Below are 57,538 nucleotides of genomic sequence, written 5' to 3' on the forward strand. Positions count from 1 at the left end.
GCCGGCAGGAAGGTGACGAGGTTCAGCGTCACGGTCACGCCCGCGCCGTGCTCGACCACGGTGGCCACGGCCTCGCGCGCCCCGGCGGCGAACCACAGGCTGCTGCCGCGCAGCGTCGGTTCGGCGAGGGGCAGCCGGCGCTCGAGGCGGTAGCCGCGGGCCTCGAGCTCGGCCTGCAGGTGGGCCTGGTTGTGTGCCGACGACTGCTCGCTGTGCCAGGCCAGGAAGCGGGCGCTGCGTCCGGCATCGTGCATCTCGACGTCGGTGCTGAGCTGACTGCCGGCGGGCAGGCGCAAGCCGAGCCGCTGATCCTGCGCGGCGACGGCGACCGACAGGTCGGACTCCGACAGCGTCCCCTCCACCCGGCCGTCACCGGTTTCGCGCAGGCGCACGACATGGAGCTGCTGGTCTTGCTTGCGCGCGAGGACGGTCCACGCCGCCACCCGCGTCTCGACGATAGGCTGGCCGAGCGCCTCGCGGTAGAAGGTTCGTGCGCTGGCGAGCGAGGCCTCGACCTCGAATTGCCGGATCCGCGTCGGCACGCCCTTGATGCGGATGAGCTCGGCCACCGGGGTCAGGCGTGCGCCGTCGATGACCGGCAGCGTCTCCGGCGGGAAGGCCCCGGCGCAGGCCTTTGCCGCCCACATCAGGCTGCCACAGAGTGCGGCGACCACGGTGGTGACGCGCAGCACCTCGGACAGCGCCGGGCGGTGCCCGAGCGTGCGCCGGGAAGGGGGGAGGGCGGCAGGCGCGGTGCGCGGGCGCTGGGTGCGCAGGATGGTGTGCATGCTCAGCAGCCCTCCACGAGGCGGTCGCAGGGCACGATCTCGGCCCGGACCTTGCCGACCGCGATGGCCTCATCGAGCATCAGTTGCGGCAGCACGGTGCCTACCGTGTCGCCGATCAGCTTGAGTGGTGCGATCGGATGAACCGCGGCGCCGCCCTGCTCGATGCGGCGTGCCACTTCGTCGGGGTTGGGTGCGGACCAGGGGCCGCTCAGCACGACCTGATGGCGCGAGATCTGGAGGCCGAGGCTGTCAAAGCCGGGCAGGCCGGCGATGTCGCGCGGCGTGACGCTGACGCGCGCCGTGTATTCGGTTTCGGTGGGCAGCTCGAAGCCCGCCGGCCCGGCAAGCGGCGCGCTCGTCGGGGCGCCGTTGCTGCGTCGCTCTAGGCGGACGCCAATCTGCTCGGCGAAGCGGTCGATGAGGGGCTGGCCGCGATGGTCCGACCACAGGGGATTGCGCTCGGCGTGCGTGTCGCCTACCGAGGCGCCGGTCCGGATCGGCGCATCCGAGGTGCTGAAGAAGCGCTGCCTGATTTCGGCCGCCAGCCTGGCCTCGGTCCTGGCTGGCGCGGCAGGGCCGGACACGGTGGTCTCGAAGGCGGCATAGCGGGCCGCCTGCTCCGTCGCATGGGCGAGGTCGAGGTACTTGCCAAGCAAGGGCAGGGTCAGGAACAAGGGCACCAGCACGAGCGCCAGCACCAGGAACTCGACAATGGACTGACCACCGCAGCGGCGGCAGGGCGCGGGATGCAAGGGTGCGCGGCGGAGAGGGGGGCGCGATCTCATGGCAGCGTGAGCCCGCCCTGTTGTGACGCGGCCCATGCACGGTCTGTCAGCGTCGGCGTGGCCAGACGTGCCTGCCAGTAGGGGCTGTAGAGGCTGGGTCGTTCGCTCTTGCCGTCGTGGCGTGCTTGCGGCGGCGCGAAGAAGACCTCGGCGCGGGACAGCGCCGCCATCTCGCCACCCGATGCGGGCGCGTCGAACTGCTGCAGGCGCGCGCCTGGCTGCACGATGCTGCTGCCACCGGACGTTCGCAGGGCCGCGCGTGGCTTGGCGACGCGCAGGGTGACACCGCTGATGGGGTGGGCGTGTGGCGAGAGGTCGCGCAGCTCGCGCGTGGCGGGCAGGCCGCTGAAACGACCGCCAGCCGTGTCGAGCCGCTGCATGGCCGGTTCGGCCAGCCGGTAGGCGGTGGTGGCGTTGTCGCGATAGCTGCCGCCGTGATGGCCGCGCGCATCGCTCGATGCTGCTTCGGCAGCCGTGCTCGCCGCGCCGGCCGCGATTGGGGTGCGCCGCCAGCGCCAACGCCAGCGCCGCATGCGCTGGCCCTGGTGTTCCAGCGTGTCCAGCGCGCGCCACTCGTCGTAGCCGATGAGCTCGGTGCCGCCGCGGCGCTTGAGCTCGACGTTGCGCTGCAGCGGCGACAGGTTGGGGCCGCGGATCGACCACACCCGCTCGCGGGTGAAGTCGTCGCGCGAGCGCAGCACGACCTCGGCCAGGCGCCCACGGCCATCGCCCGCGGGGCCGCTGCGCCCGAGCACCTGTGTGAAGCTGCGGAAGTCATGGCTGGCAGGGTTGATGGAGGCGCGCATCGCCGGGTCGATGCGCTGCACCAGCGTGTTGGCCAGATCACCCTGCGCCAGCCCGGTGGCCAGGCTGGCGTGCATCACCGACTGGGAGGCCGAGAGCGCGACCGACACCGCGTCGTGGATGCTGACGATGGAGCCCAGTGCGCGATCCAGATTGCTCACGATGGTGCGCAGCGAACCGCCGGCCCATACGTCGAGATAGGCGGAGCCGTTGACGGTGCCCAGGAGCTGCGCCAGACGGGGGTATTCGGCCGGGTGGTAGATCCAGCTCGAGGCCACGCTGGCCAGCGTGCCCGCGTTGTTCACGCTGCTCTCGAAGTAATGCAGCCACGACACCAGGCTGACCGCCTGCGCAATGGCCACCTGGTTGGCCACGATCGCGCGATTGGCGTAGGCGTCGTAGTTGAGGGCGCGCGCCTCGAGCGTGGCGACGCTCCAGGCGGCCGCGTCGGCGGCGTTGGTGATGCGCAGCTTCTCGTCCACGCTGCGCCCGGTGTTGAACATCAGCAGCAGCACGCCGGCGCTGGCGAACACGAAGAACAGACCGAGCACCAGGGCCTGGCCCCTGCCGGCGAGCGGACCTGCTCGGACGGCCGCGGCGGCGCACAGCCGGCCAGCAGGGGCGCGGCTGGGGTCGCAGTGGCGGGCGTGGATGCGTGTGGGCATGCGCGGACCGGCTTGCGTGTGCGCTCAGCGGCCGGCGTTGCCGGTGTAGTTGTCGAGGGTGCGCGCGGTGTTGGCCTGGGTGGAGGCCGTGCCCGCCGCAGTTTGCGCCGCCGTCTTCTGCGCGGTGCCGTCGCTGCCGGCGATCTCCTTGGCGATGGCCGCGGTCTGGTTGCGCACCGTCTGGCCGAAATACTGATACACCGCGATCGCCGCCACCGCGATCAGCGCCACGATGACGATGTACTCGGTCATGCCCTGACCGTGCTGCCGGTCTTGCTGGAGGTGTGCTGCCATGATCGCTCCGTCGGTGGATAAGACGAAATGATGATGGCAAATGAAAAATGCATAGTCAATATGCAAATCGCGTTACTGAGGCGATCGTGTCTCGGGCTGTGCGGTCGGTGAACGCAAAGGGCCCGCTGCATTGCTGCAGCGGGCCCAGTGGGGCGCCGGATTGCGGGTCGTTCAGCGCGCGATCGGCTTGTAGCGGATCCGCTTGGGCTTGGCGCCTTCCTCGCCCAAGCGCTTCTTCTTGTCCTCTTCGTACTCGTGGAAGTTGCCGGCGAAGAAGGTCCATTGCGAATCGCCCTCCGCCGCCAGGATGTGGGTGCAGATGCGGTCGAGGAACCAGCGGTCGTGCGAGATCACCAGCGCGCAGCCGGCGAACTCCAGCAGGGCGTCTTCCAGGGCACGCAGGGTCTCCACGTCGAGATCGTTGGACGGTTCGTCGAGCAGCAGCACGTTGCCGCCCTGGATCAAGGTCTTGGCCAGGTGAAGGCGCCCGCGCTCGCCACCCGACAGGTTGCCAACGATCTTCTGCTGATCGCCGCCCTTGAAGTTGAAGCGGCCGAGGTAGGCGCGGCTGGGCATCTCGAAGCGGCCGACGGTAAGGATGTCGGCGCCATCCGAGATGGTGTCGAACACGGTCTTGTCGTTGGCCAGGCCTTCGCGGGTCTGGTCGACGGCGGCGATCTTCACCGTGCTGCCGATGACGACCTCGCCCGAATCGGGTTTGTCGCGGCCCTCGATCATCTTGAACAGGGTCGACTTACCCGCACCGTTGGGGCCGATGATGCCGACGATGGCGCCCGGCGGGATGCTGAAGCTGACGTTGTCCATCAGCAGCTTGTCGCCGAAGGCCTTGCTCACGCCGTTGAACTCGATGACCTTGTCGCCAAGGCGCTCGCCGGGCGGGATGAAGATTTCCTGCGTCTCGTTGCGGCGCTGGTATTCGACGCTGGCCATCTCCTCGTAGCGCGCCAGGCGCGCCTTGGATTTGGCCTGGCGCGCCTTCGGGTTGGAGCGCGCCCACTCCAGTTCGGTCTTCATCGCCTTCTGGTGCGCGGCTTCCTGCTTCGACTCCTGCGCCAGGCGCTCGCCCTTCTGCTCCAGCCAGGACGAGTAGTTGCCCTTCCACGGGATGCCGTGGCCGCGGTCGAGCTCGAGGATCCACTCGGCGGCGTTGTCGAGGAAGTAGCGATCGTGGGTCACCGCCACCACGGTACCGGGGAAGCGGGTGAGGAACTGCTCCAGCCACTCGACCGATTCGGCGTCGAGGTGGTTGGTGGGCTCATCGAGCAGGAGCATGTCGGGCTTGGACAGCAGCAGCTTGCACAACGCGACGCGGCGCTTCTCGCCGCCGGACAGATTGCCGATCACCGCCTCCCAGGGCGGCAGGCGCAGTGCGTCGGCCGCGATCTCCATCTGGTGCTCGATGTCGCTGCCTGCGGTGGCGAGGATGTTCTCGTACCTGGCCTGCTCCTCGGCGAGCTTGTCGAAGTCGGCATCCGGTTCGGCGTAGGCGGCGTAGATCTCCTCGAGCCTCTGGCGCGCTTCCATGATCTCGCCCAGGCCGGCCTCGACCTCTTCCTTCACGGTCTTGGTCGGGTCGAGCTCGGGCTCCTGCGGCAGGTAGCCGATGCGCTGGCCGGCGAGCCACTGCACCTCGCCGTCGTAGTCCTTGTCCACGCCGGCCATGATGCGCAGCACGGTGGACTTGCCCGAACCGTTGAGTCCGAGCAGGCCGATCTTGGCGCCGGGGAAGAAGGAGAGGGAGATGTCCTTGATGATCTGACGCTTGGGCGGAACGGTCTTGCTCACGCGCAGCATCGACATGACGTATTGGGCCACTACGGGTACCTCGTTGGCGGTGTTCGGTGGGGCGGAAAAGGCGGGAGTCTACCCGAGCGGGCGGTCGCAGGCACGCTTGGCGCTTGCGGCTAGCCGATCGGGGTATTACGCTGGACGTGCGTGTAAGAAATGCAAATGGACGGGAGGTTCGACATGCACACCACACTGACGAGCAAGGGCCAGGTGACGATCCCCAAGCACATCCGCGATGCGCTGCATCTCGAGCCCGGCTGCGCGATCGAATTTCGAATCAACCGCGAGGGCGAGGTGGTACTGACACGCCCCGGGACACTGCACGACGAGAATGATCGCTTCGAACGCATGCGCGGCAAGGCCGACGTGAAGTGGCGCACGGACGACCTGATGGCCTTGCTGCGTGGCGACGACTGATGTTGCTTGTCGACACCAACGTCCTGATCGACGTGCTGGAAGACGATCCGCAGTGGGCGGATTGGTCAATCGACATGCTGCGCCGGCTGTCGCAGGTGCATCGTCTTGCGATCAACCCCATCATCTATGCCGAATTGTCGCTGACATTCTCGACGGTCGAGGCGCTCGATGAGGCGGTCAGCGGATTCGGTGTCGATCTCCGCGAGCTTCCCAGGCCGGCGCTGTTTCTCGCGGGGAAGGCGTTCGTCGCGTATCGCCGGACGGGCGGCGAGCGCAAAAGCGTCCTGGCCGATTTCTTCATTGGCGCCCACGCCGCGGTGGAAGGCTGGCCGATCCTGACGCGAGATCCACGCAAGTACCGGCACTACTTCCCCTCGGTCGAGCTGCTGACACCGTGAAGTGCGCTGAGCCGCACGCGCTGCTTTGGTCGCCACTCGCGCGCGTCGTCCCCGTTCGCAGTCTGCTTCGCTACAGCATCCCCTCGATATCCTTCACCAGCTCGTCCGGCGTCGTCGTCGGCGCGTAGCGCTCGATGTGCTGCCCATCGCGGCTCACGAGGAACTTGGTGAAGTTCCACTTGATCGCCTCGGTGCCGAGGATGCCCTTGGCGTGCTGCTTGAGGTACTTGTAGAGCGGGTGGGCGCCGTCGCCGTTGACCTCGATCTTGGCGAACATCGGGAAGCTGACGTCGTAGTTCTTGGTGCAGAAGGCGCCGATTTCCTCCGCGCTGCCCGGTTCCTGGGCGCCGAACTGGTTGCACGGGAAGCCGAGCACGACGAGGCCGCGGTCCTTGTAGGTCTGGTGGAGCTTCTCGAGGCCAGCGTAATGCGGGGTGAGGCCACACTGGCTGGCGGTATTGACGATCAGCAGCAGCTTGCCGGTGTATTCGCCGAGGGTGGTGGTGCCGCCGGCGAGGCGTTCGACTTCGATGTCGTACAGGCTGGAACTCATCGGGGTTCTCCGGATGCGGGGCGGGCGATGGACAGACGTGTTTCGATCTCCGCTGCCGGCACCGGGCGGCCGATGAGGTAGCCCTGCAGCTGGTGGCAGCCCTGGGCGGTCAGGAAGCTGCGCTGCGCCTCGGTCTCCACCCCTTCGGCAATGGCCTCCAGCTCCAGGCTGTGGGCCATGCCGATGATTGCGGCGGCGATCTTGCCTTCGGTGCCTTCGGCGCTGATGTCGCTGACGAAGCTGCGGTCGATCTTGAGCGCATTGACCGGGAACTGGCGCAGGTAGTTCAGCGACGAGTAGCCGGTGCCGAAGTCGTCGATCGACAGGCGCACGCCCATCTCGCGCAGGCGGATCAGGGTGTGGATGGTGCGGTCGATGTCGCGCATCAGCATGGTCTCGGTGAGCTCGAGCTCGATCAGGCTGGGCGCGAGCGCGGCCGCGTCGATCGCATGCGCGACATGCGAGACGAAGTGCTGCTGCGCCAGTTGCTGCGCCGACAGGTTGACCGCGATCGGCACCACCTCCAGCCCGGCGTCGAGCCAGGCGCGCTGCTGGCGGCAGGCTTCGGCCAGCACCCAGTCGCCGATGGTATTGATCAGGCCGGTTTCTTCCGCCAGCGGGATGAAGCGCCCGGGCGCCACCATGCCGAGCTCGGGGTGCTGCCAGCGCAGCAAGGCCTCCAGGCCGAGCAGGCGCCCGGTTCTGGCGCACGCCTTGGGCTGGTAGTGCAGCAGCAGCTCGCCACGATCGGTGGCGCCGCGCAACTGGTTCTCGAGCAGCAGCTGGCCGAGCGAGGAGGTGTTCATCTCGGCCGAATAGAACTCGAAGCCGTTGCGCCCGGCTTCCTTGGCACGGTGCATGGCGGCGTCGGCGTTGCGCAGCAGCATCGACACGTTGCCGCCGTCCTGATCGTAGAGCGCGATGCCGATGCTCGCGGTGACGGTGATCCGGTGCTCACCGAGCTGACAGGGCAGGGCCACGGCATCGAGGATCTTGCGCGCGGCTGCTGCCGCATCCTGCGGGTTGCCCGCCTCGGGCAGCACCGCCACGAACTCGTCACCGCTCAGGCGCGCAAGCGTGTCGGTGTCGCGTATGGCGCTGCGGCAACGTTCGGTGATCTGCAACAGCAGGCCGTCGCCGCTTTCGTGCCCCAGCGTGTCGTTGATGGTCTTGAAACGGTCAAGATCGAGCAGCAGCACCGCCACGCCCCGCTTGTTGCGGCGGGCCTGCAGCAGCACCTGCTGCAGGCGGTCGTGCAACAGGGCGCGGTTGGGCAGGTTGGTCAGGGGGTCGTGGTGCGCCAGGTGCAGGATGCGGGCCTCGGCTTCCTTGCGCTCGGTGATGTCCGAGAAGATGCCTATGTAATTGGCGAGCTCACCGTCCTCACCGCGCACGGCGGTGATCGACAGCCACTCCGGGTAGATCGAGCCATTGCGGCGACGGTTCCAGATCTCGCCTTGCCACTGGCCGCGGCTGTTGATCGTCGTCCACATGCGCCGGTAGAAGCCGGCGTCCTGGCGCCCGGAGTTCAGGATGGAGGGCGAGCGGCCGATGACGTCGTCCACGCCATAGCCGGTGATGCGGGAGAAGGCCGGATTGATCGCGATGATGCGCGCTTGGGCATCGGTGATCAGCATGCCCTCGCTGGAATTGGTGAATACCGTCGCGTAACGCCTGAGCTCGCCTTCCGCGTGCCTGAGGGCGGCGACCTTGTCGCCCAGGTCCGCATTGGCCTGGGTGACCGCGAGCGTGGCCTTGCGCAGGCGGAATGCGGTCAGCAGAAGGTACATGCCCAGGCTCAACGCCACCAGCAGCAGCAGGACGCGATGCGTTTGCATGCGCGCCGTCGCCGCTTCGTAGCCCACGGTGTAGGTCTCGACCACGAGCTCGCCCTGGCGCGCGGTGAAGAGGCCGAGGAGTTCGCGCGCGGTGGCGTCGAGGCGTTGGCGGTGCTCGAGTGCTGCCGCCTTGCCGTTGCCGGCCCGGGTGTCAGCGAGTCTGGCGTCCTGGTTCGCGCCCGCTTCCAGCGCGTGGCGCAGCGTGTCGATGAGCGTTCGCTTGCGGTCGTGCAGCTCGGCGTAGCGTTCGATCTGCGTGAGCACCTGCATGGTCTCGGCGCCGGTCAGGAAGGTTGGGGTGTGACGCAGCTCGCGGATGAGTGTCTGGATGCGCTCGACGCGACTGTCGACCTCCTGCCAGCCTGCGTCAGCGTCCGGATCCAGGCGGCGGGCGATGGTGGCGGTGTTGAGTTCGGCGTCGATCTGGCGAATCTCGCGCAGATCGCGGGCGTAACGCAGGTGCTCGCGCGTGGTGACGGCGCCGGCCTCTATGAAGATCCAGCCGATGAGGCTAAGGCCGAGCAGGATCAGCACCACCAGACGGATGCTGGTGGAGGTTCTGAGCAATTGCGCGACGGCGGCGCGCGTCATGCCCTTCGCCCGGCCGCCTGGGCGGGCGAAGGAGAAAAGGGGAAGAGGGGGGCAATCTGTGTCATCGGCCGCGCATGCTAGCCCCAGATTTGGCCCAAATGTTGATAAAAGTCAAAGAAAACCGGATAGCTCGCCTGCATGCGCAGGCTGCATCGGCGCCCTCACTTCTCCACGAAGGCACGCTCGATCACGTAGTCGCCCGGCACGCCGATGCGCGGCGACATGCGAAAACCCCGGCTGTCGAGCAGGTCGCAGCAGTCCTTGTTCATCGCCGTGCTGCCGCAGATCATCACCCGGTCGTGGGCCGGATCGAGCGCGGGCAGGCCGATATCGGCAAACAGCCTGCCGCTGTCGATGACGTGGGTGACGCGACCCTGGTTGCGGAAGGGCTCGCGGGTGACGGTGGGGTAGTAGATCAGCTGCTCGCGCACCTGCTCGCCGAAGAACTCGTTTTGCGGCAGCACGCGGGTGATGAAGTCGGTGTAGGCCAGCTCGGAGACGAAGCGCACGCCGTGCACCAGCACCACCTTGTCGAAACGCTCGTAGGTCTCCGGATCCTGGATCACGCTCAGGAAGGGCGCGAGCCCGGTGCCGGTCGCCAGCAGGTACAGATGCCGGCCGGGGTTGAGGTCGTGCAGCACCAGCGTGCCGGTGGGCTTCTTGCTCACCACGATGGGGTCGCCCTCGCGCAGGTGCTGCAGGCGCGAGGTCAGCGGGCCGTCGGGCACCTTGATGCTGAAGAACTCGAGGTGTTCCTCGTAGTTGGGGCTGGCGATGCTGTAGGCGCGCGTGAGCGGCTTGCCATCGACGTCCAGCCCAATCATCACGAACTGGCCGTTCTCGAAGCGCAGGCCGGGGTCGCGCGTGGTGCGGAAACTGAAGAGGGAGTCGTTCCAGTGATGGACGCTGAGGACGCGTTCGGTGACGAGGCTGCTCATGATCTTGTCGGGCCCTGCATGAAAGTTTGCGATGGGGCCCATTCTAGGTCGGCGTTGTTAGCGCTTTAGTGGATAATTCTTCTATCACTTACCTGTTAAGTCGATATGCGATTCACCCTGCGCCAGATTCAGGTCTTCGTCGAGATCGCCCGCAGCGAGAACGTGTCGCGCGCGGCCGAAGCGCTCGCGCTGTCGCAATCAGCCGCCAGCGCCGCGCTGGCCGAGCTGGAGAACCAGTTCGACCAGCAGCTCTTCGACCGCGCCGGCAAGCGCCTGCGCCTCAACGAGCAGGGCAGCCTGCTGCTGCCGCATGCGGTCGAGCTGCTCGACCGGGCCGAGGAGATCGACGCCCTGCTGCGCGGCGAGCGCGGCCTGGGCAATCTGCGCGTGGGGGCGACGCTCACCATCGGCAACTACCTGCTGCCGCTGATCGTCTCCAACTTCCTGCAGGACCACCCCGAGAGCCGGGTGCGCCTGCAGGTGCACAACACCGCCACCATCGCCGCCATGCTGCTGCGCCACGAGATCGACCTCGGCCTGGTGGAAGGGCAGATCGTGGATGCCGAGCTGGAGGTGCAGACCTGGGTCGAAGACGAGCTGGTGGTGTTTTGTGCGCCGGGGCATGCCCTGGCCGGGCGGCGCGTGAAGGCGCTGGAAGAGATCGCCCATCAGCCGTGGATTCTGCGCGAGCGCGGCTCGGGCACGCGCGAGACCTTTGATCAGGCCATGCGCCACTGGCCCGGCGGCATCGTGCCGCGGCTCGAGCTCGAGCACACCGAGGCGGTCAAGCGTGCGGTCGAGAGCGGCCTCGGCCTGGGCTGCCTGTCGCGGCTTGCGCTGCGCGACGCCTTTCGCCGCGGCAGCCTGGTGCCGATCGAGACACCCATGCTCGATCTGCGCCGTTACTTCAACTTCGTCTGGCACCGCGGCAAGTATCACAGCCGCGTCATCCGCCGCTTTCTGGACGACTGTCGCGCCTTTACCGCCGGCGCGCGGCGCAGCGACCAGATTCCCCTGCCGCCGGTCGCCTGAGCGTGTTCGCGCCGCCGGGCGCGGCAAGCGCAGTCAGGCCGCGCCGCGGCGGCGGAAGTCGCGCAGGCGGAAACCCAGCGCAAACAGCGTGGCAAAGTACGCCGCTGCCCCGGCCGCCACCACCGCCGCCAGCCGGCCGGCACGCGCCAGCCCGCCTATCTCCACCCACAGCGCGGCCGGCCCGGCGGCGAACCACAGCACCCCGCCCATCACCGCCAGCGCCGCCAGCAGCTTGAGCCCGAACGCGCCCCAGCCCGCCTGCGGCGTGTAGATGGCGCGCTTGCGCAGGCCGCGGTAGAGCAGGGCGGCGTTGAGGCAGGATGCCAGGCCGATCGCCAGCGCCAGCCCGGCGTGACGCAGCGGAAAGACGAAAGCCAGGTTCATCAGCTGGGTGGCAATGAGCGTGATGATCGCGATTTTCACTGGCGTGCGGATGTCCTGGCGCGCATAGAAGCCGGGCGCCAGCACCTTCACCAGGATCAGCCCGGTCAGACCGACGCTGTAGGCCACCAGCGCGCTGCGCGTGTGCATCACGTCGGTGGCGGAAAACGCACCGTAGTTGAACAGCGTCGCCACCAGCGGCACCGCCAGCAGCGCCAGCCCGAGTGCGGCCGGCAGGGTCAGCAAGAGGGTCAGGCGCAGGCCCCAGTCGAGCAGGGAGGAGAACTCCTCCGCCTTGTCGTCGGCGTAGAGCTTGGACAGGCTGGGCAGCAGGATCGTCCCCAGCGCCACGCCCAGCAGGCCGGCGGGGAACTCCATCAGGCGGTCGGCGTAATACAGCCAGGACACGCTGCCGCTTTCGAGGAAGGAGGCGAAGATGGTGTTGATCAGCAGCGAGATCTGGCTCACCGACACGCCCAGGACGGCCGGCGCCATCAGCTTCATGATGCGGCGCACGCCTGGGTCGGATAGGTTGAGGTCGAAGCGCGGCAGCATGCCGATCTTCAGCAGCGGCCGAATCTGCAGCGCGAGCTGCAGCAGCCCGCCGAGGAACACCGCCCACGCCAGCGCCAGCACCGGCGGGTCGAAGTAGGGCACAGCGAACAGCGCCATGCCGATGAAGGCCAGGTTCAGCAGCACCGGGGTGAAGGCCGGGATCGCGAACCGGCTCCAGGTGTTGAGCACGCCGCCGGCAAGCGCCACCAGGGACATGAAGAAGATGTAGGGGAAGGTGATGCGGGTGAGCTCGACTGTGAGCTCGAACTTGCCCGGGTCGCCCGAGAAGCCGGGCGCCGACACGTAGATGATCAGCGGCGCCGCCAGCGCGCCCAGTGCCGCCACCACCGCCACCACCAGCCCGAGCAGCGTCGCCACCCGATTGACCAGCGTGTGCGTGGCTTCGTCACCCTGCCTGTTCTTGTATTCGGCGAGGATGGGCACGAAGGCCTGCGAAAAGGCCCCTTCGGCAAACATCCGCCGCAGCAGGTTGGGCAGGCGGAAGGCGACGAAGAAGGCGTCGGTCGCCATGCCCGCGCCAAAGGTGCGCGCGATCACGAAGTCGCGCACGAAGCCCAGGATGCGGGACAGCAGGGTCATGCCGCTGACGGTGGCGAGGGCGCGCAGGAGGTTCATGCGGATCGGGGAGGGCGCCGCGAAGGCGCGCGGAAAATGCGAAGCGCGCATCATAGCCGCGCGCCGGCACGGCGGTAAGCGTGGACGGCAAAAACCCGCTTGCATTCGCCAGATGGCGCCAATATAATCGCGGACTTTCTAGAACCACCAATACGGAATTCAAATTTATGGCCAACTCGGCACAAGCTCGCAAGCGCGCCCGTCAGGCGACCAAGGCCCGCGCCCACAACGCCAGCCTTCGTTCCCGCCTGCGTACCGCGATCAAGGCCGTGCGCAAGGCCATCGTGGGTGGCGACAAGGCGGCGGCTCAGTCGGTCTTTCGCACCTCGATGAGCACCATCGACAGCATCGCCGACAAGAACATCATCCACAAGAACAAGGCCGCTCGTCACAAGAGCCGTCTGTCGGCTGCCGTCAAGTCGATGGCTGCCTGATTCTTGCTGCACGATGTCGGCGCCCAGGCGCCGCAACAAAAAAGCGACCCGCGAGGTCGCTTTTTTGTTTTTGGCGACGCGTACAGGCCGCCCTCTGCTGCACCGGGTTTCCGCTGCGTGCTCAAAGCGGCGTGTCGCCCATCCACTCGATCTGCAGGTCGTTGTCGTTGGCGAAGTTCACCATGAACTTGTAGGCCAGGGGCTCGACGTCGTAGAGGCGGGCGTCGACCAGCACGGTCTTGTCGCCCTTGAGCGTGCAGCCGGGGCGCACGTAGGGGGAGTAGGTCATCCGGTGGTCGGCGCCAAAGGCCGACATGACGCCGCACAGACGGTCTGCCCAGTCGCTCGGACGGAATTTCTTCCCCTCCCTCGTGACCCCGACAATGATGAAGTTCTCGATCTTCTGGTTCATGTGTGATGCCTTGGCGGCTTCGGGGGGCGTTCGTGTTCCGGTTCTTTTATGCCGGAATCAAAACGGGGCGCATTCTAGCAGAAATCGGGCTTCGCCCGCGGTGCAGCATGCGGGTGCGGCGCCCGTGCGCTTATGTACAGGGCGCCGGGTTTTGGCTTAACATTCAGCACTCTTCCCTGCACGGCGGCATCTGCCGCCGTGTGCGTTTCCTGGCTTCGTCGAACTCGAGGTACCCCATGTCCCATGTCATGAACACCTACGCCCGCCTGCCGGTGGCTTTCTCGCACGGCGAGGGCGTGTGGTTGTACGACGAGACTGGCAAGCGTTATCTCGATGCCCTCTCCGGCATCGCCGTCAGCACCCTCGGCCACAATCACCCGCGCCTGGTCAAGGCCATCGCCGACCAGGCCGCGCGCGTGCTGCACACCTCCAATCTCTACGGCATCCCGCTGCAGGACAAGCTCGCCGACCGCATCGCCGAAGTCTCCGGCATGGACGAGGTGTTCTTCTGCAACTCGGGCTGCGAGGCCAACGAGGCCGCGATCAAGCTCGCCCGCATGTACGGCCACAACAAGGGCATCGAGGTGCCGCACATCATCGTCATGGAGCAGGCCTTCCATGGCCGCACCATGGCCACCCTGTCGGCGACCGGCAACCGCAAGGCGCAGGCCGGGTTCGAGCCGCTGGTGCAGGGCTTCATCCGCGTCCCCTACAAGGATATCGAGGCCATCCGCAAGGTCGGTGAGCATAACCACAGCGTGGCCGCGGTGATGCTTGAGATGATCCAGGGCGAAGGTGGCGTCAATGTGGCCGACGAAGCCTTCCAGCGCGAGCTGCGCGCCCTGTGCGACGCGATGGGCTGGCTCATGATCTGCGACGAGGTGCAGTGCGGCATGGGCCGCACCGGCAAGTGGTTCGGCTGGCAACACGCCGGCACCATGCCCGACGTCATGACCCTGGCCAAGGGCCTCGCTTCCGGCGTGCCGATTGGCGCCTGCGTTACCGCGGGCAAGGCCAAGGGTCTGTTCGGGCCGGGCAACCACGGCTCCACCTTCGGCGGCAACCCGCTCGCCTGCGCGGCCGGTCTGGCCACCTTCGATGCCATCGTCGACGACAGGCTGATGGACAACGCCATCGCCGTCGGCGAGGCGATCCGCAAGGGCATGGCCGAGGCGCTTGAAGGTGTGGCCGGCATCGTCGACATCCGCGGCCGCGGCCTGATGATCGGCATCGAGCTCGACCGCCCCTGCGGCGTGCTGATGGGCCGCGCGGCCGAGCAGGGCCTGCTGCTGTCGGTCACTTCCGAGCGCGTGGTGCGGCTACTGCCCGCGCTCACCTTCACCGCCGCCGACGCCCAGACGCTGGTGGCCATGCTGGCGCCGATGATTCGCGACTTCCTTGCGAACGGCTGAGGACCGCCCATGACTTCGATCAAGCACTATCTCCAGTTCAAGGACTTCACCCGCAACGAATACGACTACGTGTTCGCGCGTGCCAAGTGGATCAAGGACAAGTTCAAGCGCTACGAGCCCTACCATCCGCTGTTCGACCGCACGCTGGTGATGATCTTCGAGAAGGCCAGCACGCGCACGCGGCTGTCCTTCGAGGCCGGCATGCACCAGCTCGGTGGCTCGGCGATCTACCTCAACACGCGCGACTCGCAGCTCGGCCGCGGCGAACCGGTGGAGGACGCCGGTCAGGTCATCTCGCGCATGAGCGATCTGGTGATGATCCGCACCTTCGAGCAGGACATCGTCGAGCGCTTCGCCGCCAACTCGCGCGTGCCGGTCATCAACGGCCTGACCAACGAATACCACCCGTGCCAGATCCTGGCCGACATCTTCACCTTCATCGAGCATCGCGGCTCCATCCAGGGCAAGACCGTGGCCTGGATCGGCGATAGCAACAACATGTGCAACACCTGGCTGCAGGCCGCCGAGGTGCTGGACTTCAACGTGCATGTGTCCACGCCGCCGGGTTACGAGGTCGAGCCCGAGCGCGCCGGCCTCTACGGCACCAATAATTTCGAACAATTCGCCGACCCGATGGACGCCTGCCGCGGCGCCGACCTGGTGACCACCGACGTGTGGACCTCGATGGGCTTCGAGGCCGAGAACGAGGAGCGCATGAAGGCCTTCGCCGACTGGTGCGTGGACGCCGAGATGATGGCCGTGGCGCACAAGGACGCCGTCTTCATGCACTGCCTCCCGGCGCACCGCGGCGAGGAGGTCACTGCCGAGGTCATGGATGGGCCGCAGTCGGTGGTGTGGGACGAGGCCGAGAACCGCCTGCACGCGCAGAAGGCGCTGATGGAGTACCTGATGCTCGGCCGCATCGAATACTGATCTACCCAATACTCACGGCATGCACGGGCGTGCGCGCCGGCAACACAGCAGGAAACAGGAAAACAGCATGAGCGACGTCAACAAAGTAGTGCTCGCCTACTCGGGCGGGCTGGACACTTCGGTCATCCTGAAGTGGCTGCAGGACACCTACCAGTGCGAAGTGGTCACCTTCACCGCCGACCTCGGCCAGGGCGAGGAACTCGAGCCCGCGCGCACCAAGGCGCTCAAATTCGGCATCAAGCCCGAGAACATCTTCATCGACGACCTGCGCGAAGAGTTCGTGCGCGACTTCGTCTTCCCGATGTTCCGCGCCAACACGATCTATGAAGGCGAATACCTGCTCGGCACCTCCATCGCCCGCCCGCTGATCGCCAAGCGCCAGATCGAGATCGCGCGCGCCACCGGCGCCGACGCCGTCTCGCACGGCGCCACCGGCAAGGGCAATGACCAAGTCCGCTTCGAGCTCGGCTACTACGCGCTGATGCCGGGCGTGAAGGTCATCGCGCCGTGGCGCGAGTGGGACCTGCTGTCGCGCGAGAAGCTGCTCGCCTACGCCGAGAAGCACGGCATCCCGATCGAGATGAAGCACAAGCAGGGCGGCTCGCCCTACTCGATGGACGCCAACCTGCTGCACATCTCCTTCGAAGGCCGCCACCTCGAAAACCCCGCCGCCGAGGCGGAGGAATCCATGTGGCGCTGGACCGTGTCGCCGGAAGCCGCGCCGGACGCCGCCGAGTACGTCGACCTCGAGTTCGAGCAGGGTGACCTCGTCGCCATCAACGGCACCCGCATGAAGGCGCACGAGCTGCTCGCCAAGTTGAACGAGCTCGGCGGCAAGCATGGTATCGGCCGCCTCGACCTGGTCGAGAACCGCTACGTCGGCATGAAGAGCCGCGGCTGCTACGAGACCCCGGGCGGCACCATCCTGCTGCGCGCCCACCGCGCCATCGAGTCGATCACCCTCGACCGTGAAGTCGCCCACCTCAAGGACGACCTCATGCCGCGCTACGCCAGCATGATCTACAACGGCTACTGGTGGAGCCCCGAGCGCCAGGCCATCCAGGCGCTGATCGACAACACCCAGCAGAGCGTCAACGGCTGGGTGCGCCTCAAACTCTACAAGGGCAACGTCATCGTCACTGGCCGCGACTCCAAGACCGACTCGCTGTTCGACCCGACGATCGCCACCTTCGAGGACGACGCCGGCGCCTACAACCAGAAGGACGCCCACGGCTTCATCCGCCTCAACGCGCTGCGCATGCGCATCGCCGCCAACGCGAAGGCCAGGCGTGGCTGAGCGGGCAAAGCCAGGCGCTTGACGGATAGGGCGCAATGGAAATTGACGTCTTCATCTTCGGGCTCACCCTTGCCGAGTTCGAGGATATTTCGCTCAAGCTCGGCCTCACCGCGCTCATCGCGTTCATGGTGTTCATCATCTGGAACCTGGCCAAGGAATCCAAGGCCGGGCGCTACGGCATGATGTGGATGTTCGTCGGCCTGGGGGTCGGCTTCGTCGGCTTCGTCGCGAAGGCCGTCATCCAGAAATTGCTCGGCATCGAATAAGGAACCTGCATCTCATGGGCATCACCACCACCTTCGACGGCGTCGCCGTCACCACCCAGGCCAGCGTCTACTTCGACGGCAAATGCGTCAGCCACGGCATCCAGCTCGCCGACGGCACGAAGAAGTCGGTCGGCGTCATCGTGCCGGCCGCGCTCACCTTCGGCACCGGCGCCCCCGAGATCATGGAAGGCGTGGCCGGCAGCTGCCGCGTGCGCATGAAGGGCGCCGATGGCCAGCCCGGCGAGTGGAAGACCTACGGCGCCGGCGAGTCCTTCAATGTGCCGGGCAACTCGAGCTTCGACATCGAGGTCGTCGGCGAGCCCTACCACTACATCTGCCACTACGGCTGAGCGCGGGGGAGGGGAGTCATGCCGTCTTTCGACATCATGTCCGAGGTCGATCAGCCCGCGCTGCGCAACGCCGTCGAACAAGCCAACCGCAAGGTCGACGGCCGCCACGACTTCAAGGGCACCAGCGCCAGGATCGAGCACGCCGACAAGCTGCTGACGATCTACGGCGACAGCGACTTCCAGCTCGACCAGGTCAAGACCATCCTGCTGCCCGAGATGACCAAGAAGAACGTCGATGTCCGCTGCCTGGACTATGGCGACGTGCAGAAGATCTCGGGCAACAAGGTCAAGCAGGAAGTGAAGGTGCGCGTCGGCGTCGACCAGGACCTCGCCAAGAAGATCGTCAAGCTGTTGAAGGACAGCAAGATGAAGGTCCAGGCCGCCATCCAGGGCGACGCCGTGCGCGTCTCCGGCGCCAAGCGCGACGTGCTGCAGGAGGCCATCGCGCTGGTCAAGAAGCAGATCACGGACTTTCCGCTGCAGTATGGGAATTTCAGGGATTGAGTTCGGCGAGCGCGCGTGCCGGGCTTGCCGGACGATGACGTAGGCTACGACGCGACCTGATTGGCGCGGGTCGCGCACCAGCCGCCGGGGCCTTGCGGGCGGCGTTCAAGTTTGCCGTACATTCACCGTTATGCCTTGCAGGAGCGCCCCTGCGGCGCCATCCATCTGAAGCAAGAGGAAGCCCATCATGGATGCAAGTGCCATCGCCGCTGCCGTCACCGCCAACAGCCAGGCGCAACTGCAGCAGGAGGTGTCGGTCGAGGTGCTGAAGAAGGCCATCGACATTCAAGCCCAGAGCGCAATGCAACTCGTGCAGGCCATCCCTCGTCCGCCCGCGGCCGTGGGGAGCACGGCGGGTGGGCTCATCGATACCTGGGCGTAAGGGAAGCGGAGTCGCGGAGCGACGCCGGGCTGGATCAACGGTGCGCCCGGGCGCTGGTTTCGATCAGCTGCGGAACATTCGCGGCGATCAGCGATCATCCGTCTCGTCTTGATGCATCGATGTCACATTGCTGCCGTGGATGAACATGCGGTGTTCGCGGACTGTCAGCCCGTTTGCCTTGCTTCGAGGATTGATGTTTTGGCGCACCCCCCCGTCGGATCAGAGATCTCCCTTCTGCGTCATCGGCTTCAGTGCTCCCAAGGGGGGCTAGAGCCAAATGCCGACTGGGGGGGGCTCATGAAGCAGCGCGCCCCGATTCCGGCCGCGGTACTCGTGCCGCTGGTCGTGCACGCCGATCATGCCTCGGTCCTCCTCACCAAGCGCACCGACCACCTCCATCACCACCCCGGACAGATCAGCTTTCCCGGCGGCCGGGTGGAGAAAGGCGACGCCTCGGCCGTCGAAACCGCGTTGCGTGAGACCGAGGAGGAGATCGGCCTGCACAGCCGCCATGTGGAGCTGCTCGGCGCCTTGCCCGACTACCTCACCGGCACCGGCTTTCGCGTCACGCCAGTCGTCGGCTTGGTGATGCCGCCGTTCGAGCTCAAGCTCGACGCCTTCGAGGTGGCCGAGGCCTTCGAGGTGCCGCTGTCGCATTTCCTCGATCCGGCGAACCACGAGGAGCACAGCATCATGCACGAGGGGCGCTTGAGGCGATTCCATGCCATGCCTTATGAAGGCTACTTCATCTGGGGCGCGACGGCGGGGATCATCATGTCGCTGTACCGGGTGCTGAGGGTGGAGGACGGTCGCGGTGTCTGAGCTCAGGCGGGGCGAGTCTGAGCCTTTGTGATATCTTCACGACTTATCTTTCGACGCCGATTGGGCGTCCCTTCCTTCGCCTGGGCTGCCGCTTGTCCCGTTTCGCATGACGCTTCTTGAGCTGATTCTCGCCCTTCTGCTCGAGCAGGTGCGTCCGCTTGTCAGGCGGTGGCGGGTGTTGGCGCCTTTTGCTTTGGTGGCAGAGGGTGCCGCTAGGCGCCTGAATGATGGCAGTGCCGCCAGCGGGCGGTTTGCCTGGGTGCTGTTGGTGGCCCTGGGCACGCTAGGCACGGCGGTGGCTTACTGGCTGGCGTGGGAACTACACCCCGTGTTCGCCTTTGCCTTCAACATCGCGGCGCTGTACCTGTGCATGGGCTTTCGGCACGAAAGTCATCATTTCACCGAGATTCACCTTGCGCTGCGAATGGGCGAGCTCGAGCGCGCACGGGCGCTGCTGGCCGCCTGGCGCGGCGGCCGCTACGACGAGGCGAGCCCGAGCGAGGTTGCACGCCTGTCGATCGAGCGGGCGCTGGTGGCAGCCCACCGTAGCGTCTTTGGCGTGGTGTTCTGGTTCGCGATCCTGCCAGGGCCGAGCGGGGCCGTCCTGTATCGGCTGGCGCGGTACCTGAATGATGAGTGGGGTGCGCGGAGCGCGGGCGGTGAGCACCGAACTGGCAATTTCGGCCGCTTTGCCCAGCGCGCCTTCGAGGCGCTCGACTGGTTGCCGGTGCGCATCACGGCGACCGTGTATGCAGTGATGGGCAACTTCGAGGACGCGGTTTATTGCTGGCGCTCGCAGGCCGTGCTGTGGCCGGACAAGTCGTCGGCTATACTGATTGCCAGTGGTGGGGGCGCGTTGGGCGTGAGGCTCGGCATGCCGGTCCATGAGTCCGGCGTGATCGTCGACCGGCCCGAGATGGGTCTGGGCGGAGAGGCGGGTGTCGACCACTTGCAAAGCACGGTAGGCCTGCTTTGGCGGGCCTTGCTTGTGTGTCTGTTCCTGCTGATGTTGCTCGGCGCGGCCGGGTGGGTTGGCAGGTAGTACGTTTGAATTCAAAAAGAGGGAGTGGGTTATGGCAAATCGTGAAGTCGTTGTTCTGAGTGCTGTTCGTTCCGCCGTGGGCGGTTTTGGCGGCTCGCTGAAGGACATGGAGCCGTCCGAGCTGGGTGCGGTGGTGGCGAAGGAAGCGTTCGCGCGCGCGGGCGTCGATCCCAAGGCGGTGCAGTTCGCGGCCGTCGGCAACTGCATTCCGACCGACTCTCGCTATGCGTATGTGGCACGTGTGGCGACGGTCAATGCCGGCATGTCGACCGACTCGGTGGCGTTCGCGGTCAACCGCCTGTGCGGCTCGGCCCAGCAGGCCGTCGTCAACGCCGCCCAGGCCATCATGCTGGGCGACGCCGACTACGCCATCGGCGGCGGTGTCGAGGTGATGTCGCGCGGTGCCTACCTGCTGCCGGCGCTGCGCAGCGGCGCCCGCATGGGCGACACCAAGGCCATCGACGCCATGGTCGCCGTGCTGACCGACCCCTTCGGCGTCGGCCACATGGGCATCACTGCCGAGAACCTGTGCACCAAGTGGGGCATCTCGCGTGAGGAGCAGGACGCCTTCGCGCTCGAGTCGCAGAAGCGCGCCGCCGCGGCGATCGCCGATGGCCGCTTCAAGAGCCAGATCGTCCCGATCAGCTTCGAAACCCGCAAGGGCACCGTGGTGTTCGACACCGACGAGCATCCGCGCATGACCACCCTGGAAGCGCTGGCCAAGATGAAGCCGGCCTTCAAGAAGGATGGTTCGGTGACCGCCGGCAACGCCTCGGGCATCAATGACGCCGCCGCCTTCCTGGTGATGGCCGATGCCGCCAAGGCCGCTGCCGCTGGCCAGAAGCCGATCGCCCGCCTGGTGTCGTACGCGATCGCCGGTGTGCCCAACGAGATCATGGGCGAAGGCCCGATCCCGGCCACCAAGCTTGCCCTGCAGCGCGCCGGCCTGACGCTGGACCAGATCGACGTGATCGAGTCCAACGAAGCCTTCGCCGCGCAGTCGATCGCGGTGAACCGCGGCCTCGAGCTCGACACCGCCAAGGTCAACCCCAACGGCGGCGCCATCTCGCTCGGCCACCCGGTGGGCGCGACCGGCGGCGTGATCATCACCAAGCTGCTACACGAGCTGATCCGCGTGAATGGCCGCTACGGCGTCGCCACCATGTGCATCGGCGGCGGTCAGGGCATCACCACGGTGTGGGAACGCGTGTAAGCGCTGTTTTCAGCTGAGAGGAAACCCGCGCGGCCGTGAGGCTGGCGCGGGTTTTCTTTGTGGCTGGGCGCCGCGGCATTGCAGGCGCAAGGTCGAATCAGACCTGCCTGTTAGTCGGCATCCTTCTCGAGCTTGATCGAGGCCGAGTTGATGCAGTAGCGCAATCCGGTGGGCTGAGGGCCGTCCTCGAAGACGTGGCCGAGGTGGGCGCCGCAGTGCTGGCACAGGACCTCGGTGCGGACCATGTAGTGGCTGCGGTCCACCGCGGTGGCGACGTTGTCGGGTTCGGCGGCGGTCCAGAAGCTGGGCCAGCCGCAGCCCGCGTCGAACTTGTGCTCGGAGCGGAACAGCGGGGCGCCACAACAGACGCAGTTGTAGGCGCCCTTGTCCCAGACGTTCCAGTATTCGCCGGTGAAGGCGCGCTCTGTGCCCTTCTCGCGGGTGACGTGGTATTGCATGTCAGTGAGTTGGGCGCGCCACTGGGCTTCGGTCCTGTCGATCTTCTCGCTCATGCGGGTCTCCGCGCGGGGGGTGTGTGGGTGGCGTTTGCGGCGTATCAGTGCAGATGACGCGGCATCTGGTCCGATTGTTCCTCGGGCATCTCGGCGTGCACCACTTCACCCTCGGGCGAGGGGTAGAGCGGGGCGCCGCAGTCGTCGCAGTACTCCAGCGGGAACTGATGGTCGAGGTGCACGATGTCGGCGATGCCCGATTCGCGCAGCACGGCATCGATCTGGGCGGTGCAGTCGGTGGTTTCGTCCTCGGCGCCGAGCAGCGGCCACACCACCCCATGGACGATGTCCTCGCGCCCGCGCACGGTGAAGCCGATGCGGTATTCCTCGAGGTTGCGGTCCCAGAACGGGGCGATCACGGCGCGCAGGTTGGCGGCCGGGGTCTCGAGCGTGGTCGCGAGGAAGGCGACCGAGGCCCGTACCGAGTAGGGTCGGCTGTCCTTGTCGGCGGCACGGCTGGCGGCGAAATAGGCCTCGGGCAGCACCAGCTCGATGGCGCAGCCGGGCAACAGCGGCGCCAGACAGGCGCCGCCCTGGGTGCGCCATTGCTCGCGCGCGCTGTCTCGGCTGCCGTCGGTCTCCTGCCAGCGGAACAGCGCGCTGCCGCGTGGAACGGCGACGGCGGCGAGCAGGTAGCGCGTGTCGGACAGGAACTGGGCGGTCTCGGGCATGCCTTCGGTCTCGATGTGGAGATCGAGGTTGTCGAGGGCGGCGCCGCCGATGACCTTGGCGAATTCGGCGGTGGCACAGTAGCCCTGCGGCAGCTGGTCGGGGCTGAACAGGAAGTCGGCCACCGACAGGCGCGCGCCTTTGGCGAGCACGTGCGCCTGCAGGTGCACGCGCAGGTTGGCAAGCACCGCGGGCGGAACGCTGGTGGCGGGGATGCGGTAGCGCGACCAGGCCATCACCGGGGCGGCGATGAGGACGACGTCGTGCGTGTTGGCCGCGCCGGCCGCGCATTCGGCGCGCGATTCGATATGGTCGGCGAGCTCGTCGTAGGCGCGCGGCTCGCTGCTGTAGAGGTGGTCGAGCGCAGCGTTGAGCGCCTCTTCCTCGTTGTCGGCGAGGGCTTCGTCGAGGACCGTGGTGATCTGCTGCTCCCAGTAGCGGTCTTCGACACGGCTGCCGGATTCGGCGAGGCCGTTGGCGAGCCAGACGAGTTGCTCGGCAATGCGGCCGAGGCCGCCGCGGCGCTTGAGGCGCGTTCTTTTCATGGGGATGTCCTGTGCTGTTCCGGGCGTCGCGCCCGGAGGGGCGCGACGAGGCCTTCATTCTAGCCGAATGGGGCAGCCTGCCCCGCGGTGCGTGTCACACCGTCGGGGGCTGGTAGGCGGGGGTGGGCTCAGAATCCGGGGCGATCGACGCGCACGGTCTGCAGGATGGTGGCGGAGATTTCCTCGATGGACTTGGTGGTGGATTCGAGCCAGCGGATGTTCTCGCGGCGCATCAGCTTTTGCGCGGCGTCGATCTCGTAGCGGCAGTTTTCCAGCGAGGCGTAGCGGCTGTTGGGGCGCCGCTCCTGGCGGATCTGCGACAGACGCTCGGGGGCGATGGTGAGGCCGAAGAGCTTGGTGCGGTACTTGTGCAGTTCGCCGGGCAGCTTGTTGCGCTCGAAGTCTTCGGGGATCAGCGGATAGTTGGCCGCCTTCACGCCAAACTGCATGGCGAGGTAGAGGCTGGTGGGCGTTTTGCCCGAGCGCGATACGCCGACCAGGATGACGTCGGCCTCGGCGAGCTCGCCGTCGCTGGAGACGCCGTCGTCGTGCGCCATGGCGAAGTTGATGGCCTCGATGCGGTGCTTGTAGTTGGTGCTGTCGGCAATGCCATGGAAGCGGCCCACGGCATGGGTCGAGCGCTGGCCGAGCTCGGTCTCGAGCGGGCCGATGAAACGCTCGAACAGGTCGAGGAACAGGGCGTCGGCTTTGTGCAGTGCATCAACCGTGGCCTGATTGACGAGGGTGCTGAATACGATCGGGCGCAGGCCGTCCTCGGCTGCGGCCTCGCGGATCTGGTTGGCGCAGTCGATGGCTTTGTCTATGTTGTCTACAAATGGCGCGCGGATCTGGCGGAATTTGGCCTCGGGAAACTGCGCAAGCAGGCTGTGGCCAAGGGTTTCTGCGGTGATGCCGGTACCGTCTGAGACGAAGAACACGGTGCGGCGCGGGGTGTCGGTCATGATTGTGGGCCTTGGACTGCCAGGACGGGTGGGGTCGATCAGGGCGACCCGGCATTGGGGCAAACCCTGTCGTGCGGCACAGCACAAAAAATCGTAAACTGCGTTCTTCGATATTTTGCTTTTTCTCCAACATTTGCGGAAGCCACCCATGACACGCTACGTGATCCCCTTCAACGAACTGCGCATGACCGACGTCGAAAAGGTCGGCGGCAAGAATGCCTCCCTTGGCGAGATGATCAGCCAGTTGCCCGCCAGCGTTCGCGTGCCGGGTGGCTTTGCGACCACCGCCGAAGCCTATCGCGAATTCCTTGCCCACGACGGCCTGGCCGACCGCATCAACGCCGCGCTCGATGCGCTGGACGTGGATGACGTCGATGCGCTGGCCAGGACCGGTGCGCAGATCCGCCAGTGGATCATCGACATCCCTTTCCCGGCCAAGCTCGAGGCCGAGATCAAGACTGCCTACGAGCAGATTAGCGCAGAAGGCGAGGGCAGTTTCGCCGTGCGTTCGTCGGCGACCGCCGAGGACCTGCCCGATGCCTCCTTCGCCGGCCAGCAGGAGACCTTCCTCAACATCCACGGCTACGAGAACATCCTGCACGCGATGAAGGAAGTGTTCGCATCGCTGTACAACGACCGCGCGATCGCCTACCGCGTGCACAAGAACTTCGCCCACGCCGACGTCGCGCTGTCGGCCGGCGTGCAGCGCATGGTGCGCTCGGACACCGGCGCCTCGGGCGTGATGTTCTCCATCGACACCGAGTCGGGCTTTGATCAGGTGGTGTTCATCACCGCGTCCTATGGACTGGGCGAGACCGTCGTGCAGGGTGCGGTGAACCCGGACGAGTTCTATGTGCACAAGCCCACCCTGGCGCTGGGCAAGCCGGCGGTGATCCGCCGCAATCTGGGCTCCAAGCTGATCAAGATGGTGTTTACCGACAAGGCCGTGGCCGGCCGCTCGGTGCGCACGGTCGACGTGCCGGAGGCCGACCGCAACCGCTTCTCGCTCACCGACGAGGACGTGCTCGAGCTCGCCCGCTACGCGGTGATCATCGAGAAGCACTACGGCCGCCCGATGGACATCGAGTGGGGCAAGGACGGTGTGGACGGCAAGCTCTACATCCTGCAGGCGCGCCCGGAAACCGTGAAGAGCCAGGACAGCGGCCTGGTGATGGAAAAGTACCGTCTCAAGCAGTACGGCAAGGCGCTTACCCACGGCCGCGCAATCGGCCAGAAGATCGGCGCCGGTGTCGTGCGCGTGGTCGGCGACGCCTCCGAGATGAACCGCGTGCAGGCGGGCGACATCCTCGTCACCGACATGACCGACCCCAACTGGGAGCCGGTGATGAAGCGCGCCAGCGCCATCGTCACCAACCGTGGCGGCCGCACCTGCCACGCCGCCATCATCGCGCGCGAGCTGGGCATCCCCGCCATCGTCGGCTGCGGCAACGCCACCGAGGTGCTGCACGAGGGCGAATCGGTCACCGTGTCCTGCGCCGAGGGCGATACCGGCTACGTGTACCGCGGCAAGCTGGACTTCGAGGTCATCACCACCGACATGGGCAACCTGCCCGAGATCCCGGTGAAGATCATGATGAACGTGGGCAACCCCGAGCTTGCCTTCGAGTTCGCGCAGATCCCCAACGGCGGTGTGGGCCTGGCGCGCCTGGAATTCGTCATCAACAACATGATCGGCATCCACCCCAAGGCGATCCTCGACATCGGCCAGGTGCCGGCCAACCTGCGCGACGAGATCAACCGCCGCTCGCGCGGTTACGCGACGCCCAAGCAGTTCTTCATCGAGAAGCTGGTCGAGGGCGTGGCCACCATCGCCGCGGCCTTCTATCCGAAGCCGGTGATCGTGCGCATGTCCGACTTCAAGTCGAACGAGTACCGCAAGCTGCTCGGCGGCGAGATCTACGAGCCGGAAGAAGAGAACCCGATGCTCGGCTTCCGTGGTGCCTCGCGCTATATCGCGCACAGCTTCCGCGACTGCTTCGAGATGGAAGTCGCCGCGATGAAGAAGGTGCGCAACGAGCTCGGCCTGACCAACGTGCAGATCATGATCCCCTTCGTGCGCAACGTCGAAGAGGCGAAGGGCGTGGTCGACCTGCTGGCCGAGCATGGCCTCAAGCGCGGTGTGAATGAGCTCAAGCTCATCATGATGTGCGAGATCCCGTCGAACGCGATCCTGGCCGAGCAGTTTCTCGAGCACTTCGACGGCTACTCGATCGGCTCCAACGACCTGACCCAGCTCACCCTGGGCCTGGACCGCGACTCCGGTCTGGTGGCGCACGCCTTCGACGAGCGTGACCCTGCGGTCAAGCAGTTGCTGTCGATGTCGATCCAGGCCGCGAACAAGATGGGCAAGTATGTCGGCATCTGCGGCCAGGGCCCGTCGGATCATCCGGATCTGGCCGAGTGGCTGATGGACGAAGGTATCCAGACCATCTCGCTGAACCCGGATACGGTGGTCGACACCTGGCTCAAACTGGCCGAGCATCGCGCCGGCTGAGCGCCGCGGTAATTCCTTTCGCGTAGCGGTCGGCGCTATGATGCGGCGTTTGGTCACATCCTAGCCCGACCCCATGTCCCGATGCCCACCGCAGACGCCGCTTGACGCCCTCGATGCCGATGGGGGCGGTCAGGCGGCGCGCGGAGCGGGCGTCGGCGACCGTTCTGCCAACGCCAGGCAGCGCAGGCGCGCTGAGATCGCGCTCGATGCGCTCGCAGCGCGCTACACGATGTTGTCGGGCGCACCTTTCTACGAGGCGGTGTGCAAGCACTTCGCCGAGGCCTTGCAGATCGACCAGGCGTTTGTCGGCGAGCTGTCTGCCGCGGGCGACGCGGTGACCGTGCGTGCCGGCTGGGCCGATGGCAAGCCGCAGGGGGCCTTCAAGTATTCACTTATGCATACGCCGTGCGAGCGCGTGATGGGGCGTGAGCCCTGCGTGTTTGCGCGCGATGTGGCTCGGCACTTTCCGGAAGACCGCGTCCTGGTCGAGGGCGGCTACGCCGCTTACTGTGCCACGCCGCTGTTCGACAAGGAGGGTGGCCCCCTCGGCCTGCTGGTCGGCTTGTCGCGCCAGCCGCTGGCGGACGAGGCGGCGGCGCGCGAGTTGCTCGAGATCTTCGATGGCCCTGTGAGTGCCGAGCTCATTCGCGAGCGCGCCGAGGCCGCGCTCAACCGGCGCATCGAGTTCGAACGCCTTGTGGCGCGGATCTCTTCCGAGCTGATGCCGGCGCGGCCGGACGAGGTGGCCGGCCTGCTCACGCGTGCGCTGGCGCAGATTGGTCCGTTTGCCGATGCCGACCGGGTCTTCGTGTTCGAGGTCAGCGATGACGGACAGTTGCTCGACAACACTTACGAGTGGTGTCGGGAGGGCGTCTCGCCGCAGCGAGACAAGCTGCAACGCGTCCCCTTCGACGACGTCATGCTCTTCTGTCGCCTGATCAAGCGCCACGAGATTGTCGATTTTCCCGACATCTACGCCTTGCCTGCGGGGGCGGAAGTCGACCGCGAGGTGTTGTCCGCGCAGTCGATCCAGTCGACGCTCGCCGCACCGATGGTCGTCAACGGACGGTTGCTGGGTTTCGTCGGTCTCGATTCGGTGCGCTCCGCGCGCCAATGGTCGGACGAGGAGAAGACCCTGATGCGGCTCGCTGGCAACGCCTTTGCCAGTGTGCTCGAGCGCAAGCGCATTGACGACACGCTGCGCGAGAGCGAGGCGCGCTACCGCTCGGTGGTGGAAAGCGTGAAGGAGGTCATCTTCCAGGTCGACCTGGACGGGCGCTGGATCTTCCTCAACCGGGCCTGGGCAGATCTCACCGGCCACACGGTGGAGGAAGCGCTGGGGCGAGCCTATCGCGACTACGTCCATCCGGACGATCGTGATCTGCATCAGGAACTGTTCGACGTGCTGCGTCGGCGCGAGGAGGTGTCCTGCACCCAGGCGCTGCGCTACCAGCGCATCGGCGGCGGCTCGCGCTGGGTCGAGTTCAATGCGCGGCCGGTGTTCGATGCCAGCGAGACCCTGCTGGGATTCTCGGGCACGCTCAACGACATCACCCTGCAGAAGGAACACGAGGCCCAGCTCGAGTACATCGCCCACTACGACGCGCTGACCGGCCTGCCCAATCGGGTGCTGCTGCACGACCGCCTCAGTCGCAGCATGGTGCAGTCGCGTCGCCGCGGGCAGCAGCTCGCGGTCGCCTACATCGACCTGGACGGGTTCAAGGCAGTCAATGACACGCACGGTCACCACGTCGGCGACCAGTTGCTGACGACGGTGGCCGCACGCATGAAAGCTGCCCTGCGCGAGGGGGACAGCGTGTCGCGGCTCGGCGGCGACGAATTCGTGGCCGTGCTGGTCGATCTGCCCGATGCGGAAGCCTGCAAGCAGCTCACCCAACGGCTGCTCACCGCGGTGGCGCAAAGCGTGTGGGTGGCCGAGCTCGAGCTGCATGTGTCGGCCAGCATCGGCCTCACCCTTTACCCGCAGAGCGAGGAGGTCGACGCCGATCAGTTGCTGCGTCAGGCCGATCTGGCGATGTATCAGGCCAAGCTCGCGGGCAAGAACCGCTACCACTTCTTCGACACCGACCACGACCGCAGCCTGCGCGGACGCCACGAAGGCCTGACGCGGATCCGCAAGGGCATGCGGGCAGGCGAGTTCGCGCTGCTTTATCAACCCAAGGTGAACATGCGCAGCGGGGCCGTGGTGGGTGTCGAGGCCCTGATCCGCTGGCGGCATCCCGAGCTTGGCTTGATCGAGCCTGCTGCCTTCCTGCCGGTGGTCGATGACCACCCGCTTGCGACCGAGCTGGGCGACTGGGTGATCGGGCAGGCGCTGGCCCAGGCGGCGACATGGAAGCGCGACGGGCTGGCATTGCCGGTGAGCGTGAACATTGCGGCGCGCCATCTGCAATCGGCCGATTTCATGGTGCGCCTGCAGGCTGCGCTGAGCCGATATCCCGAGCTGGCACCGGGCAGCCTGGAGCTGGAGGTGCTCGAGAGCAGCGCGCTCGAGAGCATGACGCGGGTGACCCAGATCGTCGAGGCGTGTGCCGCGATCGGGGTGTCATTTGCGCTGGACGACTTTGGCACCGGCTATTCGGCCCTGGCCTACCTCAAGCGCCTGCCGGCGGCGCGGCTGAAGATAGACCAGTTGTTCGTGCGCGAGATGCTCGACGACCCGGAAGACCTGGCGATCCTCGAGGCCATCCTTGGCCTGGCGCGCGCATTCCGGCGCGAGGTGGTGGCCGAGGGCGTGGAGTCCGAGGCCCATGGCCGCATCCTGCTGCAGCTCGGCTGTGAGGTCGCCCAGGGTTATGGCATTGCGCGGCCGATGGCGCCGGATGCGATCCCGGGCTGGGTGACGTCGTGGTCACCACCGGCGTCATGGCGCGGGCGGGCGGCGGTGAATCGGGAGTTCATTGCGCTGATCTACGCGCAGGTCGAGCACCGCGCACTCGTCCGCAAGCTTGCCGCGCACCTGGCCGACAGCACGCCCTTGCCGAGCCAGATGGGGGCGCACGCCTGCAGTCTCGGTGATTGGGTCGGCACCCTGGCGGAGATGGGCGCCGATGGGGCACAGCTCGAGCAGGTGTGCCGCGACCACAGCCGTCTGCACGAAGCCATCGACGGCCTGGTCGCCAGCCATCGTGCATCGGACGCGGTGCGCGTCATCGCGCAGATGGGGCGCGTGCGCGAACGACTCGATACGCTACTGGGCGGGCTCCACAAGCTGCTCGAAGCCCACTGAGGGACGCGTTCGCGGCACTTGGCGCGCGGGCCGGACGCATGCCCGACCCGCGCGGCGCTGCAGCAGTCAGGCGACCGCGACCGGGATCTTGCCGATCCTGGCCTGCCACTCCTTCGGCCCGGTGTCGTGCACGCTGGTGCCGTTGGCGTCGACCGCGACCGTCACTGGCATATCCTGCACGGTGAACTCGTAGATCGCCTCCATGCCGAGATCCTCGAAGCCGACGACCCTGGCTTCCTTGATCGCCTTCGACACCAGGTAGGCCGCGCCGCCGACCGCCATCAGGTAGGCCGATTTGTTGTCCTTGATCGCCTCGATGGCAACCGGGCCGCGCTCGGACTTGCCGATCATCGAGATGAGGCCGGTCTTCTCCAGCATCATGCGGGTGAACTTGTCCATGCGGGTCGCGGTGGTGGGGCCGGCGGGGCCGACGACCTCGTCACGCACCGGGTCGACCGGGCCGACGTAGTAGATGACGCGGTTGGTGAAGTCCACCGGCAGCTTCTCGCCCTTTTCCAGCATGTCGGCAATGCGCTTGTGCGCGGCGTCGCGGCCGGTGAGCATCTTGCCGTTGAGCAGCAGGATCTGGCCTGGCTTCCAGGAGGCGACCTCTTCCTTTGTCAGGGTGTCGAGATTGACCCGCGTGGCGACGTTGGTGTCCGCCTTCCAGGTGATCTGCGGCCAGTCCTCGAGCCGGGGCGTCGGCAGGTCGGCCGGGCCCGAGCCGTCGAGGTGGAAGTGCACGTGGCGGGTGGCGGCGCAGTTCGGGATCATCGCCACCGGCAGGCTGGCGGCGTGGGTCGGGTAGTCCATGATCTTGACGTCGAGCACTGTGGTGAGGCCGCCCAGGCCCTGGGCGCCGATGCCGAGCGCATTGACCTTGTCCATCAGCTCGAGGCGCAGCGCCTCGACGCGGGAGAGCGTGGCGCCGGAGGCGGCCTTTTCGCGCAGCTCGTGGATGTTGACCGGTTCCATCAGCGATTCCTTGGCCAGCAGCATCGCCTTCTCGGGCGTGCCGCCGATGCCGATGCCGAGGATGCCCGGCGGACACCAGCCGGCGCCCATGGTCGGCACGGTCTTGAGCACCCAGTCGACGATCGAATCCGACGGGTTGAGCATGACCATCTTCGACTTGTTCTCGGAGCCGCCGCCCTTGGCGGCGCAGATCACCTCGACCTGGTCGCCTTCGACGATCTCGTAGTGCACCACCGCGGGGGTGTTGTCCTTGCTGTTCTTGCGCGCGCCGGCCGGGTCGAGCAGCACTGAGGCGCGCAGCTTGTTGTCGGGGTTGTTGTAGGCGCGGCGCACGCCTTCGTTGATCATCTCCTGGACGCTCATCGTCGCGTCCCACCGCACGTTCATGCCGACCTTGAGGAAGATCACGGCAATCCCTGTGTCCTGGCAGATGGGGCGATGGCCTTCGGCGGCCATGCGCGAGTTGGTCAGGATCTGGGCGATGGCATCCTTGGCAGCCGGGCTTTCTTCGCGCTCGTAGGCCTCGCCGAGCGCCTGAATGTAGTCGAGCGGGTGGTAGTAGCTGATGTACTGGAACGCATCCGCGATCGACTGGATGAGGTCTTCTTGGCGAATGATCGTCATGGCGCTTGGTCTCCGGATGACATGGGGGCAGAATGGCGCGAGCGGCCCCTGGGGCCGTTAAGGCGCTGAATTCTATCACTGCCCTGCGGCCCTCGTCGCTGGCTGGGGAGTGTAAGTCCTGTGTAAGATACATATCCTTTAATGCGCCCACTTCGGCGTATTCGGGTATCTGGAAGCAGCGACCGATTTCAAGGCTGGAACCAACCAGCCGGACCCGTCCTGGGTCAGCTTCAACCATTTGAACAGTTGAGGAGAGGTGAGCATGTCCAACGAACAACAAGTCCGCATTTACAAGCCCTCGGAAGAGATGGTCAAGAACGCAGCGGTGTCCGGCATGGAGGGATACCGGGCGCTGTGCAAGGAAGCCGAGGACGACTACGAAGGCTACTGGGGGCGCCGGGCGAAGGAGTTGCTGGACTGGAAGGAGCCCTTCACGCAGGTGCTCGATGAATCCAATGCACCTTTCTTCAAGTGGTTCGCCGACGGCAAGCTCAACGTTTCGTACAACTGCCTCGACCGCAACGTCAATAACGGCCTCGGCGACAAGGTCGCCCTGATCTTCGAAGCGGACAGCGGTGAAGTCACCAGGGTCACCTACAAGGACCTGCTCGCCCGCGTCAGCAAGTTCGCCAATGCCCTGCGCGGCATGGGCGTCAAGAAGGGCGATCGCGTCATCATCTACCTGCCGATGTCGATCGAAGGCGTCGTCGCCATGCAGGCCTGCGCCCGTATCGGCGCCACCCACTCCATCGTCTTCGGCGGCTTCTCGGCCCAGGCCCTGCGCGACCGCATCGAGGACGCAGCAGCGGTTGCCGTGATCACCTCCGACGGCCAGTTCCGCGGCGGCAAGGCGCTGCCGCTCAAGCCGATCGCCGACGAGGCGCTGTCGCTGGGCGGCTGCGATACGGTCAAGAACGTCGTCGTCGTCAAGCGCACCGGCGCCGATATCAACATGGTCGCCGGTCGCGACAGCTGGTATCACGAGGTGGTCGCCAGCCAGTCCGAGACCTGCGAGCCGGAGTGGGTCGAAGCCGAGCACCCGCTGTTCATCCTCTATACCTCGGGTTCCACCGGCAAGCCGAAGGGCGTGCAGCACTCCTCGGGCGGTTATCTGCTGCAGGCGGTGCTGTCGATGAAGTACACCTTCGACATCAAGCCCGACGACGTCTACTGGTGCACGGCCGACATCGGCTGGGTGACCGGCCACACCTATATCACCTACGGCCCGCTTGCCTGCGGCGCGACCGAGATCGTGTTCGAAGGCGTGCCCACCTATCCGGACGCCGGCCGTTTCTGGAAGATGATCCAGGACCACAAGGTCAGCATCTTCTACACCGCGCCGACCGCCATCCGCTCGCTGATCAAGGCGGCCGACAACAACCCGGCGGTGCATCCGACCAAGTACAACCTGTCCTCCCTGCGCATCCTCGGTTCGGTGGGCGAGCCGATCAACCCGGCGGCCTGGGAGTGGTACTACGAGAACGTCGGCGGCAGCCGCTGCCCGATCGTCGATACCTTCTGGCAGACCGAGACCGGCGCCCACATGATCACGCCGATGCCGGGCGCCACGCCGATGGTGCCGGGTTCGTGCACGCTGCCCTTCCCGGGCATCATGGCCGCCGTGGTCGACGAGACCGGCACCGAGGTGCCTTGGGGCCAGGGCGGCATCCTGGTGGTCACCAGGCCGTGGCCGTCGATGATCCGCAACGTCTGGGGCGACCCCGACCGCTTCAAGAAGACCTACTACCCCGAGGACTTCAAGGGCAAGCTCTACCTCGCGGGCGACGGTGCCATCCGTGACGTCGACACCGGTTACTTCACCATCACCGGCCGTATCGACGACGTGCTGAACGTCTCCGGTCACCGCATGGGCACGATGGAGATCGAGTCGGCGCTGGTCGCGCACGAGAAGGTGGCCGAGGCTGCCGTGGTCGGCCGTCCGGACGACCTGACCGGCGAGGCGATTGTCGCCTTCGTGGTGCTCAAGGGCGCGCGCCCCACCGGCGAGGAAGCCGCCAAGGTCATCAAGGAGCTGCAGAACTGGGTGGGCCACGAGATCGGACCGATCGCCAAGCCCAAGGACATCCGTTTCGGCGAGAACCTGCCGAAGACGCGCTCGGGCAAGATCATGCGCCGCCTGCTGCGTCAGCTTGCCAAGGGCGAGGATGTCACCCAGGACACCTCGACGCTGGAAAACCCCGCGATCCTGGAACAGCTCAAGGGCTGAGCGCCATCGGCCGGGTCGCGAGGCCCGGCCGTGCAAGAACGATAGGGGAGAGGCCCGACCATCGAGCCGGGCACAGGGGGGAGACCGGGCACGCGCAATGCGTGAACCCTGATCGTGCGAAGCGCCGACCCCGTCCATAAGAACGGGGCGGCGCCTTCGTCAGCCATTGTGCGAGGCGAACATCATGGGAGGGTCATGATGCGCAAGGGACTGGCCGGACAGCGTCTGGTGGCCGTGTTCATCGCCGGCATGCTGTTGCTGAACTATCCGATTCTTTCTTTGTTCGACCGGCCATTGCGCCTGTTCGGACTGCCTCTGCTGCACGTTTATCTCTTTTCCGTCTGGCTCGGGCTGGTGGTGGCCGTGGCCTGGATCGTCGAGCGCGGAGCGCGATGATGGGGAGGGCGCGATGCTGCCGGGCTGGCTGATCGTCGGCGTTTCCTTTTCCTACCTGTTGTTGCTGTTTGCTGTCGCCTATTTTGGCGACCGGCGGGCCGACCAAGGGCGCTCGATCATCGCCAACCCCTGGGTCTACAGCCTGTCGCTGGCGGTGTATTGCACGGCGTGGACCTACTTCGGCAGCGTCGGTCGGGCCGCCTCGGGCGGCACTTCCTTCCTGCCGACCTACCTCGGGCCCACGCTGGGCCTTGCGCTGGCGTGGCTGGTGGTGCTGAAGATGATTCGCATCGCGCGCAGCCACCGCATCACCTCGATCGCCGACTTCATCGCCTCGCGCTACGGCAAGAGCCACCTGCTCGGCGGGCTGGTCACCATCATCGCGGTGGTGGGCATCGTGCCCTACATCGCCCTGCAGTTGAAGGCCATCTCGAGCGGGTACGCGCTGCTGATCGGCGAGCACGACACCCTGTTCCGCGCCGAGGGGCCGACCGGCTGGTGGCGCGACAGCACGCTCTACATCGCGCTCACGCTGGCCGCGTTCACGGTGCTGTTCGGCACCCGCCACCTCGACACCACCGAGCGCCACGAGGGCATGGTGGCGGCGATCGCCTTCGAGTCCGTGGTGAAGCTGCTCGCCTTTCTCGCTGTCGGTATCTACGTCACCTACTGGCTGTACGACGGTTTCGGCGACCTTTATGCACGTGCGATGGCGGCGCCGGAACTCGCCAACCTGCTGGCGTTCGACGGCGTTGGCCGGCTGGGCTACGGTGGCTGGTTCGCCCATGTGCTGCTGGCGATGCTGTCCATCATCTTCCTGCCGCGGCAGTTCCAGATCGCGGTGGTGGAGAACGTCAACGAGCAGCACCTGCGCCGCGCGACCTGGGCCTTCCCGGCCTACCTGCTGGCGATCAACATCTTCGTGATTCCGATCGCGATCGGCGGCCTGCTGCACTTTGGCCAGGGCACGGTCGACCCGGACACCTTCGTGCTGACACTGCCGCTCGCGCACGACAACGCGGCGCTGGCCCTGTTCGTGTTCGTCGGCGGGCTTTCGGCGGCGACCGGCATGGTCATCGTCGAGGCCATCGCGCTGTCGACGATGGTGTGCAACGACCTTGTGATGCCGATGCTGCTGCGCAGCCGGCGTTTGAACCTGGCGCGCGAGCGCGACCTGACCGGGCTGCTGCTGGGGATCCGCCGGGGTGCGATCGTCGGCGTGCTGCTGCTGGGCTACCTCTACTTCCGTCTCGCCGGCGAGGCCTACGCGCTGGTCAGCATCGGCCTCATCAGCTTTGCGGCGGTGGCGCAGTTTGCGCCGGCGATGCTCGGCGGCATGTACTGGCGCGGCGGCACGCGTGAGGGGGCGCTCGCCGGCCTGCTCGCGGGCTTCATCGTATGGGGCTACACCCTGATGCTGCCGTCGTTCGCGAAGTCGGGCTGGCTCGATCCCGGCTTCCTCGAGCAGGGCCTGTTCGGGCTGGCGTGGCTGAAGCCGGAGCAGCTTTTTGGCCTGGCCGGCTGGGACAACATCACCCACGCGCTGTTCTGGAGCCTGGTCGCCAACATCGGCTGCTATGTGCTGGTGTCGCTGCAGCGCGTGCCCACGGGCGCCGAGGCGACGCAGGGCGCGCTGTTCGTCGACGTGTTCCGGCGTGCCGATGCGCCGCCGGCGAGCTTCTGGCGCAGTGGCGCCGAGGTGCGCGACCTGCTGCCTCTGGTGGCGCGCTTCCTCGGCCAGCGTCGCACCGAAGACGCCTTCAGCGCCTACGCGCGCTCGCATGGCTTCGAACGCATCGAGCAGCTCAAGGCCGACCCCGAGCTGGTGCATTTCGCCGAGTCGCTGCTGGCGGGGGCGATCGGCAGTGCGTCGGCGCGGGTCATGGTATCGACCGTGGTGCAGGAGGAGCCGCTCGGGCTGGGCGAGGTGATGGACATCCTCGATGAGGCCTCGCAGGTGCGCGCCTATTCGCACAAGCTCGAGGAGAAGTCCCTCGCGCTCGAGGCGGCGACCGCGGAGCTGCGCGCGGCCAACGAGCAGCTGAAGGAGCTCGACCGCCTAAAGGACGACTTCATGTCCTCGGTGACGCACGAGCTGCGCACCCCGCTGACCTCGATCCGCGCCTTCTCCGAGATGATGGTGGACGATCCCGACATCGACGTCGAGGACCGCCAGCGCTTTCTCGGCATCATCGTGTCCGAGACCGTACGCCTGACGCGGCTGGTGAATCAGGTGCTGGACATGGCCAAGATCGAGTCCGGCCATGCCGAGTGGCACAACACCGACATCGACATGCGCGAGCTGGTGCAGCACTCGGTCGATGCCACGATGCAGCTGTTCCGCGACTGCGGCGCCGAGGTGCACGTCGACATGCCCGACTCGGTGCCCCTGCTGCGTGCCGACCACGACCGCCTGCTGCAGGTGATGCTCAACCTGCTGTCGAACGCGGCCAAGTTCGTGCCGCGCGGCAGCGGCCGGGTGGATGTGCGGCTGTGGTGCGACGGACGCAACCTGCGTGTCGACGTGCGCGACAACGGACCGGGGATCGAGCCCGCGCTCGTGCCGGTGATCTTCCAGAAATTCCGTCAGGGCGGTGACGAGCGCTCCCGCCCGCAGGGTACGGGGCTCGGTCTGCCGATCAGCCGCCAGATCGTGGAGCACTTCGGAGGCCGGCTGTGGCTGGAGTCGACCCCGGGAGAGGGGGCGACTTTCTCCTTCGAATTGCCGCTGGCGTCGGCGCCGAACGAGCGATGACTTAGAATAGTGCCCGGGGAGGAGCATCAATGAACAAAAAAGTGCTGATTGCGGACGATGAGCAGAACATCGTCATTTCGCTGGAATTCCTCATGAAGCGGGAGGGCTTCGAGGTCTTGATCGCCAACGACGGCGAAGAGGCGGTGAGCCGGATTCGCGCCGACCATCCCGACCTCGTCCTGCTCGACGTGATGATGCCCAAGAAGAGCGGCTTCGAGGTGTGTCAGGAGATCAAGGCCGACCCCGCGCTGGCGGCGGTCCGGATCCTGATGCTGACGGCGAAGGGGCGCGATACCGAAGTCGCAAAGGGCCTCGCGCTGGGGGCCGATGCCTACATGACCAAACCCTTCTCTACCAAGGAACTGGTGGAAAAGGTGCGCAGCCTGCTCGGGAGCTGAGCCATGTCCGCGCGCGTGCGTTTCATCCTCGCCGTGATCGTGCTGTTCCTGCTGATGACCGGGCCTTTTCTGCTCACTGCGCTCATCATCTGGGTGGAGACCACGGAAGAGGGACGCGCGCAGTTGATCGAGGTCATCAGCCCGTATCTGACGCTGGGGACCATGCTCACCGCGCTCGGTTTTGCCGCCGGCGTGGGGGTGGTGCGTGCGCTGTTCCGCCAGTACGTGCAGGGTTTGCTGCGCATGTCCGAGCATCTGCGCCTGATGCTGGGTGCCAACCGTGGCTTTCGTGTCCAGCTAGATGGCCCGCCCGAGGTGCAGGCGCTGGCGAAGGCGACCAACGAACTGGCCTGCCAGCGCGATGCGCTGCTGGGCGACGTGGAGGCGCAGATCGCCCGCGCCAAGGAGTCGGTCGAGCTCGAGAAGAATCGCCTTGCCACGCTGATGTCCGAGCTCACGCAAAGCGTGGTGGTGTGCAACCTCGATGGCCGCATCCTGCTCTACAACCAGCGCGCGCGCATGCAGTTCCGCGCCTTGTCGGACGCGCCGGCGGTGGCCGGCGGGGGCGAGCTGATCGGGCTGGGGCGTTCGATCTACGGCGTGTTCGAGCGCAACCAGATCGCCCACGCGCTCGACACCGTGCAGCAGCGCCTGCGCCGTGGCGTGGCCCAACCGCAGGCGAACTTCGTCACCACCACCCGTGCCGGCCAGCTGCTGCGGGTGCAGATGGCGCCGGTGCTGTCCGTGCTCGGCGCCGCGCGCCAGGAGCCGGCCGTCACCAATGGTGAGGGGGGCTCGCACGCGGGTGAAGTCCACGAGGGGGCCGCCCACGAAGGGCCGGCCGAGGCGGCCGCCGCGGGTGGGGCCCAGAGCGTTCCGCCGCAGAGCGAGCGCACGCTGACCGGCTTCATCCTGATGCTGGACAACATCACCCGCAACTTCGAGAACGAGTCGCGCCGCGACCAGATGCTGCACGGGCTGACCGAGGGCAACCGCGCCTCGCTCGCCAATGTGCGCGCAGCGGCCGAGATGCTCGACTACGCGGATCTGCCCGAGGAGATGCGGGTGCGCTTTCGCAGCGTGATCCGCGACGAGGTGCAGGCGATGAGCCGGCGCCTGGACCAGACCGCGAACGAGTTCGCCGATTCGCTGAAGGCGCGCTGGCCGCTCGAGGAGATGCTCGGCGCCGACCTGATCGCCGCTGTCCAGCGTCGCATCGAGAGCCGCATCGGCCTGCCGACCAAGCTCGAGGAGGTCGATGAGTCGCTGTGGGTGAAGGTCGACAGCTTCTCGCTGATGCAGGCGATCACCTATCTGGCGAGCCGGCTGTCGGACGAGTTCGAGGTGCGCGAGGTGCGCTTCCGGCTCACTGCGGCAGGGCGGCTGCTGCACCTGGACCTGATCTGGTCGGGTCAGGCGATGAGCACCGAGACCGTCATGAGCTGGGAGCTCGAGCCGATGCAGATCGATGGCGAGAGCAGCCCGCTGACCGTGCGCGACGTGATCGACCGCCACGACGGCGAGATGTGGCTCGAGCGCGAGAAGGTGCGCCACCGCGCCTTCTTCCGCATCCTGCTGCCGGCCGCGACGCCGCAGGAGCAGGTCGAGTCGGAAACCTATCTGCGTGGGGAGAGCCGGCCCGAGTACTACGACTTCGATCTTTTTGCCTGGTCCGAGAAGTCCCATGGGCTGGAAGACCGCCTGCTGTCCGAGCTGACCTACACGGTGTTCGACACCGAGACCACCGGTCTCAACCCGTCTCAGGGCGACGAGATCATCCAGATCGGTGCGACGCGAATCCTCAACGGCAAGCTGCTGCGCAGCGAATCCTTCGAGCAGCTGGTCGATCCGCGACGGCCGCTGGCGGCCGAGTCGGCGAAGATCCACGGCATCACCGCGGACATGCTGCGCGGGCAGCCGACGATCGACAAGGTGCTGCCGGCCTTCCATGCCTTTGCCGCGGACACCGTGCTGATCGCCCACAACGCTGCCTTCGACATGCGCTTCCTGCAGTTGAAGGAGCCGCAGACCGGGCTACGTTTCGACCAGCCGGTGATCGACACCTTGCTGCTGTCGGCGGTGATTCAACCCAACCAGGAGTCGCACCGCCTGGAGGCGATCGCCGAACGCCTCGGCCTCACCATCGTTGGCCGCCATACCGCGCTCGGCGATGCGATCGTGACCGCCGAGGTGTTCCTGAAGCTGGTGCCCTTGCTCGCAGAGAAGGGCATCCGTACCCTGCGCGAGGCGCGCGAGGCGGCAGAAAAGTCCTACTACGCTCGGATCAAGTACTGATGTCCGGGCGGTACGGCGCGTTCCGGCGGGGCAGGGCTTGAGACGGAACGCCGGCTTCGCCCGCCGCCTGCGCCGCTACTACGGCTGGTACACGGCAAGCTTCCTGCTATTCGTGGTCCTGCTCGCATTCGGCGAGTACCTGGGGCTGTCCGAGCGCGTCATCGGTCACATCTTCCTGTTCGTGACGATCGCGGTGTACGCCACCATCGGCGTCATGAGCCGGACCTCGGACGTGTCGGAGTACTACGTCGCCGGGCGGCGCGTGCCGGCGATGTTCAATGGCATGGCCACCGCCGCCGACTGGATGAGCGCGGCCTCCTTCATCGGGCTGGCTGGCACCTTGTATTTCTCCGGTTTCGAGGGCCTGGCCTTCGTCACCGGCTGGACCGGTGGCTTCGTGCTGGTGGCGCTGCTGCTCGCCCCCTATCTGCGCAAGTTCGGCCAATACACCATCCCGGATTTCCTCGGGGCGCGCTACCAGGGCAACGTGGCGCGCCTGGTGGGGCTGGCCGCCGCGGTGCTGGCGAGCTTCGTGTACCTGGTGGCGCAGATCTATGGCGTGGGCCTGATCACGAGCCGTTTCGTCAGCGTGGAGTTCGAGATCGGGCTCTTCATCGGCCTGGCGGGCATTCTCGTGTGTTCCTTTCTTGGCGGCATGCGCGCGGTGACGTGGACGCAGGTGGCGCAGTACGTGATCCTGATCATCGCCTACCTGGTGCCGGTGGTGATCCTGTCGTACAAGCTCACCGGCATTCCGATCCCGCAGGCGGTGTACGGCACCGTGCTGCAGGAGATCAGCACGCGCGAGGACGTGCTGCTCGAAGCACCGACCGAGCGCGAGGTGCGCGGCCTGTATGCCGAGCGCGCGGACGAACTCGCCGCCCGCATCGCCGCGCTGCCCTCGTCGCTGGAGCTCGAGCGGCGCAAGCTGATCGAGCAGCTCAATGACATGCGGCTCAATACCGCGCCGGCACGCGACATCGCGCTGACCGAGCGCGCGCTGCGCGACCTGCCGCGTACGCCGGCCGAGGCACAGCAGGCCTGGGAGCGCGCCCGGCTCGAGGCGCTCGAGCGCTCGCGGCCGCCACCACGGCACGCCGACGCCCACCCGGGCAAGACGCCGCAGGAGTCGGCGGTGGCGCGCAACAATTTCCTCGCCCTCATGTTCGTGCTGATGGTGGGGACGGCGGCCCTGCCGCACATCCTGATGCGCTACTACACCACGCCCGGCGTCGCCGAGGCGCGGCGCTCGGTCATGTGGTCGTTGTTCTTCATCTTCCTGCTCTACGTCACCGCGCCGGCCTACGCGGTGTTCGCCAAGTGGGAGGTCTACCACAACCTGGTGGGCAGCAGCATCGCGGTGCTGCCGGACTGGGTGGCGTCCTGGGGCAGGGTGGGGCTGGTCAAGGTCGAGGACCTGAACGGCGACGGCATCCTGCAGCTCGCCGAGCTTCGCCTCAACACCGATGTCATCGTGCTGGCGACCCCCGAGATCGCGGGCCTGCCCTATGTGGTGTCGGGCCTGGTGGCGGCGGGCGGCCTCGCCGCCGCGCTGTCGACCGCCGACGGCCTGTTGCTGACGATCTCCAACGCGCTGTCGCACGACCTTTATTACAAGGTGGTCAATCCGCGCGCCTCGGCGCATAGGCGGCTGGTGATCTCGAAGTCGCAACTGCTGGTGGTGGCGGTGGTGGCGGCCTGGGTGGCGTCGCTGCGGCCCGACAACATCCTCTTCATGGTCGGACTGGCCTTCTCCATCGGCGCATCGGCCTTCTTTCCGGCGCTGGTGCTGGGTATCTTCTGGAAACGGGCAAACCGCCCCGGGGCGGTCACCGGCATGCTGCTGGGGCTGGCGCTGACGCTGTTCTATGTGGTGCGCACCCACCCCTTCTTCGGCGGCTCGATGGCCAATGCCTGGTTCGACATCAACCCGATCTCGGCCGGTGTGTTCGGTGTGCCGCTCGGTTTCCTCACCATCGTCGTCGTCAGCTTGCTGACGGCACCGCCGCCGCAGGAGATCCAGGACCTGGTCGACTACGTGCGTTATCCCGAACTCCCTGAACGCGGGCAGCGTTAGGCGCGCCTCTTGAAGCGCGGCCGATGCGCCCCACATAAGGTTCAGTCAAACGATCCCTGAGGACGCCCACCATGCGCTTCGACAAGCTCACCACCAAGTTCCAGCAGGCCCTGCAGGATGCGCAAAGCATCGCCGTGGGCAATGACCAGCAATTCATCGAGCCGCTGCACCTGCTGCAGGCGATGCTCGAGCAGGACGACGGCGGCAGCGTGTCCCTGCTGCAGCGCGCGGGGGTCAATGTGCCGCCGCTGAAGGCCGCACTCGGCAAGGCGATTGCGCGCCTGCCCAAGGTCGAGGGCCATGGCGGCGAGGTCAGCATCGGCCGTGACCTGACCAATCTGCTCAACGTCACCGACCGCGAGGCGCAAAAGCGCGGCGACCAGTTCATCGCCAGCGAGATGTTCCTGCTCGCGCTGGCGGACGACAAGGGCGAGGCGGGCCGCCTGCTGAAGGAGGCCGGGCTCACGCGCAAGGCACTGGAGGCCGCGATCGAGGCGGTGCGCGGCGGTGCCGGCGTCGCCAGCCAGGATGCCGAAGGCCAGCGCGAGTCGCTCAAGAAATATTGCATGGATCTCACCGAGCGCGCCCGCAGCGGCAAGCTCGATCCGGTCATCGGCCGCGACGACGAGATCCGCCGTGCGATCCAGATCCTGCAGCGCCGTACCAAGAACAACCCGGTCCTGATCGGCGAGCCCGGCGTGGGCAAGACCGCCATCGTCGAGGGGCTGGCGCAGCGCATCGTCAATGACGAGGTGCCCGAGACGCTCAAGGGCAAGCGCGTGCTGTCGCTCGACATGGCGGCGCTGCTGGCGGGTGCCAAGTACCGCGGCGAGTTCGAGGAGCGCCTGAAGGCGGTGCTGAAGGAGATCGCCCAGGAAGAGGGGCGCATCATCGTCTTCATCGACGAGCTCCACACCATGGTCGGCGCCGGCAAGGCCGAGGGCGCGATCGATGCGGGCAACATGCTCAAGCCCGCGCTCGCGCGTGGCGAGCTGCACTGCATCGGCGCCACCACGCTCGACGAATACCGCAAGTACATCGAAAAGGATGCCGCGCTCGAGCGCCGCTTCCAGAAGGTGCTGGTCGACGAGCCCACGGTCGAGTCGACCATCGCCATCCTGCGCGGCCTGCAGGAAAAGTACGAGATCCACCATGGCGTCGACATCACCGACCCGGCGATCGTCGCCGCCGCGGAGCTGTCGCATCGCTACATCACAGACCGCTTCCTGCCCGACAAGGCGATCGATTTGATCGACGAGGCGGCCGCCCGCATCAAGATGGAGATCGACTCCAAGCCAGAGGTCATGGACAAGCTCGATCGCCGCATGATCCAGCTCAAGATCGAGCGCGAGGCGGTGAAGAAGGAGAAGGACGAGGCCTCGCAGAAGCGCCTGCAACTGATCGAGGACGAGCTCGCCAAGCTGCAGCGCGAGTACAACGACCTCGAGGAGATCTGGAAGGCGGAGAAGGCCAAGGTGGCCGGCTCGGCCCACATCAAGGAAGAGATCGACGCCCTGCGCGCGCAGATGGCGGATTTCCAGCGCAAGGGCCAGCTCGACAAGGTGGCCGAGCTGCAGTACGGCCGCCTGCCGCAGCTCGAGGCGCAGTTGAAGATGGCCGAGCAGGTCGGCGAGGGCGCGCAGCCCAACAAGCTGCTGCGCACCCAGGTCGGCGCCGAGGAGATCGCCGAGGTCGTGTCGCGTGCCACCGGCATTCCGGTGAGCAAGATGATGCAGGGCGAGCGCGAGAAGCTGCTGCACATGGAAGCCAAGCTGCACGAGCGGGTGGTCGGTCAGGACGAGGCCGTGCGCCTGGTGGCCGACGCGATCCGGCGCTCGCGTGCGGGGCTGTCGGACGAGAACCGCCCGTATGGCTCCTTCCTCTTCCTCGGGCCCACCGGCGTGGGCAAGACCGAGCTGTGCAAGACGTTGGCGAGCTTCCTGTTCGACTCCGAGGACCACCTGATCCGCATCGACATGAGCGAGTTCATGGAAAAGCACTCGGTCGCGCGCCTGATCGGCGCGCCGCCGGGCTATGTCGGCTACGAGGAAGGGGGCTACCTGACCGAGCAGGTGCGGCGCAAGCCCTACAGCGTGATCCTGTTCGACGAGGTCGAGAAGGCCCACCCGGACGTGTTCAACGTGCTGCTGCAGGTGCTCGACGACGGCCGCATGACCGATGGCCAGGGTCGCACGGTGGACTTCAAGAACACCGTCATCGTGATGACCTCGAACCTGGGCAGCCAGATGATCCAGGCCATGGCCGGCGACGACTATGGCGTGATCAAGCTGGCGGTGATGGCCGAGGTGAAGACCTACTTCCGCCCCGAGTTCATCAACCGCATCGACGAACTGGTCGTGTTCCATGCGCTCGACGAGAAGCACATCGCCGGCATTGCCAGGATCCAGCTGAAGTACCTGGAAAATCGCCTGGCACGGCTGGAGATGGCAATGGAGGTGACCGACGCGGCGCTGGCCGAACTGGCGACAGCCGGCTTCGATCCGGTGTTCGGTGCGCGCCCGCTCAAGCGCGCGATCCAGGAGCGCATCGAGAACCCGCTGGCAAAGGCCATTCTCGAAGGCCAGTTCGGCGCCAAGGACCGGATCCGCGTCGATGCCCGCGACGGCCACCTGAGCTTCGAGCGGGCCGCGGCCTGAGTTGGCTCAGCGCGGCGTGGCCTGCCTCAGCCACGCCGCGAACTCGTCCGCGGGCAGCGGACGCGAGAACAGGTAACCCTGCATCAGCGTGCATTGCCGCTCGCCCAGGAAGGCACGCTGGGCGGGCGTTTCCACGCCCTCGGCGACGACGTCCATGCCCAGGTCGCGGGCCAGCGAAAGCGCGGCGGTGACGACTGCGGCATCTTCAGGGTCGCCCGGCAGGTCGGCGACGAAGCTCTGGTCGATCTTGAGGCGGGCGATCGGCAGCCGCTTCAGGTAGGCGAGCGAGGAGTAGCCGGTGCCGAAGTCGTCGAGCGCCAGGGTGAAGCCGAGCTGCACGAGCTGATGCAGGCGATCGGACAGCTTGTCGCCGGGATGCATGAGCGCGCTCTCGGTGATCTCCAGCTCGATCGCGCTCGGCTGCGCGCCCGTCTCCTCGAGGATGGCGAACACCTTGTCCACGAAGTCGTCGCGCTGGAACTGCAACGCCGAGATGTTGACCGCGATGCAGACCTCGCCCAGCCCGGCGCGCATCCACCGTACCTGCTGGCGGCAGGCCTCGCGCAGGACCCAGTCGCCGAGCGGGATGATGAGCCCGGAGTCCTCGGCGACGGGAATGAAGCGAGCGGGCGAGATCGCGCCCTGGGCCGGGTCGGTCCAGCGCACCAGGGCCTCGCAGCCGCAGGTGCGGCCGCTGGCGGTGTCGATCTGCGGCTGGTAATGCAGGGCTAGCGCGTCATTGGCGATGGCGCGGCGCAGCGCGTTCTCGAGCAGCAGGCGCTCGGTGGCGCGGATGTTCATCTCGGGGGTGAAGAACTGGTAGTTGTTGCGCCCCGCAGCCTTGGCGCCATACATCGCGGTGTCGGCGTGCTTGAGCAGGGTCTCCATGGTGTCGCCGTCATCCGGGAAGAGGGCGATGCCGATGCTGACCGAGGGCCGCAGCTCGTGGTCGTCGATCTCGAGCGCGGTGGCGAGCGTCTCGAGCATCTTGCGCGCCACGGTGGCGGCGTCCTCTGGCCCGGTGATGCGCGGCAGGAGGGCGACGAACTCGTCGCCGCCAAGACGCGCGAGCAGGTCCTCGGTGCGCACGCAGGCGCTCAGGCGGCGCGCGACCGCCTCGAGCATGCGGTCGCCGGTGAAGTGCCCGAGCGAGTCGTTGATGGTCTTGAAGTTGTCGAGATCGAGGAATAGCACCGCGAAGCGGTCGCTGTGGCGCGCCGCGCTGCGCAGCGCGAGTGTGCCCTGCTCGATCCACGCGCTGCGGTTGGGCAGGCCGGTGAGCGTGTCGTAGCGGGCGAGGTAGTGGATGTGGGCTTCGGCCTCGCGCGAACTGGTGACGTCCTGCACCGTGCCGCGCAGCCGTCCGAGGCCGTCGGCCGTCCATTCGCTTTCGATCTGCAGTTGCAGGACGCGCGGTGGTGTGGACAGGGTGCGGCAGTCGAGTGTCCTGCGTCCGGCGCCTCGGCACAGCTCGTCCAGTTTCGCCTGCAGGGCGCCACGGTCATCGGCGCAGAAGCTGGCGACGAGCTCGTTGAGCCCGCGCAGCGCCTGCGGGTCGCGATCGAGCAGGGTGTGAAGGTCGTGCGAGCAGCGCAGGCCTTCGCAGCCGCGCACGGTCTCCCAGCTCGCCATGCGCGCGATGCGCATGGCCTCGCTGAGGGCACGCTGCTTGTCACGCAGGTCGGCGCTGGTGGTCTCCAGTTCGTGCGTGCGACGCTCGACGAGGGCGGCGATCCGGCGTGTGTTGCCGGAGCTGATGAGAAGGAAGGCGCCGAGCAGCCCGCTGGCGAGCAGGCCGGAGGCGATCGTCCCCCAGGCTGCCCAGCTGCGCAGGGCGTGGAGGTAGAGCGGGGTGGCGCGCAGGCGCAATTCGAGCCGGCGCTCGGCAAAGTCGATGCCGATGCTGCGTTGCACCTGCCGTTCGCGCCAGCCAGGCTGCTCGCAGCCCGCCGCGCCGACCAGGCGGGTGCCACCGGGGCTGCCGTCCGCGTCGACCAGGCAGAGTTCGATCTCCGGCGCAAGAGCGGGGTCCACCACGCTCCTGATCGCATCCTCCATGCGGAAGGCGGCGGACACGATGCCGGCGCGCGCCTCGCCCTGTCCCTTGTCGTCTGCCTTCCAGGCGGGTCCGGACGTGGCGAGGTAGACCACCATGCCACGCTGGGTGCCGCTTTCCTGCACGAGGCGGAAGGATTCGCTGGCCACCGGGCGGCCGCTTTGCTGGCTGGCGCTGATGGCGGCAGCGGCGGCCGGCAGTGAGTACGGGTTCATGCCGATCACGCTGAGGTTGGCCTCCAGCGGTTCGACGTAGGTGATCGGGTAGTAGCGCGCGGCGGGCGTGGCGGGAAAGGTGCGTCCCTCGGCGTCGCGGTCGAGGATGCGAGAGCCGGCCATCGCCGCCTGCATGTGGGCTTCGAAGCCGGCGCGTTCCTCGGCGCGCACGAGCGGCGCCCAGGCGAAGTTCTTGGCGCCGGGGTAGCGTTCCAGCCAGGCCTGCACGAAAGCGGCGAATTCGGCCCGCGTCAGCGCCTTGCTGACGCCGACCAGGTCGCGGATCGACAGCAGGGTGTCGATCTGGGCGTCGAGGCGGCGCTGGATCTGGATGCCGAGCAGTTCGGTGTCGCGGTTGAACTGCGTGTGGACGCGGGCTTCTTCCCACTGGATGACCTGGCGGAAGGCAAAGCTGAGCACCAGCAGCGCGATCAGCAGGGGGACGGCCACCCCCGCGCGGCGGCTGCGCCAGTCGGATGCCGGGCGGCCAAGGAAGACCAGCATCAGCGGCGTGGCGATGATCGCGCCAAGCGTGTCGCCCAGCCACCAGTTCCACCAGTTGAAGAGCATCTCGTCGCGTGCGATGAGGCCTTCTGCGGCGAGCAGAGGGATGCTCGTCGACGCGGCAATCAGGCAGCTCAGCGGGGCGATGACGGCGAGCAGGAGCAGGATGCTGGCGGGGGTGTCGAAGCGGTGGCGCGCGCCGATCAGGCGCTTCACCAGCCAGCCGCCGGCCAGCGCCTGCAAGGTGGCGGCGGCCGGGACCAGGAGCAGGATCGAGGGGTGCAGGGCCTCGGCACCGACGGCGTTGGCGGCGAGCCACTGCACGCACAGCGAGCCGACGAAGATGCCCGGCCACAGCCGCCAGCCGAAGATCATCACCGCCGACAGGGCAATGCCCGCCGGCGGGAAGACGGGCGCGGCATAGCCGGGCGGGATCGCCACCTGCAAGGAGAGCCAGCCCGCGACCGCGTAGCCGAGGGCAAGCAATGCGATTGCGAACAGGGTAGGCAGGGGGCGAGCGCTCATCGCGCGGAGTATAGGCGGGCGGCATTTCGCCAAATGCGGCATGCTGCACGCTTCGGGCCAGATCGAGGGCAGATGCGCTAAACTTCGGCCTTTCGTCCGCAGCGGAGAGCTCTGCTGCGGGGCAGCGTGCATTGCCTGTCTTGATGGTGTGGCGGCTGCGCCTTGCCACCTTTCCTTTCACCTTTCCAGTCCGTCGCGGAAATCGAGATGTTCGAAGCCATTCGCAGCAACAAGCGGGTTGCGCAGGTCATCCTGGCAATCCTCATCATCCCCTTCGCCTTCTTCGGTATGGACGCGTACTTCAGCGACTCGCCGACCGGCAACGAGATCGCCAAGGTCGGCGGGACCGGCATCAGCGCCTTCGAGTTCGACCAGGCCTTGCGCGAGCAGCAGGACCGGCTGCGCCAGAGCGCCGGCGGCCAGGTCGACCGCGCCTTGCTCGAGTCGGTGGAGCTGCGCCGCGTCGTGCTCGACAACCTGATCAACCAGCGCGTGCTGGCGCTGTATGCGGCCGAGAATCGCCTGGTGGTCACGCCGCAGCAGTTGCAGGAGACCATCGCCGCCGTGCCGGCGTTCCAGGAAGACGGCCGCTTCTCCCTGCAACGCTACGAGATGATGGTGCGCGCGCAGGGCATGACGCCCGCCAATTTCGAGGCCCGCCTCGCGCAGGACGTGCGTGTGCAGCAGATCGTGAGCTCGGTCGGCGACGCCAGCGTCGTGCCGCAGGCGTCGGCGCAGCGCTTCCTGGCTGCCCAGCTCGAGGAACGCCGCATCCGTGAGCTGCGCTTTCCGGCCGCGCGCCTGGCGGCCGAGGTGCAGGTGAGCGAGGACGAGATTGCTGCCTACTACCAGGCCAATCCAGCGCGCTTCGAGCGCGCTGCGCGACTTCAGGCCGACTACCTGGTGTTCGACCGCAGCGCCGTCGAGCAGGGCATCGAGGTCGCCGATGACGAGCTGCGCGCCTTCTACGAAGCTAACCAGGGGCGCTACGGGGTGGCCGAGGAGCGCCAGGCGCGTCACATCCTGCTCGCACTCGACGCGGCCGCCGACGAGGCCGAGGTGACCCGGGTGATGGGCGAGGCCCAGGCCCTGGTTGCCGAACTGCGTGCGCAGCCCGAGCGCTTCGCCGACCTGGCGCGCGAGAAGTCGCAGGATCCGGGGTCGGCCGGGCGCGGGGGTGACCTCGGCTTCTTCGGCCGCGGCATGATGGTGGGGGCGTTCGAGGACGCGGTGTTCGCACAGGACAAGGGGCAGGTGGGCGAACCGGTGCGCACCGAGTTCGGCGTGCACATCATCGAGGTGACCGACATCAAGCCGGCCACGATCAAGCCGCTGGACGAGGTGCGCGAGCAGATCGTCGCCGAGCTGCGCGGCGCCGAGGCCGGACGCCGTTTCGCCGAGCTGGCCGAACAGTTCGCCAACACCGTCTACGAGCAGCCGGACAGCCTGGCCCCGGCGGCCGAGCTGCTCGGTCTCGAGGTGCGCAGCACCGACTGGATGTCTCGCGATGCCGCCACCGGCCCGTTTGCCAACGAGCGCCTGCTCAACGCCGTCTTTTCCGAGGAGGTGGTGCAGAAGGGGCGCAATACCGAAGCCATCGAGATCGGCAACGGCACGCTGGTGTCGGCGCGTGTGAAGGCCTTCGAAGCGGCGCAGCGGCTGCCGCTCGATGAGGTGCGCGAGCGCATCCGGGAGGATCTGCGCCTCGAGCGTGGCGCCCGTGCGGCGGCAGAGCAGGGGGCGGCAGCGCTGGCCGTGCTGCAGAAGGGCGAGCCGCTTGCCGATGCGCAGCGCCCGGGCGAATGGGGCGAGGAGCGCACGCTGCAGCGCGGTGCGCCGGGCCTGCCGGCTGCCGCCATGCAGGCGGTGTTCGCCGCGCCGGCCGAGCCGCTGCCGGCTCATGTGGGCGTGAGCACGGTCGAAGGCGACTATGTGATCTATCGCATCGAGGCCGTCGAGCGGCCGCAGATCGCCGACAGCGACGAGCGTGTCGCGGCGGTGGCGGCGCAGTACTCGCAGCTGCTCGCGGGGCGGGACTTCGCCGCCTTCCTCGCCGAGCTGCGCCAGCGCTACAAGGTCGAGATCAGCGCCAACGCGCTGCCCGCATCCTGAGTCCGGGCTGACCGCCTGTAAACGCAGAACGCCCGGCATCGCCGGGCGTTCTGCTTTGGCCGCTGGCGTTCGTCGCGCGGCTTATTGCGGTAGCGGCGCGGGGTTGCCAAGGGCGGTGATGTTGAAGCCGGCATCGACGTACATCACCTCGCCGGTGATGCCGCTGGCGAGGTCCGAGCACAGGAAGGCGGCGGTGTTGCCGACTTCCTCGATGGTTACGTTGCGGCGCAGCGGGGCGTTGTGTTCGTTGAAGGCCAGCAGCTTGCCGAAGCTGCCGATGCCCGAGGCGGCGAGGGTCTTGATCGGGCCGGCGGAGATGGCGTTGGCACGCGTGCCCTCGGGACCGAGGGTGACGGCGAGATAACGTACCGCCGCCTCCAGGCTGGCCTTGGCCAGGCCCATGATGTTGTAGTTGGGCATGGTGCGCACCGCGCCCAGGTAGGACAGCGTGAGCAGCGCACCATTGCGGCCCTTCATCATCGGGCGCGCCGCCTTGGCCAGCGCGGGGAAGCTGTAGGCGCTGACTTCCTGCGCGATGCGGAAGGCGTCGCGCGTGAGGCCGTCGAGGAAGTCGCCCTCGAGCGCCTCGCCCGGGGCGAAGGCGATCGAGTGCACCAGGCCGTCGAGTCCATCCCAATGCTGACCGAGCTGGTCGAACAGCGCGACGATCTGGGCGTCGTCCTGGACGTCGAGCGGGAAGATCAGCTCGCCGCCGAAGTCCGCCGCCATCTTGGCGACGCGCTCCTTGAAGCGGTCGTTCTGATAGGTGAAGGCGAGCGTGGCCCCTTCGCGGTGCATGGCCTTGGCGATGCCGTAGGCAATCGAACGGTTGCTGAGCAGACCGGTGATGAGGATTCGTTTGCCGGCTAGAAAGCCCATCAGGGGAAACTCCAAATGACAAGAGCCGGATTATAGCCAAAACCCTGCTGGCGGCATGCGCTTGTGATCGCGCTGGGGCCCAAAACCTGCCAGAATCCAGCCTGTTCTTGATCTTTCCCCTTGCACGTGCGCCGCATTTCCTGTCTCCGTCGTGCCCTTCCCGCAAGCCTGTCTGCGCGCATTGCCGCCTGCCTCCCGGTGCTTGCCGCGAGCCTGCTGCTGACCGCCTGCGGCGCGGCCTGGAACGATCCCTACCCGGCCGACGAGCGCGGGCAGAACATCCTGTACACCGCCTTCACCGAGCGTCCCAAGCACCTCGACCCGGTGCAATCGTACAGCGAGGACGAGGCGACCTTCCTGTACCAGATCGTCGAGCCGCCGCTGCAGTACCACTACCTGAAGCGGCCCTACGTGCTCGAGCCGGCGACCGCGGCCGCCATGCCCAGCCTGCGCCGCTACGACGCCCAGGGGCGCGAACTGCCGGCGACGGCCGACGCCGCCAGGGTGGCGAGAACGGTGGTGGAGGTGCGCATCCGGCCGGGTATCCTGTACCAGCCGCATCCGGCATTCGCCACCGATGAGGACGGCAGCCCGCGTTACCTCGGGCTGGGCGCTGCCGATCTGCGCGGGGTGCGCGGCCTGGGCGATTTTGCGCACACCGGCACGCGCGAGCTCGAGGCCGGGGACTATGTGTACCAGATCAAGCGCCTGGCCAACCCGCGCCTGCATTCGCCGATCTTCGAACTGATGGCCGAGTACCTGCCCGGCCTCAAGGACCTGCAGGCCGCGCTGGTCGAGGCGGCGCGGGCGGGGGAGGGGGCAGCGGATGCGGACGGGTCGGCGCCGGCCGGCGGATCGGATCCGGGCTGGCTCGATCTCACCCGCTTCGCGCTGCCCGGCGTCGAGGTCGTCGATCGCCACACCTATCGCATCACGCTGCAGGGCGCCTATCCGCAGTTCCTTTACTGGCTGGCGATGCCTTTCTTCAGCCCGGTGCCGCCGGAGGTGGACCGCTTCTTCGCCCAGCCCGGCATGGCCGAGCGCAACCTCACCCTCGACTGGTGGCCAGTCGGCACCGGTCCCTACATGCTGGTCGAGAACAACCCGAATGCGCGCATGGTGCTGGCGCGCAACCCCAACTACCGCGGCATGCCCTACCCCTGCGAGGGCGAGCCGGGCGATGAGGCCGCGGGCTTGCTGGTGGACTGCGGCAAGACCCTGCCCTTTATCGACAAGGTGGTCTTCTCGCGCGAGCGCGAGGGCATTCCGTACTGGAACAAGTTCCTGCAGGGCTATTACGACGCCTCCGGCGTGTCTTCCGACAACTTCGACCAGGCGGTGAGCCTGACCAGCCAGGGCGAGGTGTCCCTGTCCGAGGAGATGGAGGCGCGTGGCATCCGCCTGCTGACCTCGGTGTCCCCCTCGATCTTCTACCTCGGCTTCAACATGCTCGACCCGCTGCTCGGTGGCGGGCCGTCGAAGGCCGAGCAGGAGCGCGCGCGCAAGCTGCGCCAGGCGATCTCGATCGCGCTCGACATGGAGGAATTCGTGTCGATCTTTCTCAATGGCCGCGGGGTACCGGGCATGAGCCCGATCCCGCCCGGCATCTTCGGCGCGCGCGAGGGCAGGGCGGGCATCAATCCGGTGGTGTACGAGTGGCGTGGGGCTGAGGCCGACGGACGTCCGGTGCGCCGCAGCGTGGACGCGGCGCGCCGCCTGCTGGCCGAGGCGGGCTGGCCCAATGGGCGCAATGCGCAGACCGGCGAGCCGCTCATTATCAACCTTGACACCACCCCGGGCGGGCTGGGCGACAAGGCGCGCTCGGACTGGCTGGCCAAGCAGTTCCGCGAGCTCGGCGTGCAGTTCGTGGTGCGCCCGACCGACTTCAACCGCTTCCAGGACAAGATCCGCCAGGGCAACGCCCAGCTCTTCTTCTTTGGCTGGAATGCCGACTACCCCGACCCCGAGAACCTGCTCTTCCTGCTCCACGGCGCGCAGGGCAAGGTCCGCTTCAACGGCCAGAACGCCGCCAACTACGAGAACGCGGAGTACGACGCCTTGTTCGAGCGCATGAAGGCGATGCCCGACGGCCCCGCCCGCCAGCAGATCATCGACCGCATGGTGGCGATGGTGCAGGAGGACGCACCATGGATCTTCGCCTTCCATCCCAAGGCCTATTCCCTGCAGCACGGCTGGGTGCACAACCGCAAGCCGGGGGCGATGGTGCGCAACACGATGCAGTACCAGCGCCTCGACGTGGAGCGCCGCGAGGCCGCGCGTGCCCAATGGAACAGGCCGGTGCTGTGGCCGCTGGCGCTGGTCGCGCTGCTGTTGGCCGCAGTGATCGCCCCGGCCGTGATCCACTGGCGCCGGCGTGAGACCGCCACCGCCGCCCCGGCGGCGCCGTCGCCCGCTTCCTCCTCCCCGGCCGAAGGAGGCGCGCCCTGATGCTGGCCTACCTCGTCCGTCGCCTGCTGTATGCAATCCCGATCCTCATCGGGGTGAACCTGCTCACCTTCCTGCTCTTCTTCGTGGTCAATTCGCCGGACGACATGGCGCGCATGCACATCGGCGTCAAGCGCGCCACGCCCGAGGCGATCGAGCGCTGGAAGGTGGAGCGCGGCTACGACAGGCCGATGTTCGTCAATGCCGAGGCCGAGGGCAGCGCGCGCTTCACCGACACCATCTTCTTCGACAAGTCGCTGCGCATGTTCGCGCTCGAGTTCGGCCGTGCCGACGACGGCCGCGACATCGGCCAGGAGATCCGCGACCGCATGGGGCCGTCGCTGGCGATCGCGCTGCCGACCTTCGTGCTGAGCCTCCTCGTGTCGATCAGCTTCGCGCTGCTGCTGGTCTTCTTTCGCGCCACCTACCTCGACTTCTGGGGTGTGGTGCTGTGCGTGGCGATGATGTCGATCTCCAGCCTGTTCTACATCATCGGCGGCCAGTGGCTGGTGTCCAAGATGTGGTCGCTGGTGCCGATCTCGGGCTATGCGCCAGGGCTCGATGCCGCGCGCTTCCTGCTGCTGCCGGTGCTGATCAGCGTGCTCGCCGGCATCGGCTCGAGCGCGCGCTGGTATCGCACCATCTTCCTCGAGGAGATCTCGAAGGACTACGTCCGCACCGCGCGCGCCAAAGGCTTGTCCGAGCTTGCGGTGCTGTTCCGCCATGTGTTGCGCAATGCGCTGATCCCGATCCTGACCGGCGTGGTGGTGGTGATTCCGCTGCTGTTCATGGGCAGCCTGCTGGTCGAATCCTTCTTTGCCATTCCCGGCCTGGGCAGCTACACGATCGACGCGATCAATGCGCAGGACTTCGCGGTGGTGCGGGCGATGGTCTTCATCGGCTCGGTGCTCTACATCATCGGCCTGATCCTGACCGACATCTCCTACACGCTGGTCGACCCGAGGGTGAGGCTGCAATGAGCACGCTCTGGGGAACACCGATGGGCTTCCAGCCGGTGCTGTTGTGGACCGACGCGCTGCTCTTCCTGCTCGTCGGCGTGGCGGTGCTGGCCGCGCTCTACGTGCGCGGGCAGGAGCCCTTGCGTGCCGCCTGGCGCAAGGTGGGCAAGCGGCCCACCGGCATGGCCGCGGCGACCGTGCTGCTCGCCTTCGTCGCGGTCGGCCTGCTCGACAGCCTGCATTACCGGCCCTTGTTGCCGCCGGTGGCGGCCACGATCGCGGCCGAGGATGGCCAGCAAGCGCCAACGTCGGCCGGTAGCGAGGGGGCCGAGGCCGAGCGCGCTGCGGGCGAGGGCGCGCCGGCTGGGCAGTACTCGACCGAGGTGCTGTCCGTGCTCGACGCGCTGTTGATGCCGCTGCGCCTGCAGACCGAGAAGACCTATTCGGCCCCTTTTGCATGGCGCCTGTACCAGCGCGAGGCGATGGAGCTGGCTGATGGCCGCCAGGTGCGCGACTACCCGCGGCTGGTGCATGGGGCCGCTCACTTGCAGGCTCCCGAGCATGAGCGCGGCGCGGACGTGGCGGCGCGGGTGGCCAACGCCGCGGGGCAGGCCGCGCTGTGGTCGGCCATCGCCTTCGTGCTGCTGGTGACGACGGTGTGGCGTGGCAGCGGGCTGGGCTGGGGGGCGGTGGCGGTGGCGATCCTCGGCGGGCGCACCGTGCTGGCGTGGCGCGCCGCGCTAGTGACGCTGGCCTTCGTGCTGTTGATCCTCGCGCTGTGCCTGCAACTCGCGCCGCTGTATCACGTGCTCGGCACCGACAAGGTCGGCCAGGACGTGCTGTATCTGGCGCTCAAGAGCGTGCGCACTGCGCTCGTGATCGGCACCATCACGACGCTGGTGATGATGCCCTTCGCGGTCGCCCTCGGCATCGCCGCCGGCTACCTGGGCGGCTGGGTGGATGATGCCGTGCAGTACCTGTACACCGTGCTCAACGCCATTCCCGGCGTGCTGCTGATCGCCGCCGCGGTGCTGATGATGCAGGTCATCATCGACACCAACCCGCAGTGGTTCGACACCGCCGCAGAGCGCTCCGACGCGCGCCTGCTGGCGCTGTGCTTCATCCTCGGCATCACGAGCTGGACAGGGCTCGCGCGGCTTTTGCGCGGCGAGACGCTGAAGCTGCGCGAACTCGAGTACGTGCAGGCGGCGCGGGCCTTCGGGGTGAAGACGCCGGCCATCCTGCGCCGCCACATCCTGCCCAATGTGATGCACATCGTCATGATCGCGCTGGTGATGGATTTCTCCGGTCTGGTGCTGGCGGAAGCCGTGCTGTCCTATGTGGGCATCGGTGTCGATCCGACCACGATCAGCTTCGGCACCATGATCAACATGGCGCGCGCCGAACTTGCCCGCGAGCCGATGGTCTGGTGGTCACTGGCGGCAGCGTTTGTATTCATGTTCGTGCTGGTGCTGGCGGCCAACCTGTTCGCTGACGTGGTGCGCGACGCCTTTGACCCGCGCCGCGGATAGGCGGTCGCCGCCTTGACCGCAGCGCGGAGCATTCCTTCCGCCGGCTGCGGAACTCGCCATCGCTGCGCTCGGCTCGGACAGTCCTCGCCGGCTTCAGGAACGCCCCACACTCCGGTCAGCGCAGCCTGGCCTCAACGCCCGACAAGACCATAGCCCAATGAAAGATCTTCGATTCGACAACCGCTTCGTGCGCGAGCTGCCCGGTGATCCCGAGGAAGGGCGGCACGTTCGCCAGGTGCATGGGGCCTGCTATTCGCGGGTCGAGCCGACACCGGTGCGCGCACCGACGCTGCTGGCGTGGTCGCCCGAAGTGGCCGAACTGCTCGGCCTCACCGAGGCAGACATCCGGAGCCAGCACTTTGCTGACGTGTTTGGCGGCAATGCCTTGCTGCCGGGCATGGAACCCTATGCCGCCTGCTATGGCGGGCATCAGTTCGGCAACTGGGCGGGGCAGCTCGGCGATGGTCGGGCGATCACGCTCGGCGAAGCGATCAATGCGCGAGGTGAGCGCTGGGAACTGCAGCTCAAGGGTGCCGGGCCTACGCCGTATTCGCGCCGGGCCGACGGGCGCGCGGTGCTGCGCTCGTCGATCCGCGAGTTCGTCTGCAGCGAGGCGATGCAGCATCTGGGCGTGCCGACCACGCGTGCGCTCAGTCTGGTGGCCACCGGCGAGCAGGTGGTGCGCGACATGTTCTACGACGGCCATCCGCGGCCCGAGCCAGGCGCGGTGGTGTGCCGGGTGGCGCCGTCCTTCATCCGCTTCGGCAACTTCGAGATCTTCGCCTCGCGCGGCGAGGAGCCGCTGCTCGAGCGCCTGATCGACTTCACCATCGCCCGCGACTTCCCCGAGCTCGCCACCGAGCGCGATCCGGTGGCGCGCCGCCTGGCCTGGTTCGAGGAGGTGTGCCGGCGCACGGCCGTCCTGCTGGCGCACTGGATGCGGGTCGGCTTCGTCCATGGGGTGATGAACACCGACAACATGTCCATCCTCGGCCTGACGATCGATTACGGTCCGTATGGCTGGGTGGACAACTTCGACCCGGAGTGGACGCCGAACACGACCGACGCCGGCGGGCGCCGCTATCGCTTCGGCCACCAGCCGCGCATCGCGCACTGGAACCTGTGGCAGCTGGCCAATGCCGTGTATCCGGTGATGCAGCAGGTCGAGCCGCTAGAGCGCGCGCTGGCGGGCTATGCCCAAGTGCATGAGGCCGAATACCGGCGGCTGAAGGCCGCGAAGCTCGGCCTTGAATCCTGGCGTGCCGGTGCGACGGACGACGACACGCGCGCGGACGAGCACCTGCTCGACGAGCTGCACCGCATCCTGCAGGCGGGCGAGATGGACATGACGCTCTTCTTCCGCTGCCTGGCGGAACTGGACCCGGCTGCCCCTGATCCGGCCCTGTTCGAGACCGGGTTCGACGGTGGCGTGTTCTACGTCGAGGCTCGCCGGGTGGCGGTGGCGGACGATTTCGCCGCCTGGCTGCAACGCTACGCGGCGCGGGTGGCGGAGGAGGGCGTGCCGGCCGAGACCCGGCGTGCCGCGATGAACCGCGTCAATCCGCTCTACGTGCCGCGCAACTATCTGGCGCAGCAGGCCATCGATGCGGCCGAACAGGGCGACCTGAGCGAGCTCGAGACCTTGTTCGAGGTGCTACGCAAGCCCTATGAGGTGCAGCCCGGGCGCGAGCGCTTCGCCGCCAAGCGCCCGGACTGGGCGCGCCACAAGGCGGGGTGTTCGATGCTGTCGTGCAGCTCGTGAGCGTGCGCGCCCTTAGGCCTTGACCCGCATCAGTCGCTGCTTCTCGCGCTCCCAATCCTTCTTCTTCTCGTCCTCGCGCTTGTCGTGCAGCTTCTTGCCCTTCGCCAGCCCGATCTCGAGCTTGATGCGGCCCTGCTTGAA

45 protein-coding genes (1 of these 45 cut by a window edge) are annotated in these 57,538 nt (G+C 67.1%); 28 read left to right on the forward strand and 17 right to left on the reverse strand.

Annotated features, from left to right (window positions below):
• The 5 genes from PLC66_RS12545 to ettA form a co-directional block, all read right to left on the reverse strand.
• A partial coding sequence (locus PLC66_RS12545; RefSeq protein WP_324540883.1) for a hypothetical protein occupies window positions 1-788 on the reverse strand: 788 nt, incomplete at its 3' end.
• 2 nt (window positions 789-790) lie between these two features.
• Complete coding sequence (locus PLC66_RS12550; RefSeq protein ID WP_324540885.1) at window positions 791-1,540, reverse strand: hypothetical protein; 750 nt, start codon at window positions 1,538-1,540, stop codon at window positions 791-793.
• 29 nt (window positions 1,541-1,569) lie between these two features.
• Window positions 1,570-3,042, reverse strand: a complete 1,473-nt coding sequence (locus PLC66_RS12555; RefSeq protein ID WP_324540886.1) for a pilus assembly protein TadG-related protein — start codon at window positions 3,040-3,042, stop codon at window positions 1,570-1,572.
• A gap of 24 nt (window positions 3,043-3,066) precedes the next feature.
• Complete coding sequence (locus tag PLC66_RS12560) at window positions 3,067-3,336, reverse strand: hypothetical protein (RefSeq protein ID WP_324540891.1); 270 nt, start codon at window positions 3,334-3,336, stop codon at window positions 3,067-3,069.
• Between the two features lie 171 nt (window positions 3,337-3,507).
• Window positions 3,508-5,172: an energy-dependent translational throttle protein EttA gene (ettA, locus tag PLC66_RS12565; RefSeq protein WP_324540893.1), complete on the reverse strand. Its 1,665-nt coding sequence runs from the start codon at window positions 5,170-5,172 to the stop codon at window positions 3,508-3,510.
• Between the two features lie 153 nt (window positions 5,173-5,325).
• Between ettA and PLC66_RS12570 the strand changes: the two genes are divergently transcribed.
• Entirely contained in the window at window positions 5,326-5,562 is a 237-nt protein-coding gene (locus PLC66_RS12570; protein ID WP_324540895.1) for an AbrB/MazE/SpoVT family DNA-binding domain-containing protein, read from the forward strand.
• Complete coding sequence (locus PLC66_RS12575) at window positions 5,562-5,960, forward strand: type II toxin-antitoxin system VapC family toxin (protein ID WP_324540897.1); 399 nt, start codon at window positions 5,562-5,564, stop codon at window positions 5,958-5,960. Before PLC66_RS12570 ends, PLC66_RS12575 begins: the two co-directional genes overlap by 1 nt.
• 70 nt (window positions 5,961-6,030) lie before the next feature.
• On the opposite strand, the gene PLC66_RS12580 is transcribed toward PLC66_RS12575, so the two are convergent.
• The 3 genes from PLC66_RS12580 to PLC66_RS12590 all read right to left on the reverse strand — a co-directional run bounded on the left by PLC66_RS12580 (window position 6,031) and on the right by PLC66_RS12590 (window position 9,880).
• Entirely contained in the window at window positions 6,031-6,513 is a 483-nt protein-coding gene (locus tag PLC66_RS12580) for a glutathione peroxidase (protein WP_324540899.1), read from the reverse strand.
• Window positions 6,510-8,942: a putative bifunctional diguanylate cyclase/phosphodiesterase gene (locus tag PLC66_RS12585; RefSeq protein ID WP_324540901.1), complete on the reverse strand. Its 2,433-nt coding sequence runs from the start codon at window positions 8,940-8,942 to the stop codon at window positions 6,510-6,512. The genes PLC66_RS12580 and PLC66_RS12585 overlap by 4 nt, the downstream gene beginning before the upstream one ends.
• Window positions 8,943-9,103: 161 nt before the next feature.
• Window positions 9,104-9,880 carry a ferredoxin--NADP reductase gene (locus PLC66_RS12590; protein WP_324540903.1) on the reverse strand — a complete coding sequence of 259 codons (777 nt, stop codon included), beginning with the start codon at window positions 9,878-9,880 and terminating at the stop codon, window positions 9,104-9,106.
• Between the two features lie 105 nt (window positions 9,881-9,985).
• Between PLC66_RS12590 and PLC66_RS12595 the strand changes: the two genes are divergently transcribed.
• Window positions 9,986-10,912, forward strand: a complete 927-nt coding sequence (locus tag PLC66_RS12595) for a LysR family transcriptional regulator (protein ID WP_324540905.1) — start codon at window positions 9,986-9,988, stop codon at window positions 10,910-10,912.
• A 33-nt stretch (window positions 10,913-10,945) separates the two neighbouring features.
• Here PLC66_RS12595 and murJ read toward each other — a convergent pair whose 3' ends face one another.
• A complete protein-coding gene (murJ, locus tag PLC66_RS12600; RefSeq protein WP_324540981.1) occupies window positions 10,946-12,484 on the reverse strand; it encodes a murein biosynthesis integral membrane protein MurJ in 1,539 nt (512 codons plus the stop codon).
• Between the two features lie 167 nt (window positions 12,485-12,651).
• Between murJ and rpsT the strand changes: the two genes are divergently transcribed.
• Window positions 12,652-12,918, forward strand: coding sequence for a 30S ribosomal protein S20 (gene rpsT / locus PLC66_RS12605; protein ID WP_324540907.1), 267 nt, complete (start codon window positions 12,652-12,654; stop codon window positions 12,916-12,918).
• A 121-nt stretch (window positions 12,919-13,039) separates the two neighbouring features.
• Here rpsT and PLC66_RS12610 read toward each other — a convergent pair whose 3' ends face one another.
• Window positions 13,040-13,330 (reverse strand): DUF3579 domain-containing protein, encoded by a 291-nt coding sequence (locus tag PLC66_RS12610; RefSeq protein WP_324540909.1) that lies wholly within the window; start codon window positions 13,328-13,330, stop codon window positions 13,040-13,042.
• 236 nt (window positions 13,331-13,566) lie between these two features.
• Between PLC66_RS12610 and PLC66_RS12615 the strand changes: the two genes are divergently transcribed.
• The 10 genes from PLC66_RS12615 (at window position 13,567) to PLC66_RS12660 (ending at window position 21,551) form a co-directional block, all read left to right on the forward strand.
• Window positions 13,567-14,742, forward strand: coding sequence for an aspartate aminotransferase family protein (locus PLC66_RS12615; RefSeq protein ID WP_324540911.1), 1,176 nt, complete (start codon window positions 13,567-13,569; stop codon window positions 14,740-14,742).
• A gap of 9 nt (window positions 14,743-14,751) precedes the next feature.
• On the forward strand, window positions 14,752-15,675 hold the full coding sequence (gene argF / locus PLC66_RS12620; RefSeq protein ID WP_324540913.1) for an ornithine carbamoyltransferase: 924 nt from the start codon (window positions 14,752-14,754) through the stop codon (window positions 15,673-15,675).
• A 67-nt stretch (window positions 15,676-15,742) separates the two neighbouring features.
• On the forward strand, window positions 15,743-16,972 hold the full coding sequence (locus tag PLC66_RS12625) for an argininosuccinate synthase (RefSeq protein WP_324540915.1): 1,230 nt from the start codon (window positions 15,743-15,745) through the stop codon (window positions 16,970-16,972).
• Window positions 16,973-17,007: 35 nt separating this feature from the next.
• A complete protein-coding gene (locus tag PLC66_RS12630) occupies window positions 17,008-17,238 on the forward strand; it encodes a DUF2788 domain-containing protein (protein ID WP_324540917.1) in 231 nt (76 codons plus the stop codon).
• A 14-nt stretch (window positions 17,239-17,252) separates the two neighbouring features.
• On the forward strand, window positions 17,253-17,588 hold the full coding sequence (ppnP, locus tag PLC66_RS12635) for a pyrimidine/purine nucleoside phosphorylase (RefSeq protein ID WP_324540919.1): 336 nt from the start codon (window positions 17,253-17,255) through the stop codon (window positions 17,586-17,588).
• 18 nt (window positions 17,589-17,606) lie between these two features.
• The gene (locus PLC66_RS12640) at window positions 17,607-18,092 is read left to right on the forward strand and encodes a YajQ family cyclic di-GMP-binding protein (RefSeq protein WP_324540920.1); all 486 of its coding nucleotides are present in this window, start codon (window positions 17,607-17,609) and stop codon (window positions 18,090-18,092) included.
• A gap of 187 nt (window positions 18,093-18,279) precedes the next feature.
• The gene (locus tag PLC66_RS12645; RefSeq protein ID WP_324540921.1) at window positions 18,280-18,474 is read left to right on the forward strand and encodes a YjfB family protein; all 195 of its coding nucleotides are present in this window, start codon (window positions 18,280-18,282) and stop codon (window positions 18,472-18,474) included.
• Window positions 18,475-18,771: 297 nt separating this feature from the next.
• Window positions 18,772-19,296: a CoA pyrophosphatase gene (locus PLC66_RS12650; protein ID WP_324540923.1), complete on the forward strand. Its 525-nt coding sequence runs from the start codon at window positions 18,772-18,774 to the stop codon at window positions 19,294-19,296.
• A 106-nt stretch (window positions 19,297-19,402) separates the two neighbouring features.
• On the forward strand, window positions 19,403-20,338 hold the full coding sequence (locus tag PLC66_RS12655) for a CobD/CbiB family protein (protein ID WP_324540925.1): 936 nt from the start codon (window positions 19,403-19,405) through the stop codon (window positions 20,336-20,338).
• 31 nt (window positions 20,339-20,369) lie between these two features.
• Window positions 20,370-21,551, forward strand: a complete 1,182-nt coding sequence (locus PLC66_RS12660) for an acetyl-CoA C-acyltransferase family protein (protein WP_324540926.1) — start codon at window positions 20,370-20,372, stop codon at window positions 21,549-21,551.
• Window positions 21,552-21,661: 110 nt separating this feature from the next.
• Here PLC66_RS12660 and msrB read toward each other — a convergent pair whose 3' ends face one another.
• The 3 genes from msrB to ppsR all read right to left on the reverse strand — a co-directional run bounded on the left by msrB (window position 21,662) and on the right by ppsR (window position 24,239).
• Entirely contained in the window at window positions 21,662-22,063 is a 402-nt protein-coding gene (msrB, locus tag PLC66_RS12665; RefSeq protein ID WP_324540928.1) for a peptide-methionine (R)-S-oxide reductase MsrB, read from the reverse strand.
• Window positions 22,064-22,107: 44 nt separating this feature from the next.
• Entirely contained in the window at window positions 22,108-23,277 is a 1,170-nt protein-coding gene (locus PLC66_RS12670) for a DUF2863 family protein (protein WP_324540930.1), read from the reverse strand.
• Between the two features lie 128 nt (window positions 23,278-23,405).
• Entirely contained in the window at window positions 23,406-24,239 is an 834-nt protein-coding gene (gene ppsR / locus PLC66_RS12675; protein ID WP_324540932.1) for a posphoenolpyruvate synthetase regulatory kinase/phosphorylase PpsR, read from the reverse strand.
• A gap of 148 nt (window positions 24,240-24,387) precedes the next feature.
• Between ppsR and ppsA the strand changes: the two genes are divergently transcribed.
• Both ppsA and PLC66_RS12685 read left to right on the forward strand, forming a co-directional pair.
• Window positions 24,388-26,754 (forward strand): phosphoenolpyruvate synthase, encoded by a 2,367-nt coding sequence (gene ppsA / locus PLC66_RS12680; protein ID WP_324540935.1) that lies wholly within the window; start codon window positions 24,388-24,390, stop codon window positions 26,752-26,754.
• Window positions 26,755-26,827: 73 nt separating this feature from the next.
• Complete coding sequence (locus PLC66_RS12685; RefSeq protein ID WP_324540937.1) at window positions 26,828-30,004, forward strand: putative bifunctional diguanylate cyclase/phosphodiesterase; 3,177 nt, start codon at window positions 26,828-26,830, stop codon at window positions 30,002-30,004.
• A gap of 66 nt (window positions 30,005-30,070) precedes the next feature.
• Here the strand turns inward: PLC66_RS12685 and PLC66_RS12690 are convergent, their stop codons facing one another.
• A complete protein-coding gene (locus PLC66_RS12690) occupies window positions 30,071-31,603 on the reverse strand; it encodes a fumarate hydratase (protein WP_324540938.1) in 1,533 nt (510 codons plus the stop codon).
• Between the two features lie 262 nt (window positions 31,604-31,865).
• Here PLC66_RS12690 and acs point away from each other — a divergent pair, with 262 nt between their 5' ends.
• From acs to clpB, 7 genes are all read left to right on the forward strand, one after another.
• Entirely contained in the window at window positions 31,866-33,830 is a 1,965-nt protein-coding gene (acs, locus tag PLC66_RS12695) for an acetate--CoA ligase (RefSeq protein WP_324540941.1), read from the forward strand.
• A 198-nt stretch (window positions 33,831-34,028) separates the two neighbouring features.
• Window positions 34,029-34,226 carry a hypothetical protein gene (locus tag PLC66_RS12700; RefSeq protein WP_324540943.1) on the forward strand — a complete coding sequence of 66 codons (198 nt, stop codon included), beginning with the start codon at window positions 34,029-34,031 and terminating at the stop codon, window positions 34,224-34,226.
• 13 nt (window positions 34,227-34,239) lie between these two features.
• Window positions 34,240-36,981, forward strand: a complete 2,742-nt coding sequence (locus tag PLC66_RS12705; protein ID WP_324540945.1) for an ATP-binding protein — start codon at window positions 34,240-34,242, stop codon at window positions 36,979-36,981.
• Window positions 36,982-37,010: 29 nt separating this feature from the next.
• On the forward strand, window positions 37,011-37,379 hold the full coding sequence (locus PLC66_RS12710) for a response regulator transcription factor (protein ID WP_324540947.1): 369 nt from the start codon (window positions 37,011-37,013) through the stop codon (window positions 37,377-37,379).
• Between the two features lie 3 nt (window positions 37,380-37,382).
• Window positions 37,383-39,674: a 3'-5' exonuclease gene (locus PLC66_RS12715; protein WP_324540949.1), complete on the forward strand. Its 2,292-nt coding sequence runs from the start codon at window positions 37,383-37,385 to the stop codon at window positions 39,672-39,674.
• 37 nt (window positions 39,675-39,711) lie between these two features.
• Entirely contained in the window at window positions 39,712-41,751 is a 2,040-nt protein-coding gene (locus PLC66_RS12720) for a sodium:solute symporter family protein (RefSeq protein ID WP_324540951.1), read from the forward strand.
• A gap of 71 nt (window positions 41,752-41,822) precedes the next feature.
• Window positions 41,823-44,408: an ATP-dependent chaperone ClpB gene (clpB, locus tag PLC66_RS12725; RefSeq protein WP_324540953.1), complete on the forward strand. Its 2,586-nt coding sequence runs from the start codon at window positions 41,823-41,825 to the stop codon at window positions 44,406-44,408.
• A 6-nt stretch (window positions 44,409-44,414) separates the two neighbouring features.
• On the opposite strand, the gene PLC66_RS12730 is transcribed toward clpB, so the two are convergent.
• Complete coding sequence (locus PLC66_RS12730) at window positions 44,415-47,708, reverse strand: EAL domain-containing protein (protein WP_324540955.1); 3,294 nt, start codon at window positions 47,706-47,708, stop codon at window positions 44,415-44,417.
• A gap of 207 nt (window positions 47,709-47,915) precedes the next feature.
• Between PLC66_RS12730 and PLC66_RS12735 the strand changes: the two genes are divergently transcribed.
• On the forward strand, window positions 47,916-49,820 hold the full coding sequence (locus tag PLC66_RS12735) for a SurA N-terminal domain-containing protein (RefSeq protein ID WP_324540957.1): 1,905 nt from the start codon (window positions 47,916-47,918) through the stop codon (window positions 49,818-49,820).
• 81 nt (window positions 49,821-49,901) lie between these two features.
• Here PLC66_RS12735 and fabI read toward each other — a convergent pair whose 3' ends face one another.
• Entirely contained in the window at window positions 49,902-50,699 is a 798-nt protein-coding gene (gene fabI, locus PLC66_RS12740) for an enoyl-ACP reductase FabI (RefSeq protein ID WP_324540959.1), read from the reverse strand.
• A gap of 180 nt (window positions 50,700-50,879) precedes the next feature.
• On the opposite strand from fabI, the gene PLC66_RS12745 reads away from it, so the two are divergent.
• The 4 genes from PLC66_RS12745 (at window position 50,880) to PLC66_RS12760 (ending at window position 57,397) form a co-directional block, all read left to right on the forward strand.
• Window positions 50,880-53,147, forward strand: coding sequence for an ABC transporter substrate-binding protein (locus PLC66_RS12745; protein ID WP_503012202.1), 2,268 nt, complete (start codon window positions 50,880-50,882; stop codon window positions 53,145-53,147).
• Window positions 53,147-54,124, forward strand: a complete 978-nt coding sequence (locus PLC66_RS12750) for an ABC transporter permease (protein WP_324540963.1) — start codon at window positions 53,147-53,149, stop codon at window positions 54,122-54,124. The genes PLC66_RS12745 and PLC66_RS12750 overlap by 1 nt, the downstream gene beginning before the upstream one ends.
• A gap of 20 nt (window positions 54,125-54,144) precedes the next feature.
• Window positions 54,145-55,635 carry an ABC transporter permease gene (locus PLC66_RS12755; RefSeq protein ID WP_324540983.1) on the forward strand — a complete coding sequence of 497 codons (1,491 nt, stop codon included), beginning with the start codon at window positions 54,145-54,147 and terminating at the stop codon, window positions 55,633-55,635.
• Between the two features lie 157 nt (window positions 55,636-55,792).
• The gene (locus PLC66_RS12760; RefSeq protein WP_324540965.1) at window positions 55,793-57,397 is read left to right on the forward strand and encodes a protein adenylyltransferase SelO; all 1,605 of its coding nucleotides are present in this window, start codon (window positions 55,793-55,795) and stop codon (window positions 57,395-57,397) included.
• 12 nt (window positions 57,398-57,409) lie between these two features.
• Here PLC66_RS12760 and smpB read toward each other — a convergent pair whose 3' ends face one another.
• Window positions 57,410-57,538 carry the end of an SsrA-binding protein SmpB gene (gene smpB / locus PLC66_RS12765; RefSeq protein ID WP_324540967.1) on the reverse strand. 318 nt of this gene lie beyond the right edge of the window, so the window shows 129 of its 447 coding nt (coding positions 319-447); its start codon lies beyond the right edge, outside the window; its stop codon occupies window positions 57,410-57,412.

The sequence above is a fragment of the Thauera sp. genome (assembly GCF_035444905.1).
Classification (GTDB): Bacteria; Pseudomonadota; Gammaproteobacteria; order Burkholderiales; family Rhodocyclaceae; genus Thauera.

What these genes read in the sequence shown, in the direction of transcription:
- PLC66_RS12730 (WP_324540955.1), bottom strand. Translation starts at nt 47,708, where the DNA reads ATGAGCGCTCGCCCCCTGCCTACCCTGTTCGCAATCGCATTGCTTGCC.
- PLC66_RS12710 (WP_324540947.1), top strand. Translation starts at nt 37,011, where the DNA reads ATGAACAAAAAAGTGCTGATTGCGGACGATGAGCAGAACATCGTCATT.
- PLC66_RS12685 (WP_324540937.1), top strand. Translation starts at nt 26,828, where the DNA reads ATGTCCCGATGCCCACCGCAGACGCCGCTTGACGCCCTCGATGCCGAT.
- PLC66_RS12715 (WP_324540949.1), top strand. Translation starts at nt 37,383, where the DNA reads ATGTCCGCGCGCGTGCGTTTCATCCTCGCCGTGATCGTGCTGTTCCTG.
- PLC66_RS12705 (WP_324540945.1), top strand. Translation starts at nt 34,240, where the DNA reads ATGCTGCCGGGCTGGCTGATCGTCGGCGTTTCCTTTTCCTACCTGTTG.
- PLC66_RS12700 (WP_324540943.1), top strand. Translation starts at nt 34,029, where the DNA reads ATGCGCAAGGGACTGGCCGGACAGCGTCTGGTGGCCGTGTTCATCGCC.
- acs (WP_324540941.1), top strand. Translation starts at nt 31,866, where the DNA reads ATGTCCAACGAACAACAAGTCCGCATTTACAAGCCCTCGGAAGAGATG.
- PLC66_RS12630 (WP_324540917.1), top strand. Translation starts at nt 17,008, where the DNA reads ATGGAAATTGACGTCTTCATCTTCGGGCTCACCCTTGCCGAGTTCGAG.
- PLC66_RS12580 (WP_324540899.1), bottom strand. Translation starts at nt 6,513, where the DNA reads ATGAGTTCCAGCCTGTACGACATCGAAGTCGAACGCCTCGCCGGCGGC.
- ppsA (WP_324540935.1), top strand. Translation starts at nt 24,388, where the DNA reads ATGACACGCTACGTGATCCCCTTCAACGAACTGCGCATGACCGACGTC.
- PLC66_RS12555 (WP_324540886.1), bottom strand. Translation starts at nt 3,042, where the DNA reads ATGCCCACACGCATCCACGCCCGCCACTGCGACCCCAGCCGCGCCCCT.
- PLC66_RS12625 (WP_324540915.1), top strand. Translation starts at nt 15,743, where the DNA reads ATGAGCGACGTCAACAAAGTAGTGCTCGCCTACTCGGGCGGGCTGGAC.
- PLC66_RS12645 (WP_324540921.1), top strand. Translation starts at nt 18,280, where the DNA reads ATGGATGCAAGTGCCATCGCCGCTGCCGTCACCGCCAACAGCCAGGCG.
- msrB (WP_324540928.1), bottom strand. Translation starts at nt 22,063, where the DNA reads ATGAGCGAGAAGATCGACAGGACCGAAGCCCAGTGGCGCGCCCAACTC.
- PLC66_RS12570 (WP_324540895.1), top strand. Translation starts at nt 5,326, where the DNA reads ATGCACACCACACTGACGAGCAAGGGCCAGGTGACGATCCCCAAGCAC.
- PLC66_RS12560 (WP_324540891.1), bottom strand. Translation starts at nt 3,336, where the DNA reads ATGGCAGCACACCTCCAGCAAGACCGGCAGCACGGTCAGGGCATGACC.
- PLC66_RS12650 (WP_324540923.1), top strand. Translation starts at nt 18,772, where the DNA reads ATGAAGCAGCGCGCCCCGATTCCGGCCGCGGTACTCGTGCCGCTGGTC.
- PLC66_RS12615 (WP_324540911.1), top strand. Translation starts at nt 13,567, where the DNA reads ATGTCCCATGTCATGAACACCTACGCCCGCCTGCCGGTGGCTTTCTCG.
- PLC66_RS12585 (WP_324540901.1), bottom strand. Translation starts at nt 8,942, where the DNA reads ATGACGCGCGCCGCCGTCGCGCAATTGCTCAGAACCTCCACCAGCATC.
- clpB (WP_324540953.1), top strand. Translation starts at nt 41,823, where the DNA reads ATGCGCTTCGACAAGCTCACCACCAAGTTCCAGCAGGCCCTGCAGGAT.
- PLC66_RS12590 (WP_324540903.1), bottom strand. Translation starts at nt 9,880, where the DNA reads ATGAGCAGCCTCGTCACCGAACGCGTCCTCAGCGTCCATCACTGGAAC.
- PLC66_RS12670 (WP_324540930.1), bottom strand. Translation starts at nt 23,277, where the DNA reads ATGAAAAGAACGCGCCTCAAGCGCCGCGGCGGCCTCGGCCGCATTGCC.
- PLC66_RS12595 (WP_324540905.1), top strand. Translation starts at nt 9,986, where the DNA reads ATGCGATTCACCCTGCGCCAGATTCAGGTCTTCGTCGAGATCGCCCGC.
- PLC66_RS12750 (WP_324540963.1), top strand. Translation starts at nt 53,147, where the DNA reads ATGCTGGCCTACCTCGTCCGTCGCCTGCTGTATGCAATCCCGATCCTC.
- PLC66_RS12655 (WP_324540925.1), top strand. Translation starts at nt 19,403, where the DNA reads ATGACGCTTCTTGAGCTGATTCTCGCCCTTCTGCTCGAGCAGGTGCGT.
- rpsT (WP_324540907.1), top strand. Translation starts at nt 12,652, where the DNA reads ATGGCCAACTCGGCACAAGCTCGCAAGCGCGCCCGTCAGGCGACCAAG.
- fabI (WP_324540959.1), bottom strand. Translation starts at nt 50,699, where the DNA reads ATGGGCTTTCTAGCCGGCAAACGAATCCTCATCACCGGTCTGCTCAGC.
- murJ (WP_324540981.1), bottom strand. Translation starts at nt 12,484, where the DNA reads ATGAACCTCCTGCGCGCCCTCGCCACCGTCAGCGGCATGACCCTGCTG.
- PLC66_RS12610 (WP_324540909.1), bottom strand. Translation starts at nt 13,330, where the DNA reads ATGAACCAGAAGATCGAGAACTTCATCATTGTCGGGGTCACGAGGGAG.
- PLC66_RS12575 (WP_324540897.1), top strand. Translation starts at nt 5,562, where the DNA reads ATGTTGCTTGTCGACACCAACGTCCTGATCGACGTGCTGGAAGACGAT.
- PLC66_RS12735 (WP_324540957.1), top strand. Translation starts at nt 47,916, where the DNA reads ATGTTCGAAGCCATTCGCAGCAACAAGCGGGTTGCGCAGGTCATCCTG.
- argF (WP_324540913.1), top strand. Translation starts at nt 14,752, where the DNA reads ATGACTTCGATCAAGCACTATCTCCAGTTCAAGGACTTCACCCGCAAC.
- PLC66_RS12760 (WP_324540965.1), top strand. Translation starts at nt 55,793, where the DNA reads ATGAAAGATCTTCGATTCGACAACCGCTTCGTGCGCGAGCTGCCCGGT.
- PLC66_RS12660 (WP_324540926.1), top strand. Translation starts at nt 20,370, where the DNA reads ATGGCAAATCGTGAAGTCGTTGTTCTGAGTGCTGTTCGTTCCGCCGTG.
- PLC66_RS12755 (WP_324540983.1), top strand. Translation starts at nt 54,145, where the DNA reads ATGGGCTTCCAGCCGGTGCTGTTGTGGACCGACGCGCTGCTCTTCCTG.
- ppsR (WP_324540932.1), bottom strand. Translation starts at nt 24,239, where the DNA reads ATGACCGACACCCCGCGCCGCACCGTGTTCTTCGTCTCAGACGGTACC.
- PLC66_RS12640 (WP_324540920.1), top strand. Translation starts at nt 17,607, where the DNA reads ATGCCGTCTTTCGACATCATGTCCGAGGTCGATCAGCCCGCGCTGCGC.
- PLC66_RS12690 (WP_324540938.1), bottom strand. Translation starts at nt 31,603, where the DNA reads ATGACGATCATTCGCCAAGAAGACCTCATCCAGTCGATCGCGGATGCG.
- ppnP (WP_324540919.1), top strand. Translation starts at nt 17,253, where the DNA reads ATGGGCATCACCACCACCTTCGACGGCGTCGCCGTCACCACCCAGGCC.